This is a genomic window from Pseudoalteromonas sp. S554, assembly GCF_005930865.1.
GTDB classification, from domain to species: Bacteria; Pseudomonadota; Gammaproteobacteria; order Enterobacterales; family Alteromonadaceae; genus Pseudoalteromonas; species Pseudoalteromonas marina.
The window spans coordinates 1-57,671 of sequence record NZ_PNDV01000028.1; the positions used below are offsets into that span (position 1 = coordinate 1).

Genomic DNA, 57,671 nt, shown 5'->3' on the forward strand with positions numbered 1-57,671 from the left:
GTGATTATGGAGATATAGCACGAATGGAGCTCTGGTAAAAAGTACCTGACCATGGATGGAGCTGAATAGGTGAAATCAGAGGGTAAACTGGAAATTACAGACGAATTGTTGCTTTATCTTTTCATTGTTGATAAAATCAACACTGTGAAAAATTAATCAAGGAGTGGAGCTGTGTACAGAATACTTTTAACACTTATGCTTGCAGCTGCATTATTAGGTGTATCGAACGCGGCAATAGCGGATATAGAGAGTGAACTAGTAACTTACCGCATTGTAACGGAAGATTCAGAAGAAATCCGCGAGGAAACTAACGCGGTTTCCCCAAATGATGTTATCGAATATGAGCTGCGTTACACGAATGTATCTGAACGCCCAATAACAGGGTTGCGTATTGTAGGCCATATTCCAACCGAAACAACTTATATAGCTAACTCTGCAAGCGCTTCAATTATGACCTCTCTTGAGGTGAGTATTGATGGCGGGACTTCTTTTGCAGCTGAGCCTCTGATTGTTACAGATAGCTCTGGCACGCAAACAGAAATATCTGCGGATGAATACACTCAAATTCGGTGGAATTCCTTAGTTGGAATTCAACCCGGAGAAACACACGTATTTACATATCGCGTAGTGGTGAACTAATTGCTAACGGTTTGTTGTGTGTATTAGAGAGCGAATTGGTAGTTCTATTCGCTCAAAATAGTAACAGCCCTTGGTGCTAAGCGCTTTCGTGAAAAATAGGGAAATAAATTATGACGAACTTTAAGTCCAACAGCTCTCACGTTGGAAGATTTGTTCTTGCTTTAGGTGTGCTTTTGTTAATGCTTGTTGCACAAGCATCTGCAATGGCAGCTACGCCTGCGGGAACCGATATTCGAAACAGAGCTACCGTTACTTATGAGGATGTTAACGGTAATCAATACTCGGCTCAATCAAATGAATCAATTGTTACGGTAGCTGAAGTATATTCAGCAACAATTGAAAACGATAGCAACCTGAATGGTGCACCAGGGCAAACGGTTTACTTTAGCCATACCCTTGTAAATACAGGTAACGCAATCGATACCTTTAACCTCTCTGGTTTTGCTGGGTCTGATGCAGCAACTCCGGGTGCAGCCTACAGCGTGTATCTGGACCAGAACGGTAATGGTTTGCCAGATGCGGGCGAATCTATTGTTACTCAAGTTACGTTAAACCCAAATCAGCAAGTACAGCTGATTCTTGCTGTGCCTGTTCCTGCGGCAGCAACGCTAGGTACACAAATAGATTCCACTATACTTGTGCAATCTGTTGGCGGTGGTGCGGGTGTGGTTCTCGATATCGGAACGAACAGCGATGCTGGTACTTATGATTCAGATAGCGATGGTACACCTGATGGTAACGATAGCCTAAACAACGTAGTTACGGTTACTACGGATGCCGTTTTAGTTGCAACTAAAACAGCGGTAGTAAACGCAGCCACTAACACTGTTCGCTATACCTTACAAGTAGCTAATACGGGTGGGAATACGGCTGAGAATGTAAATATATTCGATACTATTCCGACTAATAGTAGCTTTGTGGAAGTAAATGCAATTAATGGTTTGTTAGCATCTAATGGCGATACATTCCGTGATGCCGCCGGCGTTGATACGGCAATACCAAGCGATCCTACTACTATTGTGCTAACCGAAGTTGATGAGCCTGCGGGCATTGATATGAACGGTAACGGTATATCGGGTGAAACTGCGGTTGATGGTATTTTCTTCAACAATGCTTCGATGGCTCCGGGTACTACGGTATCAATTACTTTCACAGTATCATTTGACCCAACGGCAGTTAGTGCAGGTTCACAAATTCGTAACGTGTTTGTTGCGCAAGGTGATACTGATGGCGGTGGTACTCCAAATGATCCGGTACCTTCGAATAGCACAACAACTACTGTAGGCCAAATCTACACGGTTGATGTATCGGATACTGGTGATGCAGCGGACGACGATGGCTCAGTTAACGATATCGCGCGTCAAGATACTGCTGGTGCTGGTTCTACTGTTGGTTTTGCTAACGTGATTACCAACAATGGTAACGGTACAGACATTATCGATTTTGAACTTTTGAACGACGCAGGTGCGGCTTATGCCGGCGCTACTGCGCTTCCTGCGGGTGCGCAAGTGTTCCCTGCGGGTACACAGTTCTCATTCTGGAACGAAGCAGGAACAGTGCAGTTAACCGATACCAATGGTAACGGCCGTGCTGATACTGGCGAGCTGGCTCCAGGCGCAAGTTTACGTATCCAAGTAAAAGCACAACTGCCGGCTGGATTTTCTGGTACCGGACCTTTTGTTGCGACTATGCGTGCTACATCAGCAAACGATCCTTCGGCCACTCCAGCCAGTAACACTAAACTTGAAGTTTTAGGTCAAATCTCAGCTCCAACAGTGGATTTGGCAAACAGCTATAGTGTTGATCTTGTTGATGCTGGCGTGGATGCTGATGCATTTAGTGCAACTACACCAATCACGACAGAAACCGCACAGGTTGGTGGTACAGCCACGTTCCCATTGTTCTTAGCGAACAACTCGGGTAATTCGCAATCGTTTTTCTTACAGTCAACTTTGCCTGCGGGATGGTCGGTAACTTTCCGTGAGTTGGGTATTGATTCGAACGGCGATGGCGTTATTAACAATGCTGCAAATGCCGGGAATACGGTTTCTTCTTCACCGGCATTGCCAGGTGGCGCGGTTTATCACTATGAAGCAGTTGTACAAGTATCTGCAGTGGTATCGCAATCACTTGCTGAGTTTACAGGTGCTGTGGGTGGTGTGAACGGTGATGATATTGGTGGTGCGTATCCGATAATTTTCACGGTTGCCTCTACTTCTGATGGCGCTGTTACCGATACCAAGCTTGATGCGGTTGATGTTACGGCTAATCGGAATATTGATGTAACTCCGGATGGTGCGAACCAAATTCAACCGGGCGGTAATGTAACGTATTCACACATAATCGCAAACATTGGTAACTCAACAGAAGCACTTGAAATTACAGGCCAAAATAGCTTGGCTGCCGATGGTTGGTCGAACAACACGCAGTTGTTTGTTGATACCACCGGCAATGGCGAACCTGATGCTTGGGTGCAGATTAATAACCTAGTTACAGGTACTGTATTTGCTCGTTCACCTTCTGGCACGATTATGCAGATTGAGGTTGATAATAGTGGTGCAAACCCTGTAATCACCTTAGAGCCTGCACAGCGTTTAGATGTACGTGTAATTGTGTATGCTCCAGCGGCAGCACCAGCTGGCAATATCGATCAGTTTACTCTAACTGCTTCGAATGCCAACGTTACAGGCACAGCAATAGATAGTTCTGAAGTTATTGTTGGTCGTCAGTTGCGTTTGCAAAAATCAGCTTTCGTTGACACGAGCTGTGCATGTGCAGGTGGATCGCCAACTTGGCCAGCTGATAACTTGTTTGAAGCAAATCCAAGTGGAACGGTATTACCAGAGCAGTGCATTGTTTGGCGCTTAACAACGGTGAACGAAGGTAGTGCAGCAGCGCAAAACGTTGTGATTTCTGATGCAACAACTGCCTTTACAACCTTCCAGAATGCTCGTGATGCAATTCGTTTATCTGATGGTAATGCTGTACCTAATAGTGGTACAGCTCCTGAAGTTAATTGGAATGTAGGTAACTTGCCTTCGGGTGACCAAGCCACAGCTCAATTCTGTGTAGTGGTTAATTAATACTTAAAGCCGTTGTGCGCGCTGTGTGAATACAGTGTGTGCAACGGCTTTATTTTTTAATGCGCTCTTGGAACGAGAGCTTATTAAAAAATAAGAAATAAAAAACTAAAATTATAACTTTGTTACCTGGATGGTACAGGCATGTGGAAAGTAGCAACCTACACGTTTTATGCTTTATTGCTGTTGGCAAGCTTTGCAGTGGATGCAAATACGCCACCGAATACTGCAATATACAATCAAGCGCACGCTTCTTATTATGACGAAGAGTTTGGCATTACTCATGAAGTGATTTCGAATACTTCGCGAGTGATGGTTGGACATAGCTATAGTTTTATTCTTGATGACGAGAAGATAAAATATGTTGCCCCCGCGCAGCAAGTTCATTTTGACCACATTGTTACCAACACTGGAAACTCTATTGATAGCTACACGCTTTTGTTTGAAAACCTTGAAGGTGATGATGGCGAATTAGTAAATTTACGTGCTTACCATGACGTGAATGCTAACGGTGTTGTGGATGCTGGCGAACCAGAAATTAGTTCTATTCAAAATCTTGAACCTGACGCTAGTGTTAATATCGTTGTACTCGGTAACACGCGAGCTAATCAACGGAATAATGATGAAATCGATATATTAGTGACGGTAACATCGCAGCATGATGCGAGCGATGTTAAAGCAGTTACCGATAAAGCGATTGTTCGTGAAGGTGCGATTTTTACTTTAAATAAATTCTCTCACCAGCAATGTGAAGCGCCATTAACGGCCGGAGAGTTGATTCATTACAGCATTGAATTTTCTAATACAGGCACCTCACTTCCAAGCCCGCGGACGATTTCACTTGACGGTGTGCCTTATCAAGGCGTTGTGTTGGAGGATAAAATTCCAGCAAATACTTTCCTACTTCCTAATCAAGATTTAGATGTTTCACCTATTCAAGCTATTCCATTGGTGCGCTTGAGTGGCTCTGAATCGCAAAACTGGCAGCCATACGAGAGTTGGGATGGCACGGTTCCCGCCGTGAGTTTTGGATTGCTTATTCCGGTTGCGAACGTGCAGCCTAACCAATCGGGTAGTGTTTCTTTTGCGGTTCAAATAGAGCCCGGTGTTTCTAATAACACAATGATATACAACCAAGCTGAAATTGACTTTTCGGGTACGAACAGTGACATTTTATTTTCGAATCGAGTGTGTAACTCAGTAGCCGCCCAGAATGTACCCGAGATTCGTTTTCAATCTGCTCGGCCAGAAATGGTGGCAAGTGGGCAGGTGAAACATAGTAATGATGCTCACTTTATGGATACCAGCATATATTCGATGCCCGGTGAGCAAAGTTATGATGCGTTGCTGGATGGTGTTTTTCTTCGATTAGTAGCCTCTCAACTAAATCGGGATCTTGATAAACACGATTTCGTTCACGAAAATGGCGTTGAACTTTTATTAGCACGGGTTGAATCACAGCTGAGTGGTGATTCGGTTCAAGTAGTCATGAAAGAAACTGAACGGAATTCAGGTGTATTTAGAAGCTTGCAACCATTGGTTCTTAGCGGTATTCGTACAGCCGATGGTGAAATATGTTCGAGCAGTGCAACTGCCGCATCGGCTTTCGAATTCACATCTACTACTACTACCAACGAAGTTCTAGGCCAAGGTTGTTATTTGAACAGCGCTTTTGGCGATATTCTGAATGTTACGTTTGATGTGCCAGTTGAACAGGCTGCTGGCTTTGGCCAACGCATGATTCGCGTTTCTGATGTTGCTGCAGTTGAACCTTCGGGGCGTGTTTTTGATACGTCTTCGGGGAAAGCGGTTAATGGCGCACTGGTAAGCTTGTTTCAATCGAAGCAAGTGTTCTCGAATGCAGGCCCTAGTGCATGTGCATCGCTTACTGCGGAAGACTTTGAACCTGCTCGAGATCGATTTACTGGTGAGGTAATTCCTGCGTTCGATAGTGGGAGCATGAACCGAAGTGGGAATTCCGATGGATTGTACAGTTTTGCGCGTGCGGCAACAGACCATTGCTATTACATTGGTGTAACTCCGCCTGATGGCTATGAGTTTCCATCAAGTGTTTCACCTATTTCCTTACGCGCATTTTCTTCAAACTTAGGCGAGCATTCTTATGGCTTAATTGGTTACCTCGGTGACGGTGGTAGATTACAGCCTGTTGGCGACGGAATGACCACTACCAACGAACAAGGGGACTCAAAAGGGGCTTTTTCTCTTGGTTTAGCTTGGTTTCCTGATATTCCATTAGACCCTGAAGATTCACTTGTGGCGGGTGAATTGTTTCTAGAGAAAACGGTAGATACCGAAGTTATTGCTGCTGGTGATTATGTGTCTTATCGATTGAGTATTAGCAACTCAAGCGCTGTTCCGTTGTTAGGTTTCCGCATCGTTGATAAGCCTGCTTACGGGCTTCGCTACGAATCAGGGACCGCTCGAATGACAGTAGGGAACGGTGTGGCGATAGAGTTACCAGATCCCGTTCGTGATGAGGGCGGTTATTTAGTGTTTCCTCGAATACGTGATGAAAACGGGGCGAATTTATTATTGGAGCCAGGTGCTACGCTTGATATTACGTATGTAATGCGCGCGTCGGTAGCTGTAAATAATGGTCGATTAGTTAACCAAGCCAATGTAACTGCTCGTAACGAGGGTGGCTTTTTATTTACATCAAATGAAGCAGAAGCTTCAGTGACGGTTCGGAACGAGGGAGTTTTATCTGATCGCGGTATTATATTTGGTAAGGTGTTTGTAGATACTACGTGCTCAAGTACTCAGGAGCTCGGTGAGTGGGTTATTCCTGGTGTACGTTTGTATCTACAAGATGGAACATGGGTAGTAACCGACGAAGATGGCATGTTTAGTATTCACGGTTTACGCCCAGGTTTAAAAACACTTGCTGTCGACCCTGCCACAATGCCGGCTGGCGTTACTTTAAAACCGATCACAACACGTCACGCAGGAGATGGAACAAGCCGGTTCGTTGATTTAGTACCCGGAGAAATGCATCGAGCTGATTTTGCCATTGCGTGCCCTGATGCTCGGAATATCGTTCGTGTGCGGGCGGATATTGAAGCGCGTAGAGAAAACGCAAATAGTGAGTGGGTTTACGATAGTATTCTCGCCAATGATCCTCTGCGCAACAGAGCTGCTGGAACACGTATTCGAAGTGCCGGTGCTGGTGGTGATTTAGGTAGTGGCTTTTACGATGAAACGTTGAGCCGTGGTTTGGACCCGATGCGGTCTGCTGAGCGCGAGACGCCACAAACTTCAATAGCTGAAGGGCAACTCACTTCACCGTTGGCCGATGCTCCTGAGATGCTTGAATCTGTTGATCAAGCTCGTATTATTACCAGTGAACAAGCAACAGCAGGCGTGGTACTGTGGCCTGAAAACGGCGTTAGCCGCGATGGCCGTTTGCAGGTTGTTGTGCAAGCGGGCGTTACACCAGAGTTGACTATTAATGGCAAGGCAGTAGCGAAAGAGCAGCTCGGTGAGCAAATCGAAAATATTTCTGAGCAAGGGCAAGTTGTAACTTGGTATGGCTTGCAGTTTACGCCAGGCGAGAACCATGTTGTTGTTCAAGCGGTAGACCCCTTTGGTAATTTACGCACGCTTATTGATACTATGATTGTGCGCCCGGGATCGGCAAAAGCCCTGCAGTTAACCGCTCAGGATGAACCGTTTTTTGCTGATGGCGGCACAACTCGTATGCCGATTACAATTGAGCTGTTTGATAGTGAGGGCTATCACGCAAGTGGTTCTAATGTAGTTACTTTATTAGGTAATGATTTACGTTTTGCGGAAGCGGATTTGCAACCGGATACCATGGGCCAACAGGTACGCATAGTTGATGGGAAAGGGACTATTCATCTACTTAGCTCTTTTCAAACAGGCTCTCGAGATGTGCATGCTCGCTTTAACGATTTGAACGACAGTATTGCGGTGCAGCAAATAACACCAGTCCGCGAACTTTTCGCTACGGGTTATATTTCAGCGAAAAAAGTTTGGGGTGATTTTACCAATAATGGTGATGTTCCAGCCGATATTGAATCAATCGAACAAGAACAATCGGGTTTAGAGAGCGGTATGTTTGTAACGGGCTCTGTAGGTGAACGTACAACCCTAACGTTGGCTTTTGATAGCGAACGCGCATTGAGTGATGAAGAAGAGATACGCCGTGATCTTAACCCTGGTGATTATTATCCGGTTTCTGGTGATGCATCTATTCGTGGGTATGATGCAAAAAGCCAAAGCCGTGTGTATGCTCGTGTAGAACGTGGTGCGAGTTCGTTACTTTGGGGCGATTTTGTTACTGATGCGAATACGGATTTCCAAGATGTTGGGCGTATTCAGCAAATTCTAACGGGGGCCAATCTCACTTTTGATAATCAAACGACTCGGCTTCAGTTGTTTGGTGCGAAAGTTGATTATCAGCAAGTAACTGAAGAAATTCGGGGTAACGGTACGGCATTGTTGTACCAAACTTCAGCGCCGCCAGTTCGTGAATCTGAAATTATAGAATTTATTGTTCGCGATAGAAATAATCCTGGATTAGTTATAGAGACACGGCCGCTGCGCCGAGGCGTTGATTACTCGATAAATTATTTCACGGGTGATTTACGTTTCTTTGATGTCATTCCCTCAGTTGACGATGAGTTCAACCCTGTATTTTTACGTATTACCTACAATGTTGATGGTAGCAGTGTGGATTACGATGTGTATGGTGCGCGCTTGCAGCATAAGCTTTCTGATTCTTTGACCCTAAGCGGCAGCTTCACTGAGAACTCACATGATATTGACGGTTATAGTTTATCGAGTGTTACTTCGCTTTATGAATTGGGGAATCGCACGCGTGCTTTTGCTTCATACGGGCGGATGCAAAATCTAATTGATGAAGATGGCGATGCTTTGAGCGTTGGTTTGCAACACCAATGGGAAAACGGCAGCTTTACTGATATTCGTTGGGCTCGCGCTAATGATGGCTTCCGTAATCCTACCTCAGGTATTGGTGAAGCTAGAGAAGAACTGCGCGCTGAACATGAACAGCAAATTTCTTCACGAACTTCTGCTCGATTTGAAGCTCGAAAAACACAAGATTTGAGCACTGATGCAGAACAAAGTAGCGTTGCTTTTCTCGCGCTACGCCAGTTTGATAATGTTCGGGCTACCGTAGGTTCGCGTGCTATTGAGCAGCGGGATACTGACGGGGATGATCGTTTTGGCACTTATATTTTAGGTCTGGCGAGTGGTTTTGATGTGTTTGGTAAACCGCTAACGCTTGGTGCGGAATATGAGCAAGCGTTTAGCGACTCAAGTAAGCAACGGATAGCCGCAGATGCTGATCTGGCGATTACGCAGAATACAGGTTTTTATGCTCGTTATGAGTTCTTGAATAGCATTGCGGGAATGAATCAAATTACCTCGGATGTAGAAACGGAGCAGTTTGTTGCGGGTGTTCGTACGCGGGCATTTAGTAATACCGACCTATTCTCTGAATACCGCTTGCGTGGTGCCCAAGATGGGCAGGACGTAGCGTTAGCGAATGGTGTTCGTTCTGCCTTTGAAATCGAACCAGGGTTAACTTGGAGCCCGTCGGTGGAATGGATTCGGGTACTTGATGGTAATGAGAGCCAAGCCGCTACGGCATATTCTTTAGGTTTCGAGGATATTCGGTCGGCGAATCGGCGAACGCTTGGACGAGTTGAAACTCGGTTCGGTAACGGCCGCCGTTATTACGGTGTTTCCTTGGCCAATATTTGGCGTATTTCGCAGAATTGGTCAGGTGTGATTCGGAATGATATGCGGGTTCAATATTCTGATACAGAATCACGAAATGGCGATCATATTGTAACGCTTGGTTTTGCTCGTCGGCCTCGACTCGATAACAAGCATCATTCAATGTTCATGTATCAATGGCGTAAACATTGGGGCGGCGATTTAGGGCCAGATCGCGTTGCTCATGTATTAAGCAATCACCATAACTTGGAATTGAAAGCCGATCTTGTGCTGTCGGGCCGAATTGGTGGTAAGTGGCAATCATTTGAGCAAAATGATTTAGCGCTAAGCAATGCTATTTATATTGCTGATGGTCGGGTTATTTGGGGTGTGACTCGGCGTTTAGATATCGATGTTCGCGCTGGTATTATGAGTGCTCGTGATGAGAATGAGCAACGCTTTAGTTATGGAATAAGCGCTAACTATTTGATTAGAAAGAATCTGCGTATGGGTGTTGGTTATAATGTACGTGGCTTTAAAGATAATGATTTAGATCCTGAAGGCTATAATGCGCAAGGCCTCCATATTGGCTTGGATTATAAAATTAGCGCTGATGATTTTGCCTGGATTGGCAATACAGCTGCCGGCATACGTTCGTTTATTGGAGCAAACTAATGAAAAAGAAACCATTATTGAGCATGTTATTTCTTGTGGGGGCTTTATCAGGTTGCGCCAGTATGGATGAACTGTATGCTGATTACGATTTAATGTGTGAAGCACCCCAAGCGCCTTTTAATTCTGTGGTGGTAGTAAACTCCATGATAGAGGAGATTACCACGCGTTGGGAGCCTGCGGTCTATTTTGGCTTTGATAGGGGCGAGTTAAACGATGCTGAGAAGCTGCGCTTACAGCCAAACTTAGACATCATGGCAGCGAACCCGGAGTACAAAATCAGTATGCAGGCGTTTACCGACCAGTTAGGTAATGCTGATTATAACTTGAGTTTAGCCAATGAAAGGTTACAAGCAGTGATCCGTTACTTTACTGAAAACGGAGTTTCACGAGATCGTATGGTGACAGGATCGGCAGGTCAGGAAATGTTGCTTTCAACGGATGACAATGTGTCTGAACGAGTTTACAACCGCCGTGTAGAACTGATGCTTTTAGATTCAAACGGGCGTCCGTTATCGCTACGAGTAGTTCAAGATGCAGATGAAGAGGCGTTTGTTGCGCCGGAACCAATTCGATAGGGGAAGTTGAGTGGCGATGCAAATAACAAGGTGGTTTTTCACAACTATATTGGTTGTATTATTCAGTGGGCTATCCTATTCCGCGGTAGCGGACGTAGTACCCGCTGGTACGGTAATTAAAAACCAAGCATCGGCAACATACCGTACTTGCATCGACGACTCATGCTCTCAGGCCACTGAAGAGCGGAGTATTACGTCTAATATAGTTGAAACTTTAATTCAGGGAGTGCCTGCATTTGAGTTTTTAACTGATCAACGCTTACCTGCTATTTCTGATCGACCGGTATACTTTGCACACACAATTTCGAATATTGGTAATGTTGCTGATAGATATCAGATTTGTGTGAGCGCGGTGGATGCTCAAGTTTCAGAGTGGCGCGTTTATGCTGATACTGATCTGGATGGCAGGCCTGACCCGGGTCAAATTTTATTGAGTAGTGATGATGGCAGCGCATGTTTACCCAACCTCACAAACTCAATAGATCCAAGTGAAACTTGGGGTTTAGTGATTGAAGTGATTGCGAATGGGGCTGCTGGCTCGGTTTTACTTTCTGCCATAGAACTTGAAGCAACTAGCTCTGATGACAATACCTTAAACCAAACGGTAGTTGATAGTGTTGAATTTATTGAAGGGCCTCTAATCGAGGTTTTGAAATCAATGCCTGTGCGTGTTGGAGGTTCCCCCAGTGGCCCTTATACGGTGCGTTTAGCGTATCGAAATGTTTCTAATTTCACAGCCTCGTCGGTGGTATTGGAAGATATTTTACCGACAACTTTTTTTGATGGACAAGGCCAACCGCAAACCGGTGGGTTTGAGTATGTGCCTGGTTCTGGCCGCTGGAGCCAAACGGGTAATACCGCTTTAACTGATGACGATGATGGCGTCGAGGGGGGAGGAACCGAACCCGCTTCCTATTGTGCATATGATGGCACAGCTGCAAATGTAGATTGTCAGGATAGAGTGCGGTTTGAATTAGCAACGTTACCGCCTGGTGGCGAAGGTTATATCGAATTTGCTGTACAGGTTGTTGGCGGTATTTCGACTGGTGGACGGATACTGAATATTGCAGGGTATTATTATAACAATGAAGACAATACCGTTGTGTATGCGCAAAGCGGTTCAGGGCCTGTAGGTGGCGCAATAACCCCGTTTGATACCAACGTAGTACCTTTTCAAATAAAATCATCCGCCACTGCTCCAAGCGTGGTTGTGAACGATAGCTCTACTGATATAAACATCGGTGTGGATGATAGTTTGGATTCGGGAAATCGCGTTGAGATCGCGGCAGCTGGGCAAGGCGCGGTGATTCGTTTTACTAACTATATTTGGAACACAGGTGATGGTGTTGATACCTTTGATTTAAATGTTGATCGGGCACTGAACCGCGTTGGCGCTAGCTTAGCAAACCCATTTCCTGATAACGCCATTGTACGTGTGTTACAAGCAGATGGCGCAACGCCTTTGTTGGATACTTCGAACAGTGGCCGAGTAGATACCGGCCCTATACCTTTGCCTAATTTTGATACCGGTGCGTGTTCTGGCCGTTTTGTTACGAGCGCAGACAATACCCGTTGTGGTTTACCTGTAGTTGTTGAAGTGGAATTGCAGGCCGATGCAGTAGGTGGCCCTTATGAACTGACGTTAGCAGCTACCTCTAATGTTGATACTACTGTAACCAATGCGGTAAGTAATATCTTACTTTCTGTGGTACCGGCAACGGTTGATATCACGAATAATTTGCCGCTGAGTGCTGGAAGCGCGCCTGGTGCAGGTGTAGGCCCGGAACCAACTGCAGTAACCACGATTTCATTAATACCGGGTAATACTGGAACGTTTACCTTGTATGTGAATAACACAGGTGATCGTCAAGACCAATATCAACTCGCTGCAAGTAACACTAACTTTGCGGCTGGTACTCTATATCCTGGGTGGCTCGTGAGTTTTTATCGCGATGGTGGGGCTGGGGATTGTACATCTCTGAGTAACGCGATTGATGTAACTGATATTATTCCAGCGGGCTCAGCCCAGTTGGTTTGTGCGCATGTGCAAACGGCTGCAAATGCTGAGGTTGATGTATATGATCTGTATTTTCGTGCGTCATCGTTGTTGAGTGCCGCACAAGATATTAAATTGGATGCGGTAGAAATACTCGGCGCGCCTGATATTTCATTTTCCCCAGATCAATTTAACCAAGTTGTTCCGGGTTCTAGTGTTAGTTATACCCATCAGATTAAAAACACAGGAACTGTACCGCTTTCGAGTATTCAACTCACAGCAACGCCACAGGCTGAAGATGACAATGGTTGGGCTGTATTGGTGTATGAAGATGATGGTAACGGCGTTTGGGGTCCAGAAGATGAAACAATACCTTTAGGTGGCGTTTTAGGAACTGATAATGGAGATGAAATTCTTTTACCTGGCGAATCAATTACCGTGCATGTACGAGTTTTTGCTCCTGCCTCGGCGGTGCTTGGGGATATTAATGTTAAAACGATTACGCTCACTACTACTGTAGGCACGGATACCTTAGAACGTTCGGTTACTGATAGTACATCAACGAGCCAAGGAAACACGCTTATCTTAAAAGAGCAAGCCTTGGATAGTAATTGTGATGGTGTTCCTGATGGCCCGCTGGCCTGCACGGGTGATAGCTGCTTTAGCACTAGTGTTTTCCCGGTGCACCCAGGGCAATGTGTTCTGTATCGTTTAACGGCTCGAAATCAAAGTGCTGAGCCGGTATTTAATGTACTGATTAACGACCGAACTCAAGCTTATACCACTTATTTCCAGACGGCCCTTAATTGCAGTAGCCCAAGTGGTTCCTGTAATGCGGATGTAACGACACCGAATGATGGTGGTGTTGGCGATATTCAGGCAGATATCGGTGTATTGCAGGCCGGTGAGCAGGCCATACTCATTTTCGGATTGAGAGTGCGCTAAAAATGAAAAAAAAATCAGTTAAAGCCGCGGTTCTTGCTGCTGGATCAATATCGTTGTTATCGGCTGTACATGCAGCAGACATTAATGCGTTGTTCAATACACCTGCGGGCAGGGCGCAAATGGCTAATGCTCTTTTGGGACCTGCAGAATTTAGCGATGTTATCATTGAGAACTTGGTTGTTGAGCACGGGTTAACCGATTCAGGTAATGTTAACCGACAGCAAATAGGTTTTGTCCAGAATGCAGGGCCTTCGATTGGTATTACCCAAGGTATTTTGCTTGCTACCGGTTCTGTGAATGACATAGCTAGCCCAGCGAGCTTTTTCCTTGATCAAGCACTAGGCACGAGTGCTAATACCTTGCTTTCAAGTGTGGTGCAATCAACAGCCACGAACGACCCTGTGGTTATTTCTTTTGACGTAACCCCAGAACGGGACCGACTCAACCTTACTCTTGTATTTGGTTCTGAAGAATACCCTGATTATGCGTGTTCTCAGTTTAATGATGCCTTTGGTATTTTCATCGAGGGTGGTGAATTTACAACGGCCAAGAATATGGCCATAGAACCAGGTAGTGGTACAACGATTACTATCAATAATATCAACGGTTCTACAATTGGCGAACCTAACCCGAGTGGGTCGGGAACATGTGGTAGTGCTCTTTTCTATAGGCAGAATTTACTCGCAACGCCTGCTGGAACCGATATCGCGTTGAACGGGTTTACCTCGCCAATAACGGTTGCTGAGCCGGTTACCCCAGGGGAAACGTATCGGGTTTCGTTAATTATTGCTGATGCCTTGGATGGGCGATTTGACAGTGCCGCGTTTTTTGGGTTGCTCTCCAGTACTTGGAGTTTTGATGTTGATTTATCGCTTGATGTTGAAGTTTCGGGGGGCTTTATTGATGGAACGCCTTCATTTGAGTTCGGCCAAGAAGCGGTATTTGAATTAGTAGTAGAAAACCAAGGGCCCGCAGGTTCAGGCGCAGTTCAGGTAGAGTTCCCTTTTCCTTCCGATTTATTCAACTTCACCGAAGCTGTGGGCGAGGGTAGTTACGATGCAGGTACAGGATTATGGACTATTGGCTTTCTTCCTGCGAATGAAACACGGACTATTGAGATTAAAGGGATAGCAAACGCTCCAGGCTCTCGGGCTTTGTTTACGGAAATTATTTCGGGTACGGGGGAAGATCCAAATTCACGGCCAGGTAACGGCCCACGGACACCTGTGGAAGATGATGAAGCTACGATAAATCTGCAAGTTATTGAATCACCAGAAGTATGCCCAACGGGAACCGATATTACTGGCTCTGGCTTAGCTAGTTCTGGTTCCGGAGCGTTTTTAAGCACTATGTATTGGTTAGATTGGGGCTGCGGCACTCTTGATGAATTTAATCCGGGTGATTGGGTTTCGAAGCGTTGGGAATTTGGGAATGTAGAAATTCGCGCCTTGTTGGGGAATATTACTGCGCCACTGCAGCCTTATGTTTCCGGCACTTGGGCTGGCGATGCGTTTCAAATTGCGTATTCGGGAGTGAATCCGGTAGGTTTGGCGAATTTATCAGGAACAGGCCACTCTTTTGATATTGTTTGGGAAAAGCGCGTTAATGGTGTTCAAGTACCAATGGATTTGGTAGTGGTAGATGCCGAAAGTACGAATGCTGGTGAGCAGTTAGTAATGCGCTCGAATGGCGCCCCGTGGGAGTTAATTGAAGTTTCTCCTGGTGCTGATATAAGTATGGCGTGGGAGCTTGCTGGCCAACAAATTCGGGTAGCGCCTGCTGGTAGTGGTGGTGGTTCGTTTTTAGCGGTAACAAGTGATGTTTCTTTTACCTCGCAGCAGTTGATAGATCCCGGAATACAAGCTATCGGTTTTGGTGTTCCGGTACAGATTGATTTTGGCGACTTGCCCGCATCATACCCTGATAGTGGTGGCCATTATCTTCGTTATGAGGCTACTGCGGGCGGTAAACCAAGTACCGCAACACCTATAACATCGATTTCTCAGGCATCATGGCAGCCGCAAGCGGATACACCGTTTATCGGGGCTGTTCGACCTAGCCCTCGGCTTGGGCCAACAAATTCTGCGAATGCGGATGCTCACGTTGAAGATGAAGGCGTGTTATTACCTGCTCGTTTTGTTCCGGGAGAACAGACGACAATCAGTATTGAAGTAGATGAGGCAACTGTAGGTTCAGGTTACCTCCAAGGGTGGATAGATTGGAACCAAGATGGTTCATTTAACGGCATTGGCGAGCATGTTGTGATCAACCTGCGAGATAATGGTGCTGCGGATACTAATCCGGTAAATGGTATCATTACTGTTCAGGTATTCGTACCGCCGAATGCTCAACTGGGGAACACGTTTGCCCGCTTCCGTTTTTCGAGTGAGCAAGATATCCCGTTTTCGGACCAGTTAGCGCTTGATGGCGAAATTGAAGATTATGAGATAAATATTGGTTTCGAGCCTGATGGCGCAACGCTTCGCGGTATGGTTTTCAATGATAATGGCACAGGATCAGGCACGGCTCATAATGGCTTAATTGATGGTTCTGAAGTAGGCGTTGCGGGGGCGTTGGTGCGGGCATTTGCTGGCGTTACCGCTCCAGGTGAATGTAATACATCGGCTCCCGAGCTTGCGCGAACGGTTACTGCGGGTGATGGCAGTTGGCAATTGAAATTTGATATTGCTGATTCTGGTAACCAAGCTTGTATCTTGGTGCAACCGGCGGGTGGCGTTTTCTTGGTTAGTGAAGATGCGGGCACGGGCATTGTTGATTCGGCTGTCGCCGACGATGGGCAAATGAGTTTTGTGGTGCCCTCGGCGATCACGGTTTGGGAAGATATTAATTTTGGTGTTGTGCCTAAATCTGTGCTTGAGCCGGATAACCAAGGTGTTTCTGAGCCGGGCTCGTCTATCAATTATTATCATCGTTATAAAGCACAAACTTCAGGTGTTGTAGATTTCTCCGCTACTGTGGAGGCGCAATCGCCAAATACGTTAGATTGGGCGCAAACGCTGTATCAAGATCTATCGTGCTCGCAGAATGTTAGTGTGGGCGCGCCAATAACGAATATAAGCGTAGTGGCGGGTGATGAAATTTGTTTAGTACTGCGGGTATTTGTACCAGCAAATGCACCAGTTGGTGCGTTTCATCAAGTTCAGATTACTGCTGATAATGCGCTTTCGGGAACTGCGCGTGTGGATTCGGCTGTAGCTTTTGATAATACGGGTGTGCAGAGTGGGCGCTTACGGTTGGATAAGTTGGTGCGTAATATTGGTCCCGATGGTGTAAGCGGTACAGCCGATGATGTAGATACTGTAGGCTTATTGAGCAACCAGGCAAAGCCTTGTGATGTAATTCGCTACTCTGTTTTCTTTGCTAACGATGGGACAATGGATTTGGATGAGGTTGTAATTTACGACCAAGTACCAGCCTTCACTGAGCTTGCTCAGCCAATTTCCTGTCCGGGAACGCTGCCGAGTGGTATATCGGCTTGCCAAGTTGCAACTCCAAATGGAGCGAATGCTCAAGGATACGAAGGCGGATTGCAATGGCAGTTTACGGGGCAGTTGGGCCCAGGCGAGACCGGTGAGCTTAGCTTCGATGTTCGTGTGAAAGGCTTGCTTCCAAATACGGTTGGGGCGAGCTGCTCGGCATTATAGAAAATGGGGTCGTTGTCGCGTTTCTCTGGCACCAAAATTACTATGCGGCTTTAGCTGAACTTTCTAGCGCTTACCAAACCAAGTGTTATGCTTTAGAAAAGTAAAGGTCGTTGTCTGCGTTGTGTGTCCCTCAACTGATGTTGAAAAGGAGCCAGAGAACACAGACAACGACCCCATCTTCAAAAAGGTGCCAGAGAACAGGGACAACGACCCCATCTTCTAAACTTCCTTGGTGTGCGTAAACGTAATCTCCGGGAAGCGTTCTTGCGTGAGCGATAAATTCGCCATGGTGGGCGCTATGTAGGCTAGTGCATTACCGCCGTCGATGGAGAGGTTGTGTTGCGCTTTGCGTTGAAACTCTTCGAATTTCTTGGCGTCATCGCAATATACCCAGCGCGCGGTGGCAACCTGAATATTTTCGTACAGCGCTTCTACTTTGTACTCGGCGCGCAAGCGGTGCACAACCACATCAAACTGCAGCATACCCACGGCACCCACAATTAAATCGTTTGAAGCCAACGGGCGGAACACCTGTACCGCACCTTCTTCTGAAAGCTGCACCAAACCCTTCAATAATTGCTTCTGCTTCAACGGATCTTTTAAACGAATACGGCGGAATAACTCAGGCGCAAAGTTTGGAATACCGGTGAATTTGAATTCATCGCCCCATGTGAACGTATCCCCAATTTGAATCGTCCCGTGGTTATGCAAACCAATAATATCGCCCGGCCACGCTTCATCTACGTGCTCACGATCACCGGCAACACTTCAGAGTTCAGCACAAGACGTTATCACGGCATCAAACCGCTTTAGTGAGCTTGATCAGGCCAGCTACAGTCTATCAGGATAAAGGAACACGGATGGTGCGACGTTAACTCGATTAGCAGCGGATAATCCTGACGTCATGGATTATTTAGGTCGCTATATGAACCAGCATGTTGAAGCAGGTAACCGATTACGTGAAAACCTTCCAATGTATCAGCGCTTGCTACCTGATGATAATCAGGCGTATGTGGCCGCAGCTATGGAGTCTTTAACCTATAGCAATTCTTCAACGCCCGCTGAACGGGACAATGATTATCAAGCAGCAATGACTGTTATGGCCATGGCTACCGGAGCCGATTTACGATCAATTCAGCCGCGCTCAAATGAAGGCTTGTCATCAACTGCACCTACTTTTGGTGGTACTCAAAGCCAAGTTGAATCGGGTGTATTGGGCGGCTACGAGGATGCAGCAACAGTTCAAACTCAGTTCAACGCAGCTCAATCGGCTTACCAAACCAATCTGTCTGGTATAGATGGACAGTTGAATGCGCATCAGCAGCAAGCTCAGCAGGCCGTAGCTACTGACACAAGTACCTATCAATCTGGACTAAACAGTGAAGCTGGATCTCAATGGCGATCACGCATTATGGCTGATGATAGCGGAGTTTCTGGTGCTGAAATGTTCTTCAACAGCGCCAGTGCTATTGGTGATTTCAGTGGCAAGCATACTGATGCAGCACTGCATACCTTGAATCACTTTGGCGAAGACTATGAGAGTTACAAAGAACAAGCGCTTGAAGATCCTGGCTCACGAGGTTTCTTGCACAACGCTACGGTGGCCAGCAAATCAACCTGGGATGGCTTAAAAGCCGCCGTTGATGCCGGAACCTCTTTGGAAAATCCATTGACGGCGTTTAATGATGCATACAGTGGATCGAGTTCGCAGTATGCCTCCGAAGTTAACTGGGGCACTAAGTCTGAAGCCATGTTGGCTGGGGCATTCGGTGCGGCAGTTAACAATCGATACGGTGAGTTCTTAGAACAGTACGCCGATGATTTTAAACAGGAAGCATACAGCGAAGGGCAGAGAATGGGATTGACCCCGATTCAAAGTCAAGTGTTCGCTCAAGCTTTCAATGAAGGTTTGGCAGGGCGCGTATTCAACTCTGAAGACTCATCGAGTTGGTCGCCTGAAATGCTTGGTCTAAGGGAGCAAATGCTAAATGAGTATCGTCAAAAGGATGAGAGTGGCGCTTACATCCCTGACAGTGTGTCTGAAGAAGATAAAGCATTTGTGGATAAGCAGATAGCGGTGATCTCAAATGCTTCCCTTGCGGGAGATTATGCTCAGAACAACTTGATTGATATTAGGGCCTATAACCAGGCATCAGGAAGGAACTGAAAATAGAAGGTAGCCAGCTTGTGGTAGGCTGGCTACTTTTTTGGTTTTTTGGGATACCTTGGATAAAAGCCATCAAAAAACGAATGGAGCTTATACCAATACCATTTTTCTTCAATGCTCAAAGTTCTACCCGAATCTTTAACTTGGCTGCTCAAGAATCTAATTCCAGTACAAATAGCTAAGAAAAAGAGTCCCAATCCAACAATTGTCCAACTCGCTTGCCAATATGCGATTGCTACAAGCAGAGTGATGATGGCTATAAGTCCGATGGGATTACAGGTCGCTTTGAATCCCAAGTAGCTGAAAAAAACGATGGTGCAAATCAGAAATGGCAAAGCCGCTAACTTGGCAAATGCTGTTAATATTTCTGATGGAAAAAAATGAGCCGCAGCCAAAGTCGCCAGAAAAAGCCCCAGAGATATAAACCAGCAGCGTGCTGGTAAAGATTTAAGTAAGTTTGTCATCTTCTTAGTACTCTCAAAGTGCACGGGCGGTGCACAATCAAATCATGCATCAGCATGTTAGTTCTCAAAAAGTGCTCTAGTGGTTTGCTCGGCCATAATCTCACACACAGGACATTTAAGCTGAATGCGCTGTTGTGATACCGTCAAATACAGACTGCCGCACCGACACCGGTGTAAGGATGCAAGCTGTGATCTTAAATCACGAGCTAGAACCCAACCTTCATTGATGGTTAGTTTTTTCCATGGGATCTCAGCTGGAAGATCTGCTTCTTCTCTTGCAACCAAGTACGCATCGTAAGCCTTCATCAAAGCATCAATATTTAATTGCTTGTAGACATTGTCACCACCAATATTGACATAAAGCGCCATCAGCAGAGAGCCTTCAACTAAGGCTCTTCTACTTTTAACGATGGCATCAGATTCTGGCAATTGACCAGGACAAGGTGACTTGCCAGTCACTTCTTTGTGGAGCCTTCTGATAATGTGGATTGGCAAACCTGTATCGAGCGCGATGATGGTTGTTCGAAATCCGTATTTAATAAGCAGCGAGGCTCGGGTAAATAGCTCACTTTTGGACAGGTTATCAATCATGAATCCCCCTTGTTGTTTAGGGTTGATAATAAATAAGCGATTCTTGGGATACCTGTGCCTTTGCTCTTCACCATCTCAATCAGTTGGCTTTGGTTACCCCTTGGTTGAAACAGCATGAATGATGAGGTCGCCACTCGTTGCAGGTCGTCAACACCAGCATTAATCAGAGCATCAACCACGTCGCGTGTAAGTCCAAAGCGCAAGACGGCCTCTTGCGGATCAATTCGCGCCAATTCCCGTGCTGCGTGTAGGTATGCCAAATTTAATTGATAGAAGTCTTGTTGATTGGTTGTCATTGACGGACCTCCAGTTCATGTAAAATATTGCGATAAATAGAAAGCACTCTTTGCCCATACCAGCGTGCACGCTCTTCGTTCCAGCTGTGATAGCGGCCTATGCCAAGCTCTAAATCATTTGGTGAAGACTTAATTGCTTCGGCCAAAATACTTGAGCCGACCGTAAGGTTGGTGATGGGGTCTAGCAGTTCCGCTGCTGAGCTCACCCGATGCCCATACCAATGCAAATTGATTTGCATAAGGCCAATATCGAGCTGATATTTTTCAGTCTCTTGCAGTGCCTGGTTTAACAGTTGCTCTGCTTCTGTCTTAGATTTGGCGTAGGTTGCGTTTGAGCCATTGCGAATTGCGTATGGCCATGGACTGGTCATGTTGAGACCACGATGTGAGGCCGACTCAGCCAAGGCAACGGCGTAGAGCATGACTGGATCAATACCAACGCTTTGTGCTGCTTTTTCCCACTGATAGCCCGGAAACGCATAGACTGAAGTGCTTGCGGACATGGCTATCACTAGGGCAATGGTTTTTGCTTTAATCGTTTTCATTTTTGTCCTCTAATTGATTTCCGAGAAGCGCCTGAATGGCTTTCGGGCTTATTCTTTTTAAAGGCACTGCGCTAAAGTCGGCGATGCCTCTTGTATAAACTTGTGCTGCTTTTGACCAGTCGCCCACGGCAACCGGCGCTTGCATATCAAATCCTTTTTGCTGGTTCTGATGGTCTGCAATACCTTGTAATAGCCTTGGGTATTCACCCACTTCGTCCCGTAGCAAGTAAGCCTGGTAGCGTGTTAAAAACTCTTTTTGCTTAAAGGAGTATTCCCTATCATCTACCTTGCAGAGTTCAACCCATCCCCCCATGTCTGAAATAACGCGGTGGATAAGCGCATCGTCAAACATCACGGATGTCCAAGCGCCAACCTGACGAACAGCCTTGTCAACTTTGTTCCAAGCAATCATGGCTCTTGAACCCGAGTTGCCATCGATATGCTTGATGACGTCAGCGGGCTTTGGAAAAAATTGCCCAGTATCCGGTGATTGAATATGCCGAGTCAGACCGATTCGCACTTCTTCAATGCTATAAGCACGAAGGGCTTCAAATGCGATGGATAGCAATTGTGGTGATACGCTTTTGCCATACATGGCCCAAGCAGCTCCCCAAACTTCAGCAAACTCGCGTTTATCAACCTCCTGCACTTGAACGAACCTCCCGAATACCTGGTCCGGCCCAGCTTTCAGCAATGCGGCGATTGCTTTCTTCAATATTCAATTGGTGATTGCTGCCCTTTAGGCTCGTCGATGATTGCTGTACTTCATCAATGCGAACGTACTCGTCTTCCCATTGCCGGTTTAAAAGCCAGTTATGTGGCATAGGGGTCTTAGTCCGATCTTGATACTGTAATCGGTTGTCTCGTTGCTCTTTCCAGCGTGTTAGCACTTCCAAGGCGAGTTCATGGTCTTCATTGAGGCCCATGCGTAGCCATTCTTCTTTGGCTTTCGCTTTTTTTTCTTTGCGTATTTGTACATCCCAGAAGTCTTCAAACTGTATCTGGTCAACAGTTTTAACTGTTGGTTTATTGCTTCTCTCAGAGTCATCCGACCGTTGAGAGTCCCTTACCGGGTTGCCATCAGGCATAAACAATGATGAAAATTCTTCTGGTAGCCGAGCTTGAAAAGCGGCAAGAGATTTCAAAAGCGATGCCATACCAATGAAGTCGGCAGGTACATCTTTAAGCAACCGAAAGGCTGCCTTACCTTGGTTTGGGTTTTCGATTGGGTTGTGCTTCAGAAAGCTTCGAATCAAAGTCCAACCAGATGCCTCGCAACGAATCAGGAACTGATCTTGTTCTAACTCACTTAACGTCTTGGCAACCTGTTGCTCATCCCAGTTCAAGTCAGAAGCAACGTAACCAATCGGCAGTCGAAAGCAGCCAAGCAAATTACAATGCGGGCATGTAAGCAAATACAGTCCTAGCAACTTCGCTGAGTCACTCCAGGACAAAACATTTTGCTTTAGCCAAAAGCGGGTATAGACCTTGCCATAATCACGCATGGAGGAACTCGCTTTTGTGTTTACGTAAAATGCTGACCATTATTTGCCCTTAATCCTACTGGTTACTGGCTTTCAGCTCGCTTGGGCATTCGGGATAGATGTCCGGTCTTAACTGAGATCGGGTTACCTGTCCTTGCGTAGCTTGTTCGATGGGTAAAACGAATTCAGCGGGAACACGCCCTGATTTATTCAACCAAAACCAGACGTTTTGCTGTTTTGAGTTGATGGCTCTTGCTAATGCTGATTGCCCGCCGACCAAGTCAATGGCACGGCGGAGATGTTTTTGTGTCGTTTTGAACACTTCCATACCGTCTCCTGTTACAATAATAACTGTTACAAGATTGAATGTTACAGTTTAAACTGTAGATAAGTCAACAGTTAAAATTGTTGAAAGACTACAGTTTTATTTGTAGAATGCGGGCTTATGAAAACTTTATCCGAACGACTAAACCATGCCTTGCAGCTTACTGGGGTAACTCAGTCTGAGTTGGCTCGTCGCATTGGTATCAAACAGCAGTCGATCAGCCAGATTTGCTCTGGTAAATCGGCTAGGTCTCGTTACACCATGCAGATCGCGGAGGCGCTTCGCGTGAATGCTCATTGGCTCGCCACAGGTGATGGCGAGATTGGCTTGGGGGTCGGTAATGTAGAAGTCGGGCCTGATATTAAGGGAAGAATTCCTCTCATTAACTGGGTTCAGGCCGGTGATTGGACTGAAATAGCGGAGGGATTTGCCCATGAAGATGCTGAAGAGTGGCGTGAAGTCACTGGGAAAGCACATGAGGGTTGTTTCGCACTTCGCGTAAAAGGCGACAGTATGGAAAATCCAAGCGGAAAAAAATCCATACCTGAGGGAGCAGTGATCGTTGTTGATCCTGAGTTACCTTACTCTTCAGGTTCATTGGTTGTTGCGCGTTTGGATGATTCGAAAGAAGCAACCTTTAAGCAGTTGGTTATTGATGGTGAACAGAAGTACCTAAAACCTTTGAACCCGCAATACCCGGCAATACCGATCAACGGCAACTGCACCATCATCGGTGTAGTACGACAAGCTATCATCGATTTTTGGTAGCGAAGGAATTTGTGGTTTAGCCACAGTTGTTCATGAGCTGAAGAAGCAACGATTGCAAACAGCTACAACTGAGCATTGGCGCACGCTGAGAGTAAATGGTAACCGATTAGATAACCATTGATTGTTTATAAAGTCAAGATCAGCGAAAATAGCGGCCAATTACGATTAACACGACGGATTTGACAAGCGAAGAACTGAAAAGAGAGTACTTCCAAAAGTGTGTACAAATCCGTGTACAAACTAAAAGAATTTATACATGGCAAACCAAGATTTTCTCAATGAAATCAATAAGCGAAGGACCTTTGCTATTATCTCTCACCCGGATGCAGGTAAAACCACCATCACCGAAAAAGTACTTTTGTTCGGACAAGCGATTCAAAAAGCCGGAACGGTAAAAGGCCGTGGCTCTAATCAGCATGCAAAGTCTGACTGGATGGAAATGGAAAAAGAGCGTGGTATATCGGTTACTACCTCTGTAATGCAGTTTCCGTATAACAATGCGCTGGTTAATTTACTTGATACCCCTGGACACGAAGACTTCTCAGAAGATACGTACCGTACACTGACTGCGGTAGATTCGTGCTTAATGGTTATTGATGCCGCAAAAGGTGTAGAAGAACGTACCCGTAAGCTAATGGAAGTTACGCGCCTACGTACTACGCCTATTGTGACCTTTATGAATAAGTGTGACCGTGATATTCGTGACCCAATGGAACTACTTGATGAAGTAGAAACAGAGCTCAATATTGCCTGTGCGCCTATTACGTGGCCAATTGGTTGTGGTAAAGAGTTTAAAGGTGTTTACCACATTCATAACGACGAAGCTGTTTTATACAAAACAGGCCAAGGTCATACTATTCAAGAAGTACGTACAGTAAAAGGCCTTGATAACCCTGAGCTTGATACCGCCATTGGTGAAGAGCTCGCTGAGCAATTACGTGAAGAGCTTGAGCTTGTTATAGGGGCTTCAAACGAATTTGACCTTGAACTATTTTTAGCGGGTGAACTTTCGCCAGTGTACTTTGGTACCGCCCTTGGTAACTTTGGTGTAGACCATGTACTTGATGGTTTAACACAGTGGGCGCCAACGCCGCTACCGCGTGAAACAGAAGACCGCCAAGTAATCGCAACAGAAGAGAACTTTACTGGTTTTGTATTTAAAATACAGGCTAACATGGATCCAAAACACCGTGACCGTATTGCATTTATGCGTATTGTGTCGGGTAAATACAGTCAAGGCATGAAGATGAATCATGTACGCCTTGGTAAGCAGGTGAGTATTTCAGATGCAGTAACCTTTATGGCAGGCGATCGTGAGCGTGCAGCAGATGCATTCGCAGGCGATATTATAGGCCTACATAACCACGGTACAATCCAAATTGGTGATACCTTTACGCAAGGCGAAAAGCTTAAGTTTAGCGGTATTCCTAACTTTGCGCCTGAACTATTTCGTCGTATTCGTTTGCGTGATCCGCTTAAACAAAAGCAGCTATTAAAAGGCTTAGTACAGCTTTCTGAAGAAGGTGCGGTACAAGTATTTAGACCGCTCATTAATAACGACTTAATTGTAGGCGCGGTAGGTGTACTACAGTTTGACGTAGTTGTAGCGCGCTTAAAAGCTGAGTACAACGTAGATGCAATTTACGAAGGTGTAAACGTAAATACAGCGCGCTGGGTAAGCTCAACTGACGTTAAAAAGTTTGAAGAGTTTAAACGTAAGTGCGAAAGCAACTTAGCACTTGATGGTGGCGATAACCTAACTTACATAGCACCGAGCCGTGTAAACCTTAATTTATCGACAGAGCGTTACCCTGAGGTAACCTTTAACCATACTCGCGAAAACTAGAATTGACTGACTAAAGTAAACTGAAAGCCTGCTATGGCGGGCTTACAAAGGTAAATAATATAATGAACATTCGTACTATTTTAGTGGAAAAAGCCATTGCCGCCATGACCGCAGCAGGCCTACCAGAAGACACAAACCCAGCGGTTACACAAAGCACACGCCCACAATTTGGTGACTACCAAATTAATGGTGCAATGGGCGCCGCTAAAAAAATGAAAAGCAACCCACGTGAGCTTGCGCAAAAAATTATTGATAACCTAGATGTAACCGACATTGCAGAAAAAACTGAAATTGCCGGCCCTGGTTTTATTAATATTCATTTAAAGCCTGAGTTTTTAGCCAAAAGCGTAGAAGCGGCTAACAGCGATGCAAAGCTTGCCGTAAACGAGCACGCAAATCCGCAAACTGTCGTGGTAGATTACTCATCACCTAACCTTGCAAAAGAAATGCACGTAGGCCATTTGCGTTCAACCATTATTGGTGATGCCATTGTACGTGCGCTTGAATTTAGAGGCGACAAAGTCATTCGTCAAAACCACATGGGCGATTGGGGCACACAGTTTGGTATGCTGATTGCGCATTTAGAAGATCAAATTAGCCAAGGCGTAGACTTAGAGTCGGTAGCGCTTGCTGATTTAGAAACGTTTTACCGCGATGCTAAAAAACGTTTTGACGATGAAGAAGGCTTTGCCGATAAAGCCCGTGATTACGTTGTTAAACTACAAGGCGGCGACGCGCACTGTGAAAAGCTATGGAAGCTATTTATAGCGACCTCAGTTAAACACTCTGAAGAAGTTTACAAACGCTTAAATGTAACGCTTACTCAAGCTGACATTATGGCTGAAAGTGCTTATAACAGTGAGCTTAACGACATTATTAGCTTATTAAAAGATAAAAATATAGCTGTAGAGTCGCAAGGCGCACAGGTTGTGTTTTTAGATGAACTTGCAAATAAAGACGGTGAGCCATCGGCGTTTATCGTGCAAAAATCTGGCGGCGGCTTTTTGTATGCAACCACCGATTTAGCCGCGTGTGATTACCGCTCAAATAAATTGGGTGCTGAGCGTATTTTAATATTTGTTGATGCGCGCCAAAGCCTTCACTTTAATCAGGTAGAGCTTACAGCACGTAAAGCTGGTCTTTTACGTGATGAAACAAGCTACGAGTTTTGCCCGTTTGGTACCATGATGGGCGCCGATGGTAAACCATTTAAAACCCGTACTGGTGGTACTGTTAAGCTTGCCGACTTGCTTGAAGAGTCGATTAGTCGTGCAGCAACAAAACTAGCTGAGCGTGAATCTGATTTATCGGATCATGAACGTAGCGAAATTGCCCGTAAAGTAGGTATTGGCGCCGTTAAATATGCTGATCTTTCTAAACATCGTACCAGCGATTACATATTCAACTGGGACAGCATGTTAAGCTTTGAAGGCGCGACAGCACCTTACTTACAATATGCTTATACCCGTGTACGCAGTATTTTCCGTAAATCAGGTGTCGATGCCGCTACGCTAAATGCTGATGTAGCCATAGCCGAGCCGCAAGAAAAAGCACTCGCGCTTAAACTACTGCAGCTTGAAGAAGTGCTTGATTTAATGATCTCAGAGGCTACTCCACACGTATTATGTGGGTACTTGTACGAGCTTGCTAGCCTATACATGACGTTCTACGAAGCATGCCCAGTACTCAAAGAAGGCGTAGAGCCAAGCGTACGTGACAGCCGTTTAGTGTTGTGTAATTTAGTGGCAGATACGCTAAAAACAGGATTGGATTTGTTAGGCATTGAAGTCATGGAGCAAATGTAATCACCTTCTGCTTCGTGTAGTTCGCTTTAGCTGCGTTGGTAAAACTATTTAGCCTAAGTCACATACTAAATGTATGCTCCTTGGCATAAATAGTTTTACCGCCTTGCTAGCACTCCTACACTTGCAGATGTAATGTTTTACATTGTAGGTTGGGTTGAGTGAAACGAAACCCAGCATTAAACAAAACACTTTTATTTTTGCTCTTATAACGATTAATTGCCTGATCTTACGTACCCACATACGCTTTAATAAACAGAGAAGGATTTGTTTATGAAACTCGAAGACATCCGCCGTGAATACCTGCAAGACGCGCTAAGCGAAGATAACTTGCAAGATGATCCATTCAAACAATTTGAAACGTGGCTTGAGCATGCTGTGGGCAGTAATATCCCAGACCCAACGGCCATGGTGGTCGCTACGGTTGATGAAACCGGGCAACCTTCACAGCGTATTGTATTGTTAAAACATTTAGACGATAACGGGTTTGTATTTTTTACTAATACCGGCTCACGTAAAGCACAAGAGCTAAAAGGCAATAACAAAATATCGCTGCACTTTCCGTGGCACCATATGGAGCGCCAAGTGATTGTATACGGCGAGGCAAAACCATTACCTACATCAGCCGTGGCAAAATACTTTTTATCGCGTCCTAAAGAAAGCCAATTAGCAGCATGGGCGTCGCAACAAAGCAGGCCAGTGTCGTCGCGAAAAGTACTTATGGAAACCTTTGCTAATATGAAAAGCAAGTTTGCTAAAGGTGAAATTCCATTGCCTGATTTTTGGGGCGGTTACTGTGTTGTGCCTGCTAAAATTGAGTTTTGGCAGGGTGGTGCACACCGCTTACATGACCGTTTTATGTACCAGCGCCAAGCAGATAACAGCTGGCAAGTTACACGCTTAAACCCTTAATAAAGTGATGATTAAGTAACCGTGCAATTTATTGACTCTCATTGCCATCTCGACTTTAGCGAGTTTGATTCAATTCGTGAATCGCTCATAAACGAGTGTATAGCAAAGGGAGTCAATCAGTTTGTTGTACCGGGTATTACGCTCGCCCAATCGCATACTCTTATCAAACTCAAAGCTACTTTTCCAAGTATAAAAATAGCTGCAGGGTTACATCCTTACTTTTTAGATCAACATAAAGAATCGCACATAGAAGCACTTTTTGAGTTCGGGGTTGCAAATAAGCATCATTTAATAGCTATAGGTGAGTGTGGGCTTGATAGAAGTATCGAAGACCTTGCAAAGCAAACGAGATTGTTTGAGCAGCAAATAAAAATTGCTAATGAGCTAAATTTGCCGCTTATTGTCCACCATCGGCAAAGTCATGATTTAATTGCGCAATCGTTTAAACGCTGTAAGCCAAAATATGGTGGGGTGATACATGCGTTTTCGGGGTCACTACAGCAAGCACAGTATTATATTAAACAGGGTTTTAAATTAGGCGTGGGTGGGGTTATAACTTACGAGCGCGCAGCTAAAACCCGTAATGTAATTACTCAAATTGAACCTCAGCACTTAGTGCTCGAAACCGATTCGCCCTCAATGCCACTAAATGGTCATCAAGGTGAGATTAATACGCCGCTTCATATCCCTAATGTGTTCAACGCTCTGTGTAGTTTAAAACAAAGTAGCGATAAAGAGGTGCTATCTAAAATGCTCTACGACTCTTGCTCTGAGGTTTTTCGTATATAGCGGTTTACTTGCCAACGCTTTAAGCCACGCCCCAATTGCCATGTAAAAATACATGCAATAACTAGCATTAATAAAACCTGACGACCCAAATCATGAAAATGGCTGTGGCTGTCTGAAATAGCAGCTCGTGTTAAATAGGTTACCGAAACAAACCCTAGAGGGCGATCATCATCGCTTATAACGGGTTCAACAAATGGTGTTTTAAGTTTACTTATTCCTGGAGTCGATTCTGGAAGTTGACCTAAAATATGGTGTGACTGCCAATTATCACTGCTGGCGACTAAAATCCCCTGATGATCATAAATGGTAGCCGACAGTACAAATTCGTCTTTAGCTATGTCGTTACAAATAGTGTTTAACTGAGGTTTGTTTTTTTCTATCAGTGGTGTTTTAACATTTAAAGCCATAAATTGAGTTAAGCTTTGTGCTGTGTTGTCGGCGCTATCATATAATAACTGATGGCTTTGAAAGCTACTATTTACACCTACCCAACTAAGCAATACAAAACAGCCAGCAGCTAATAATAACCGTAAAAGTCGTTTCTTTTGTGATGCCGATATTGGATTTTTAAGATGGTTATTTTTCATAGTCACCGTATATGCTACTGACAGAATTTTGATTTGATGTTACAACTACTACTATAACCTTAAATTAACCCCGATGGCGAATTTAGCATTCATATTACCGCTTCAATTCGTTTTATATCAGTGGAATAAAAATAAACACGGAGATCGCATGTCGCAAATCAGCATGGCACAGCTTACTTCTCAGCAATCATTGTCAATGTTAACGCTCAACCAATGGTTTGCTCATAACAACGGGATTTTTACACTATTTGATGGTGTTCCAAATACACAAGAAGGGTTGTTTAGTATTGCATTTGCAGGTGACTTTAATGCGACAAGTATAGATACGTTTATTCAGTTTTTAGCTCACCACGGGCAAACGGTCACAGCATTATGCCAATACCAGCCTGATTTGGGCTTATCTCCAGCACTGTGTTTTTATACTCAAAATACAACGCAATCTATTAATCCATTAACGCTTAAAGCGTTTTCAGAAACACTAGAGTGCCAATTAGTACAAATTAATACACCGCCTAACCTTTACGAGCCGGGTTTGTTAGTGATGGATATGGATTCAACAGCGATTACTATTGAATGCATCGATGAAATAGCGCGCTTAGCAAATGTTTATGATGATGTAGCATCCGTAACTGCACTTGCCATGGCGGGTAAACTTGATTTTAGTGAAAGCTTAAATCAACGAGTAGCTAAGCTTAAAGGTATTGAAAAAAGCCTTATGGATGAGTTAAAAAGTACCTTACCACTTATGCCAGGCATAAAAGCTTTGTGCCAAGTATTAAAACATCACAATTGGTATTTAGCTATTGCCTCTGGTGGTTTTGTACCATTTGCAGAGCGTGTTCAGCAGCTTATTGATTTAGACGAAGTACATGCAAATGTGCTTGAATTCGAAGACGATAAGCTAACAGGTAAAGTGTTAGGTACTATTGTAGATGCACAGCAAAAGGCAATTATTTTAGAGTCTTTGCAGGCTAAGCTCGGACTTGAAAAAATACAAACAGTGGCGATTGGCGATGGTGCAAATGATCTCGTTATGATGGCAAAGGCTGGACTTGGGGTTGCTATTCACGGTAAACCAAAAGTAGTTGAGCAAGCGCAAGCGGCTATTTGTAACGGTTCGTTATTACAGTTACTTTATATGCTCGCTATTCCGTTAAACAAAAAATAACGATGGCATATTAGCGTTAAACCGCTTAGCGAGAGCGGTTTAACCAAAGCAGTTTACGACGGCCCATTTGGTCAACCTTTTGTTGATCTAACTCAAAATGACTTAAAGCTTCTTCTGTAATATCAACCACATCACCCACACCTGTTACCGACCATAAAGCTTCTTCCAACTCTTTAGCTTTATGTAACGCGTATTGACTCACATAGCTAAGCTCGTTGGATAGGTAATCTGTATCTGGGCGACCAGTACGTGAAATATATAGTCGCATAACAAATATAATTTGAGACTTAATCCCCTTGCTAATTTGTTCATTAAAGCTGCTGTAATCTTCACCTAATATACACTGGCTTTGAATAGCTTCGGTGACTTTATCTTGTCGGGGATCAAAATTGATTGCCAGTGTAAACGCAAGTGGCGGATCTTGTCTGCTGCGATCTTTTATATTTGGAGTGATCACATTTAAAATTTGCTCGTTAGTTATTATACTCGACACGTCGGTTTTATTGCTAAGTAGACCAAAGTTTTGTAAAAGTACATGCAGCGGGCTTGAATATAAACCATAACCAATTGCACCCACTTTAAAATGTGCCGCTTCTTTGTGTAAATACAGCGGGAATTGGCAAACACTTTTAGTGACCATGTTTCTTAATGCGGTTGAAAGCCCTTCTATTTTAGGCGCTTCTTCGCTTACTTTTAATTTATTTTTGTTATTTTCAATTAACTGCGTAAAAAAGCTAACGCCTGCATGAGGTAAATCAGCCACTCTATTTGCTTTTAAACTAACGGTGGTCAGTGATTTACTAATGGCCATAACTTCATACTTGAGCTCGCCCAATTTATGTTTTTTAGTTATTTTTTGCAACTCAGGAAATGTTAAAAAGACGATATCGCCTTTTTTAAAGTTAACAGGCTGATCGCACTCTAGCTGCAGTCCCATAACTGAAAAATCGCGCGTATGTCCACTTAATACCGTATCATTTATGTGTAATTTAACGTCGGTTTTGTATAAATAGCGTTTATGCGAGCGTAAATTTACATACTCAAGCGCAACAATGTCTAAATAGGGAGCCGTTTTATGTTTGGCATGCCCAAAAAGTTTAAGCTGATTGACCAAAGCTTTATCGTAAGTTATTTGTTTATAACGCAATTGCTCAACGCTATTACCTACACTAGTTAGTACAACAATATATTTTACGTCTTTTACTAGTCCTTCAACACGTGGGGAGGGCGGCTTATTGAGTTTTTCAATATTACTGCCCGCAGAATTTGGCAGTGAAAGTGGTATGTAAGCATCATCAGGATGACTTGGCATTATTTGAATTTTAAAACACTGCCAGCTTTCTTTTTGGCTACCAAATCCCAAGAATAAATCACGAAGTTTTGGGTTTTTATTAAGTTCGGTTCGTGTTGCAGAGTAAAAATAAACTTTACCAGAGGACACATGTGTAAAGGTATACAGGTAATCTTCTTTAACCGCTGTTGGTTGTGTTAATAACCCACTGACCCGTTTATGGTTAAGCACGTTGTATAAGCAAGGTACACTTCTTTCATCGGTAAAGTAGCGCTGAATAAAAATATTATTTTCGGTTGTTAGGCTTAAACTAGGATAATACTGATCGTCTTTTTTACTTAAAAACACATACAATGAAGTAACACGAGGTATGTAATATTGCTCATAACCTTTTGATACAACCGCATCGAGTGTGTTATCTAAATTAACTTTGTAGCGGCGTTTATTTCCGTGAATAAAGCTTTCTAAAAAGTTATCAAAGGCTTCATTATTTTCAACGTAAGTTCGCTTTAAACGAATATGATTAAATTCACGTGAGATATTCTCAACGGCAACTACTTCATATTGAATGCCATTTTTTAAACCCAGTTCAAAGTCTTGCTCTAGACCCACCAAACGCATTGCTATTAGTTGGCCTTTTCTGATTATGTTTCGCTTTGCCAGCTTTATTTTACAGCCGCTCAAAGAAATATCAGAGGTACTTGCTTTAATATTTTTCTTATCGTTATATTCAATAGTAACTTTTATTGAATAATTCATTCTTTCTTCTGCACGGCTTTCGTAAGATGCAAATTTAATAACATTAGTATTTAGTAAATCTTCTTGCTCTTGTTTATTCCCTTTTTCGGCGGCTTCTTTTTGCATTACGCGGTGGTTATTTTCCGTATTCATAACCGCTTCGTAAACAGCAAGTGTGTATTTACCATGCTGTTTTAATGCGCTTTCAAACACTTCAATGGCCGTTTCATCCATAAAGTGCTGTTTACCATTATGTTCGTAAGGTTTTACTTGTCCTGTAACTAAACCGCGTAGATCAATAAAGCGCTCGACAGGCTGAGAAAGGCGCGACATTTCCATTTTAATTAAAAACTGTTCAGGCTTCGTAAGCTCTGCTGTTTTTGATTTAAAAATTAGGTCAAACTTGGCGTTGCCTAAATATTGTTTTAGCTCATTAACGAGGGACTCGTGTTTGAGCATGATGTCATCAGCCATTTATAAAACCATCACCGTCTCTTTGAAAAAGTAGGTATACTATTAAATCCATTTATTAGAAATTCAATAAACGTAAAGCGTGCTATGTTGTTAATATAGGTACGATTTTTAGAGCAACTACCATTTAGTTTTTGTTATTATGTGTTATGTGCCATTTTATTGGCAAGTTACTTTTATTCAATTTTAAAGCAAAAACTGTGCCCTAAGATATATAAAGGTAAAACAGTTAATTAGGTAATGATTGTGGCTTAAGAAATTTGTACAGGCAAGCTATGTTGCTATGTAAATAGATGAAATGGCAAAATAACAACAAGACAGTACGCATTTTTAAATTCAATGATTAATAAATAAGGTTATTAATGGCTAAAGCGGCAAAAGTAGAGTTTGTTTGTACAGAGTGTGGCATGAACTATCAACGTTGGCAGGGGCAGTGTCGTTGCGGTGCGTGGAACACGTTAGCTGAATTTAAACCTTCAGCAGGACAAAGTAAGAAAGCAACAGCGCGCTCAAGTGTTGGCGGTTATGCCGGAGGTATTGGTGGTGGTTCTAAAAAAATTAATGACATAGCAACCGTTGAAGCTGAAAAGCAACTCACAGAAATAGGCGAGCTTGACCGTGTTTTAAGCGGTGGTGTTACTACGGGTTCTGTAAATATTATTTCGGGCGATCCGGGGGCGGGTAAAACAACGCTTTTATCTGACTTGGTAGCAAGAATGTCAAAGCGTATGCCGTCTCTTTACTGTACCGCTGAGGAGTCTTTGTCGCAGTTTAAAAATCGTGTTAACCGCTTAAAGTTAGACTATAACGCCGATGAGCTTTATTTGCTTTCAGAAACCAGCGTTGAGACTATTATTGAAGAGCTTGATAAAAATAAAATAAAGTTTGCAGTCATCGACTCCATTCAAGCCGTTGTTACAGATACTGCAAATGGCAGTCCAGGCTCTCCTTCGCAAGTTAAAAGTGCCGCTCAAGCATTAACTCAATATTGTAAGCAGAATGATGTGACCATGTTTATTATTGCTCACGTGAATAAAAATAACGAAATTGCAGGCCCGCAAACCTTGGTGCATATTGTTGATGCGCTATTACACATAGACACCAATGATGGACAAATACGTACCCTACGTGCCAATAAAAACCGCTTTGGTGACATTGATACTGTGGGTATTTTTAAAATGTGTGAACGTGGAATGTTAAGCGTAGACAACCCGAGTGAGATATTTTTATCGGGCTCGACGACTGAATCCCCGGGGTCGTCTATTACCTGTATCCGTAAAGGTAATCGGAATCTATTGCTTGAAATACAATGTTTAACAACAGAAACCGAGGCTGAATTTCCACAGCGTGTTTGTGTCGGTTTAAATATGAACCGCATAAAAATGCTCACAGGTATTTTACGTAAACATACAAAAACAAAAATATTTCACGATACCTTTTTTAATATTGTGGGTGGTTTAAAAATTGATGAATCAGAAACCTGTATAGATTTAGCCCTTGTTACTGCGTTACTAAGTAGCTTGAACGAATTTGTTGTGCCTCGAACCACTTGTATTATGGGGGAGTTGAGTTTAAACGGTGATGTGCGACCAATAGACAGCGGCGTACCACGAGTTAAAGAAGCTGCACAGCATGGTTTTACAGAAATATTTATCCCGTTTCGTAACTACCATAAATCAATGGAAGGCCTAGGCGCTAAAATAACTCCAGTAAAAACGGTACATGAGTTATTGAGCCTGATTAATTAACGCTTACAGCGACTGGTATGCAATGTTACTCTTGGGTTAATACAATTTTTATAAAAATAGAATAAGGAAATAATATGAAAAAATTAATTATAGCCGCAGCGATTATTGCAGCAGGTGTTGGCGGCGTTAGCTACGCTAACTATGTTGCTACCCAAGAGGTTCGTGCTGAAGTAGACAAGCAGCTGGCCATGGTGAGTGAGCAAACGGGTGCAACATTTAAATATGCTGGCTTATCTGCAAGTGTTATTTCAAAAAGTGTTGAAATTACAAGTATGGAAGTAATAAGCCCTGAGGGCGAGAGTGTAGCCAACGTTCAAAGTATTGAAGTTAAAGGCTACGAAACCGATAAAATTTCGCCGCATACATCGCTTGATGTAAAAAATCTGACACTCAGTAAAGACTTTATTGCCACACTGCCTGCTGACACAAATGCTATATTAGCATCAGCAAGTTACAATCTGCATTCATCTTTAGATTATAATGAAGAGTCTGGTGAAAGCGATATGGTTGTAAAGCTCAATGCTAAAGATGTGATCAGTTTTAATATGGACATAGGACTAGCTAATTCTAAACCGCTCATGGATACGTCGCTTGCGATGAGCAAAGAACAAAAGCAAGCGGGTGATACCCCATTAACTTATGAGCAGCAACTGCAACAACAAACACGTATGATGCAAGCAATGAGCAAGCTTGAACCCCGTAACGCAAGCTTTGTTATAAATAATCAAGGTAAACTTAAAGAGTTATTAGAAAGTGAGCTTTCAAAGCAAGGTATGACTATTGAGCAAATGCAAGCAATGTTAGCCCAGCAGTTAGAGCAAGCGCCTGTAACTGAAGAAATAGCGAATGCGTTAACCAGCTTTGCCAGCGGTTTAAATTCGTTAACTGTTTCAGCAAAATTGCCTGAAGGCCAAACTATGATGGAAGTTAACCAGCAATTAATGATGCTAGCTGGTAAGCCAGAGGAACTGGTTAAGTTTATAAATTTAGAAGTTAAAGGCGACTAATCACTATAAGTCGTTAAATCATAATTTAAAAAGCCGCACTTGTTTAATCAAATGCGGCTTTTATTATAGATAATGTTTAGTGAAGAATACGCGCTCTAATTGTTCCTTCAACTGCACTTAGCTCTTTTAGCGCTACTTCAGAGTGGTCGGTATCAACGTCAATAACCACATAACCAATTGCTTCATCAGTTTGTAAGTACTGAGCCGCTATATTGATACCGTGCTGCGCAAACGCTTGGTTAATTTGCGTTAACACACCTGGACGGTTGTGGTGAACATGTAATAAGCGACTACGGTTAGCAAGCTCTGGCAGTGATACCTCAGGGAAGTTAACGGCGGTAATTGTAGAGCCGTTATCTGAATATTTAGCCAATTTACCTGCCACTTCAATACCAATATTTTCTTGAGCTTCTTGAGTTGAGCCACCAATATGCGGCGTTAAAATAACGTTATCGAAGTCGCGTAGTGGCGATACAAACTTTTCATCGTTAGATTTAGGTTCAACAGGGAACACGTCAATTGCTGCACCACTTAGCTTTTTCTCGTTAAGTGATTCTGCAAGGGCATCAATATCAACAACGGTGCCGCGAGAGGCGTTAATTAAAATAGCGCCTTGTTTCATTACCGCAAGCTCTGCCGAACCGATTAAGTTTTTGGTCTGTGGTGTTTCTGGCACATGCAAACTAATTACATCAGAGCGCTGAAGTAGCTGAGTCAAGTTATGAACTTGTTTTGCATTACCCAGTGTTAGCTTATCTTCAATGTCGTAAAACTCGACGTTCATACCTATGTTTTCAGCCATAATACCTAGCTGAGTACCAATGTGGCCATAGCCAATAATACCCAACGTTTTACCACGTGCTTCAAATGAACCCGTTGCTGTTTTTAGCCACTCACCACGGTGAGCTGCAGCATTTCGCTCAGGTATACCGCGAAGTAAAAGCAGTATTTCACCAAGTACTAGCTCTGCAACAGAGCGTGTATTTGAAAATGGCGCATTAAATACAGCAATACCGCGCTGGCGAGCGTTACTTAAGTCAACCTGGTTTGTGCCAATACAAAAACAACCAATGGCAATCAGCTTCTCTGCAGCATCTAAAACAGCTTCGTTAATATGAGTACGAGAACGCAGACCTACAAAGTGAGCGTCTTTAATACGTTCTTTAAGCTCGTCTTCAGGTAGCGATGTTTTAACGTAGTCTATATTGCTGTAACCATTTCGTTTTAGCGTTTCAACTGCGCTTTGGTGCACACCTTCAAGCAAGAGAATTTTAATTTTGTCTTTTGCTAACGATACCTTACTCATAACCTCATCCTATTTAATTTGAGGCCCATTTTTAGTGCCGATAATTACTTTATCAGCACCACGCATCGCAAATAGGCCATTGGTAACTACGCCAACAATTTGATTTATATCTGTCTCAAGTTGCTTAGCATTGGTAATATTTAAATTATATACGTCTAAAATAACGTTGCCGTTATCGGTAACCACACCTTGGCGGTAGACTGGGTCGCCGCCTAACTTTAATAACTCACGTGCTACGTAGCTGCGCGCCATTGGAATAACTTCAACTGGAAGCGGAAATTCCCCCAATGTGTCCACTAGTTTGGTGTCATCAACAATACACACAAACTGCTTAGCAACTGCAGCCACAATTTTTTCACGGGTAAGTGCAGCACCACCGCCTTTAATCATTTCATTTTGAGCGTTAATTTCATCAGCGCCGTCGATGTAAACATCGAGTACATCGATATCGTTTAGCTCAAATACTTCAATACCGAGCTCTTTTAAACGCGCTGTAGAAGCTTCAGAGCTTGATACAGCACCTACTAAAGTGTCTTTAACTGTGCCAAGGGCATCAATAAAGTGATTAACGGTTGAGCCTGTGCCTACACCTACTATCGTGTTTTCTTTTACAAACTCGAGTGCAGCCCATGCTGCTGCTTTTTTTAATTCGTCTTGTGTCATTATTTTGTGCTCATGTATGTCAAACGTGTGCTGTAAGTATGCGAATAATCACATCACCAGCAGTAATTATTGTTCGGTGTTATTATGGTTTTAAGCGGTACATCCCAAGACTCTATTGGCAATACATCAACTTTTTGGCACTCATGTGCAAGGCCTATAAGTCGTGGTTTTTGCCAGTTTTCATCGTGTAAACGAGCCAGTGTTCTATCGTAAAACCCACCTCCCATTCCTAAGCGATTACCTTGATTATCAAATGCAACTAATGGCATAAGTAAGTAGTCCAGCTCGGGTAAAGGGCATATTTGACTGCAATTTAGCTTAGGTTCAAAGATACCATAGCAATTTGCCTTCATGGGTGAGTTTTTCTCATAGCGCTGAAACAGCAAAGTGGCGCCATTAAATGGGTGTATTACTGGTAGGTAAATAACGTGATTTAAGTTCCATAATTCTTTAATTAACAAGGAGGTATCAAGCTCTCCGTCGTTACTTAAATAAATGGCGATATGTTGATTTTTAGCTGTTTTTTTTGTTTTTAAGTATTGAATAAAATTCATACTTAAAGATTGAGATGCTAAATTTTGCTGTTCATTAGACAAATTATTACGTAATTCGCGAATAGATTTTCTTATTTGGGCGCGTGAATCGCTCATTTTTCAAACTTACCAACTAATTAAAAAGCAAATAAAGCAGGAAACGCCAAGTACACCGCAAGTATAATAAGCAACGTAACAACCGTAGCTATTAACGAATAAAGCAATGCATTACTGCGTTTTTTAGGCTGAGTTATTAGCTCCTCGTCCAGTAATAGCTCTTCGTCTTGCCATTCGTCTTCATCTACTTCAGGGGTTTTTGTTTGGTTTTCAGGTAAGCGCTGCTCGAGGTCTTCGAGTTTTTCTTCTAGCCTGATTAAACTGCTAGTTATGTAGTCTAATGCGTCAAAAATACGCTCATCTCGCTGGCTACCACTTACCGTTTGAGTGGTTTTTTCAGTATTTGTCGATACAGCTTGAAGTTTACTTTTAATACCCATTCCAACAAGTAGCTTAGCTTGTTTTAATGCTTTGTTTTTATCGCTAGGCGCAAATAAAGGCTTACCTTTAAAAAATAAGGCTACTTTTTCTTCTGAGATTTTTAGTTTTGCCGCCAGTGTTGTACACGCTGTGTTTGAGTCAACGTTATCAGCGAGTCCAGCAAACATAACGCGAAAGTTATCGGTCATTTAAATATCCCTAAAGCTTTATAATTAAATGAGTATATACCTAAAGTATAAAAAAGTTCGAGGACCAATTAATAGTTATTTTTTAAACTATAAATTAGCGTTGCGTTACATAATTGCTAGCTATAAAAAAGGCCCTTAAAAGGGCCGTTTTTTTGCTTTAGTCTTAAAGACCCGCTGCTGCGCGAAGTGCGTCAGCTTTATCTGTGCGTTCCCATGGGAATTCGTCACGGCCAAAGTGGCCGTAAGCTGCAGTAGGAAGGTAGATAGGGCGCTCTAAATCAAGCATTTGAATTAAGCCGTAAGGGCGTAGGTCAAAATGTTCACGAATTAATTCGATTAAACGTGCTTCTTCTAATTTACCAGTACCAAAGGTTTCAACACTGATAGAGGTTGGCTCAGCAACACCTATTGCGTAAGATACTTGTAATTCACACTTATCAGCAAGGCCAGCAGCCACTACGTTTTTAGCCACGTAACGTGCAGCGTATGCAGCTGAGCGGTCAACTTTTGATGGATCTTTACCAGAGAAAGCACCACCACCGTGACGTGCCATACCACCGTATGTATCAACAATGATTTTACGTCCTGTTAAACCACAGTCACCCATTGGACCACCAATTACAAATCGGCCTGTTGGGTTAATAAAAAACTTAGTTGCGCTTGTGATTAGTTCAGCAGGAAGTACTGGCTTGATGATGGTTTCCATCACAGCTTCTACTAAATCGTTTTGAGAGATGTCTTCGCTGTGCTGAGTTGACAGAACAACCGCATCAATACCTACTGGCTTACCGTTTTCGTATGCAAAAGTAACTTGAGATTTTGCATCTGGGCGTAACCAGTTAAGCTCGCCGCTTTTACGTACTTGTGCTTGACGTTGAACTAAACGGTGAGAATACGTAATAGGTGCAGGCATTAACACTTCAGTTTCGTTACATGCGTAACCAAACATTAAGCCTTGGTCACCAGCGCCTTGTTCTTCTGGGCTAGTACGGTCAACACCTTGGTTAATGTCTGGAGACTGTTTACCAATGGTGTTTAAAATTGCACACGAGTCAGCATCAAAACCCATGTCTGAGTGAGTGTAGCCAATTTCACGTACTGTTTTACGCGTAATTTCTTCTATATCAACCCATGCGCTAGTAGTGATTTCACCACCAACCATAACCATACCAGTTTTCACGTATGTTTCGCACGCAACGCGGGCATGAGAGTCTTGCTCTAGGATAGCATCAAGAACCGCATCAGAGATTTGGTCGGCGATTTTATCCGGATGACCTTCAGAAACAGATTCAGAAGTAAATAAATGTTTTGCCATTGTAATTATGCTCACAAATATTGCGCTTCACAAACGTCGGTATTAGCGCTAAAAAATTAAGGGGCGTATTTTATCTAAAACGAAACACCTTGCATAGTGTTTTTACGCCTAGACGTCTAAATTAAATTAGTTATGACATTATGGTCTTAAAAAATATTCATAATACCTCATTTTTATAGGGTTTTTAATTGCACACAGACCCCACAATAAGTAAGAATGGTCGCAATAAAAGTGCTCTTGTAACTTGAGTACATAAACGAACACATAAATACCCGCGCAAATACATATATAAGGTAGGAGAATTCATGCCATCTCGCAAAGAACTTGCAAATGCTATTCGCGTCTTGTCAATGGACGCAGTACAAAAGGCCAAATCTGGTCACCCTGGAGCCCCTATGGGCATGGCTGATATCGCAGAAGTATTATGGCGCGATTATCTAAAACATAATCCATCAAATCCAGAGTGGGCAGACCGAGATCGATTTATACTGTCAAACGGCCACGGTTCAATGCTTATCTATTCTTTATTGCACTTAAGTGGTTATGATTTACCGTTGGACGAAATTAAAAACTTCCGTCAAATGCACTCTAAAACACCAGGCCACCCAGAATACGGTTATGCGCCAGGTATCGAGACCACTACGGGCCCACTAGGCCAAGGGATCACAAATGCGGTAGGCATGGCAATTGCTGAAAAAGCGCTTGCGGCACAATTTAACCGTGAAGGTCACGACATTGTTGATCACCATACCTATGCATTCATGGGCGACGGTTGTTTAATGGAAGGCATTTCGCATGAAGCCTGTTCGCTTGCCGGCACATTAGGCCTAGGCAAGCTGGTTGCTTTTTGGGATGACAACGGCATTTCTATTGATGGTGAAGTTGAAGGTTGGTTTAGCGATGACACACCAGCACGTTTTAAAGCGTACGGCTGGCACGTAATTAGTGACGTTGATGGCCACGATAGCGATGCAGTAAGTGCTGCAATTAGCGAAGCAAAAAGCGTGACTGATAAACCAACACTAATTTGTTGTAAAACAATTATTGGTTACGGTTCACCGAATAAATCGGGTAGCCACGACTGTCACGGTGCACCACTTGGCGATGACGAAATTAAAGCATCGCGTGAGTTTTTAGGTTGGACGGGTGATGCATTTGAAATCCCTGAAGACATTTACGCACAGTGGGATGGAAAAGCTAAAGGCCAAGAGCTTGAATCAAGCTGGGACGAAAAGTTTGCAGCCTATGCAAAAGCATTCCCAGAGCTTGCAGCTGAGTACAAACGCCGTACAAATTCAGATTTACCTGCCGACTGGGCTGAAAAGTCACAAGCGTATATTGAGCAGTTACAAGCAAACCCGGCAAATCCAGCATCTCGTAAAGCGTCACAAAATGCATTAAATGCATTTGGTCCATTATTACCTGAATTTATGGGTGGCTCTGCCGATTTAGCAGGTTCAAACTTAACAATTTGGGAAGGCTCTAAAGGCCTAACAGCGGACGATGCAAGTGGTAACTACGTTTACTACGGTGTGCGTGAGTTTGGTATGTCGGCAATTATGAACGGCATTGCACTTCATAAAGGCTTTATTCCTTACGGTGCAACGTTCTTAATGTTTATGGAATACGCACGCAATGCGGTTCGTATGGCTGCATTAATGAAGCAACCAAGCATTTTTGTATACACGCACGATTCAATTGGTTTAGGTGAAGATGGTCCAACTCACCAACCAGTAGAGCAAATTGCCAGCATGCGTTTAACGCCTAACCTTTATAACTGGCGCCCGTGTGACCAAGTTGAGTCAGCAATTGCATGGCAACAAGCTATTGAACGTAAAGACGGTCCTACATCGTTAATATTCACACGCCAAGGTCTTGAGCAACAGGCGCGTGACGCACAACAGCTAAGCGACGTCAAAAAGGGTGGTTACATCCTTAGCTGTGACGGCAACCCAGAGCTAATTATTATTGCAACCGGTTCTGAGGTGCAATTAGCACAAGATTCAGCTACTGAATTACGCAGCCAAGGTAAAAAGGTACGTGTTGTATCTATGCCATGTACTGATGCATTCGAAGATCAATCGCCTGAGTACAAAGAAAGCGTATTACCAGCAAGCGTTTCTCGTCGCGTAGCGATTGAAGCAGGTATTGCTGATTATTGGTACAAGTATGTAGGCCTAAATGGTGCTGTAGTCGGTATGACCACTTTTGGTGAGTCTGCACCAGCTAACGAGTTGTTTGAGCACTTTGGCTTTACGGTTGAAAACATCGTAAACAAAGCAAACGCACTTTTTTAATCGTTTTTGATTAAATAAGTTAAGTAACTTAAAAACCCGCCAATGTGCGGGTTTTTTTATGCCCATATATGAAACAACTTCATCTTAAGCGTTACTGCTTTTCTTGCAAGAAAGTAAGCTATCAGGCAAGGTAGTGCGATAAAATTTATAAATAAAGATCTTTAAATTAATAGCAGGAGCTAAAATGTCTCAGTTTGAAAATGTAAGCGTAGTTAAAAAGGCCAACGTGTATTTTGACGGTAAAGTGTCAAGCCGTACGGTTGTATTTAGCGATGGAACTACCAAAACATTAGGCTTTATGCAGCCGGGTGAGTTTGTATTCGATACCAGTAAAAAAGAACTCATGGAGCTTTTAGGTGGCCAGTGGGATATTTTATTACCAGGCGAGAGTGAGTGGAAAACATTTAATGCGGGCGAGTCATTTAATGTAGACGCTAACGTAAGCTTTAAAGTAAAAGTAAGTGATTTTGCCGACTACTGTTGCTCGTACACAGATTAATAGCTAGCACAGCTAGACGTCTGAAAGCCCATGATTTATGGGCTTTGCATAAACTTTGCGCAACACATGATTTAAATCACCAAAAACCGCAAATAAACCTCAAATATCTCTCTTTTTTCCTTGTGTTAATCTAAATAGCCCCCAATACTATTTATGAGGTAACAAATAAAAGGATACCCTATGAAAATTAATCTTTCTGGTCACCATGTTGAAGTTACTGACTCTATTAGAGAGCACATCAACGAAAAATTTTCTAAAATTGAGAGCCACTTTCCATCACTTATTTCTCTCGATATGATCTTGTCTAAAGAGCATCATAAAATCCAAGCCGAAATTAGCACTAATTACGAAGGTGCGCGAATATCAGTAAAAGGGGAAAACGAAGTAATGTACCCAGCTATTGCAAGCGCAGCTAAAAAACTCGATGCAGCACTAAAACATCGAAAAGGGCAAATAAAAGCAAATTTACACGAAAAGCCTGTAAGTACAACGCCAGAAATAGCGCACGAAATCATCCAAGAGATGGAACTAAAATAATTTTTAGTCCCAAAGCACTATAAAAAAGAGCCTTATGGCTCTTTTTTATTGCCTTTAATTTAGGTAAGTTATGCAGCCTTCGGTGTTATTAATTGTGAAAATTAATAACCAGAGTGAATAACACACATAATTTGAGAAATTAATGCAACAAACACAAGCAATATGGAAATCTCGCATAGGCGCCCTTGGCCCGGGTATTTTAATGGCCACCGCCGCAATTGGAGGCTCACACTTAGTTGCATCAACTCAAGCAGGCGCATTATTTGGTTGGCAATTGTTTTGGCTTATATTGGCGGTAAATGTATTAAAATACCCTTTTTTTCGTTTTGGTATGGAATATACCTTAGCTACTAAAAACAGTTTAGTAGAAGGCTATAAAAATAAAGGCCCTGTTTATTTTTATAGTTTTATAGGCCTAAACATACTCGCTGCTGTTGTTAATACCGCAGGCGTATTACTGCTTACAGCAAGTTTACTGCATTATGCGTTGCCAATAGTAATAGAAGTAACGCTGCTGTGTTGGATATTGCTCGGTGTTTGCTTAGTCATATTATTGTTAGGGCACTTTAAAGCGCTCGACAGCGTTGCTAAAGGCATAATGGGGCTATTAACGCTTGCTACTATTATTGCACTGGTTATTGCGTTTAGTGATGGCCCAATGGCACCAGCTGACTATGTGGGTCCATCGCCTTACGAGCTTGCTATGCTGAGCTTTATGGTCGCGTTAATGGGTTGGATGCCAGCACCCATAGAAATATCAGCCCTTAGTTCGCTGTGGCTTAAAGAAAAGCAAGCCCAGCAAGCGGTCACTAAAAGCCAAGGCTTGTTTGATTTTAACGTAGGCTATTGGCTAATAGCCTGCTTAGCATTGGTATTTTTTAGCTTAGGTGTGCTGGTGCAATACGGGCAAAGCAGCAGTATTGAGCTTGGCGGTGTTGCCTTTGCTAAACAGCTCATAGACATGTACGCACTGACTATTGGTGAGTGGGCAAGGCCGCTGGTATCAGCTATTGCTTTTTTATGTATGTTTGGCACTACACTTACCGTGCTTGACGGCTACGCACGTACACTTAACGAGTCACATAAATTGCTTGGTTTTGGGCAATCAAAACACAGCCTAAATATTTGGTTAATACTACAAGCGCTTGCAGGTATGGCCGTTATTTTATTTTTTAAATCGGCCCTGGGGCCAATGCTTACTTTTGCCATGACACTTGCTTTTGTCACTACTCCCGTTTTTGCATGGCTTAACTTTAGCCTTGTGCGATCAGAGCCCGCCATTAAACACAGCGTACTATTGCGCTGCTTAACGTGGCTAGGCTTAGTGTACTTGGTTGGTTTCGCTGTTGCGTTTGTAGTGTGGAAACTAGCATTCTAAATAGAGCCACTTACTTTAGGGTTTTCATTAAAGCCCTAAAGCATTAAATTCTAGGGTTAAACGAGGTATAAATGGATATTAGAACAGGCGAGCTTTCAAACCCTCACGTTATAAAGCTACTACAAGCGCATCATAACGATATGCTAAAACACTCCCCCATAGAGAGCGTACATGCACTGGATGTAACTAAACTCACTCAGCCCGACATAACCTTTTATAGCTTATGGATTGATAATAACTTAGCGGGTGTCGGCGCATTAAAAGCGCTAAATACAACGCATGGCGAAATTAAATCAATGCGCACCTCAAGCAACTATTTACGCCAAGGCATAGCCGCTAAGTTACTCACGCATATTATTGAGCAAGCAACACTGCGAGGCTATAAAAAACTTAGTTTAGAAACCGGCACTGCTAAGGCATTTTTACCCGCACAAAAGCTTTATGTCCAATTTGGTTTTAAAGAGTGCGAACCGTTTGGTAATTATGAGTTAGACCCGTATAGCTTGTTTATGAGTAAATCGGTTTAAACTAAAATGACCGAGAAGTAACGTTTTGTAGTTGTATGATTTAAATATTATCCGCATGGCTGTTCAGAGCGATAAGCGGACATTGAGATTGGCTAAATATCGTCGTTAATAGATTGGTTAAACTGCTCTGCGCATATATTCATGAAAGTAAGCGCTGCGCGCATATTGGTTAATTTAACTTTACCTAAAAACTTTAGAAAACTTTGCGATAGTAATACCTTAGGTAATTTGTTAAAACTATATAATGTAGAAAAATGAGCGTAGCGTCGGCAGAAATATGCGCGACGAGCGCACTATTAAATTGTTATGAGCTTTAGTCGTCGTGTTAATTTTAAATAAAAGGAATTTTAAGTGTTTTATTTGCAGCTAGTATTTTCAATATTGTTTGTTTTTCTAACTATCTATGGGTATGTAAAAAACAAACGAAACACTATGCTTCTAGGCGCTATGTGTTTGGTAATTGCGACCGCGGTAGAGCCATTCTCTAAAGGTTTTAACGATGGTTTTTCCAGTGCTAAAGAGCAACTGAAAGAATCAAATGGAAAGGACTAAGGTTTGAAATCAGCTCATAACAAATCTATCAACCGGATGTTGGCAAGAGCGGCCAACACAGGTTATAAGTGAATGGAGTCAAATCTTGACTTAAGACATTAAAGTCGATGTCTGCTAATGGCACTGAGCTGTCATTGATATTAACGATCAACTCAGATCTTTTATCGCGCTACTTATCCCATCCAAGCTCAGCGCATACATGCGATTGTTCATTAACTCTTTTATAAAGCCAATCGATTGATAGTACGGCCAGTGTTCAACCAGTTGTGGGTTGAGCCACGCTACTTTATCGAAATGGTTAGTTATGCGTGATAACCATGCACTGCCGGGCTCTTCGTTGTAATGTTCTACCGAGCCGCCGGGGTAGGCTATTTCGTATGGGCCCATAGTGGCATCACCCACAAATATAACCTTGTAGTCGCTGGTGAATTTGTTGATCAGCGTCATGGTGTCTATTACGTTTGAATGGCGGCGTTGGTTATCCTGCCAAACGTGTTCGTATAAACAGTTATGAAAGTAGTAAAACTCTAAATGCTTAAATTCACTGTGGGCGGCGCTAAATAGTTCTTCGCAGGTATGAATGTAGTCATCCATTGAACCGCCAATATCAAACAGCATTAATACTTTTACAGCATTGTGGCGCTCGGGTGCCATTTTTACATCCAGCATGCCGCCTTGCTTGGCGGTTGCGCGAATGGTCTCGTTTAAATCAAGGGTGTCACTTGCGCCGGTGCGGGCAAATTTGCGCAGCTTTTTAAGGGCGAGTTTTATAGTGCGTGAACCAATTTCGCGGTCTGAATCTAGGTTACGGTATTCGCGCTTGTCCCACACTTTTACCGCTTGGCGGTTGCGGTTGCCGTCTTGTCCTATACGCACGCCCTCAGGGTTATAACCATACGCGCCAAAAGGAGATGTACCACCGGTGCCTACCCATTTATTACCGCCTGCGTGGCGTTTTTGTTGCTCTTCTAAACGCTCTTTCAGGGTTTTCATGAGCTCGTCGAGCCCGCCCATCGCTTTTAGTTGGGCTTTTTCTTCATCGCTTAGGTTTTTTTCAAACTCTTTGCGTAGCCAATCTTCAGGTAAGTTGTGCTGTTGCTTTAAACTCTCGAGTAAATCAAGGTCGGCAATACCGCTAAAGTAGTCGCTAAAGGCTTTATCGAAGCGGTCAAAATGGGTTTCGTCCTTTACCATTATGGTGCGGGCCAAATGGTAAAAGGCATCTACGTCGGCAAATATAACGCCTTTTTTTAAGGCGTTAATTAAATCGAGTAGTTCGCGCAGGCTTACCGGTAAACGGTATTCACGTAATTTGAAGAAAAACGCAATCAACATATTAACGGCGGCTCATAAACGCGAGTTTTTCGATGAGGCTTATGTCTTGCTCATTTTTAAGCAGTGCGCCAAACATCGGCATTAAGCCGCCTTTTTGGCTTTTGTCGTGCAATGTTTTAGCGTCTATATCCTCTGCCATTAAAAGTTTTAACCAATCCAGTAATTCGCTGGTGGAGGGCTTCTTTTTAAGGCCGTTGGCTTCACGTAAGTTAAAAAATACTTCTAATGCTTGGCGTACTAAATCTTGTTTAACGTTAGGGTAATGTACATCGACAATTTGCTGCATTTCCTCGCTGCTTGGAAAGTCAATATAATGAAAAAAACAGCGGCGTAAAAAGGCATCAGGCAGCTCTTTTTCGTTATTTGAAGTGATAATCACAATAGGGCGCTCTTTTGCGATAATGCGCTCACCTGTTTCGTAAACGTGAAACTCCATTTTATCAAGTTCGAGCAGCAAATCGTTTGGAAACTCAATGTCGGCTTTGTCTATTTCGTCAATGAGTAAAACTGGGCGTTTGCCGTTAAGCTCGGCATAGGTAAATGCTTGCCACAGCTTACCTTTAACAATGTAGTTGCCAATATCATGCACGCGCTCATCACCTAGCTGGCTGTCACGCAAACGCGATACGGCATCGTATTCGTATAAACCTTGCTGTGCTTTGGTGGTCGATTTAATGTGCCACTGAATAAGCTCGGTGTTTAAACTTTTCGCAAGCTCTTCGGCCAGCATCGTTTTGCCTGTACCAGGTTCACCTTTAATAAGTAATGGTTTTTCAAGCATAATAGCAGCATTTACAGCCTGTTTTAGCGAGCTGCTTGCGATGTAATTGTCAGTAGAATTAAATTGCACGGTGTACCCTTGTCTGGTCTGAGCAGTATTGAATGGGGTTATAATGCCACAGTTAATCTGCAGGTCCAAGGTAGGCAAAACGAGGTATAGTTTTGCCCTCTTTTTCAACGGTTTCTAAAAACATACTAAGTGGTCGTGCCCAAATACCGAACTCACCATATAAGGCTTGGTATATCACCAATTGTTCGTCTGTTTCGCTATGTGTTGCCTGATATAAAACTTTGTACTGCGGGCCTTTGTAGTGTTGGTATAAACCCAGTTTTAGTGCTGTAGTCATGCTTCAATCTCTTGTATAATTTGTGTTTGCACTTTTAATGCTAACTAATTTGCCAATATTATGAACTATATTTCGTTAGATGATTACAGAAAAGCGTGGGTTTTTCGCCATAAAGACATTCCGGTATCAAGTGATGACGCAGCTAAAATAAAACCAATGAGCGACGAACGCGCTGCTGTACTTTGGAGCACAATGGTAAGCCGGGAGTTTGACCACCCCGACTTTTTTGATGACAGTATGTGGTGCGGTCAAGATAAAAGCTTTAGTGATGAAGTTAACTGGGAAGCAGCTTGGGAAAATGGCGATGCTTTACCACCTCAAGAAATTTTAGAGTTTTTAGGGTGGGAAGCAAATACCACGGTATATTTTTGTATGGCGCGCGATAATGTTATTGAAACAACGTTTGACGTATTTAAACGTAATTGGCAAAACTTTATGTTTTTAGCCGATGGCAGTTTACTAGTTGGTAAAAAGCGCAACAGTGTTGTGCAATTTTTAGAGTCGGGTAAAGCTAAGTTAGGTGAAAAACCAAGCGCTTAATTTATTATGTGTGCTTAAAAACTATTCAGTACTATGTTATAAAACAGTTATCTGAATGTTTTTGAGTAAAGCAATTGGTCGCGAAAAATCAGTCACTTGGTGAACAGCAGCAAGTTGAAATTTGGCAAACTGATGCGCAAAAGGCGCTTTATGCGCAGTTGTGCAATGCATTTTATCAGCGAGAAGTTCAGCGGCTAGTCGCCGAACCTAATGCCGATAAGCTGCGTAGGCAGTTAAAAAGTTTGCCTTATTACATTGAACGAGCTGCATCGCTTGTAGTAAACGGGCATTCGCCTTTTACGCTTGATGCACAAAATGGCTCGTGGCTCGAAAAACAAAAAGCAACGCCGCCCGATGTAAATAAACAAGCCAATGAACTTTTTTTTCAAGCGCATGCCAAAGTGGGACTAATTGTTCCGGTGATAGTAAACCAGTATGACAAATTACACCTTAGGATAGACAGTATTGATCAGGTGTCAGAAAACAAGTTGCATTGCAACGAGCTAGGGTGGTTTGATTTTTTAGGTAACGGCCTAGAGCAGCAATATGCACAACTTTTAAAGCCAAGTAAGTTGAGTTTAGCTGCAGCGTGCTGTGGGCATCAGTGGCAGTTTTCAAAGCGTTGCACACCACGTGTATTATCATTACGTGAAATGCTACTGGCAGGGAATATTAATTGGCGCAATATAAAACGCCCATTAGCTTAGTTAAGTTAAAACTTTTAAATTATTAAATAAGGAGTGTTAAATGCGTGTTTTTCAAGTGTGCTTACTGTGCTTAGCACTGTTTGTTCAATACAGGTTATGGTTTGGTCAAAATGGTGTGCAAGATTACTCGCGCTTAAAAGGGGCGGTGGCAACCCACCAAGACACTAACGAAAAGTTGATAAAACGTAATAAAGTGCTCAAAGCCGACATAGAAGATTTAAAGCTTGGTCTTGAGGGCATTGAAGAACGTGCCCGAAACGAATTAGGAATGATTAAGCCGGACGAAACATTTATTCGTGTTTTACCGGGCAACCAATATGAGAAATAAACAAACTATCGTTGCGATTGTACCCGCAGCAGGTGTAGGCAGCAGAATGCAGCACAATGCACCTAAACAATATATACAGTTAGCGGGTAAAACAATTTTAGAACACACCCTAACTAAACTATCTCAATTACCACAACTACAAACTATTGTTGTTGCCCTTAGCGATACAGACCCATACTTTGATGAACTACCATTAACCGATGCGCGCATTGTACGTTCAAGTGGTGGCAAAGAACGTGCTGATTCAGTACTTAATAGTTTGTTATTTTTAGCACCCAATCCTCCTGATTGGGTATTAGTGCACGATGCAGCGCGCCCATTGGTTGACCTAGCAGACATAGAGCGCCTTATAAGTGAGTGCCTTAGTGTAAATGAAGGCGGAATTTTAGCCACTAAAGTAAAAGACACCATCAAACGCGGCGATACACACTCAAAGCAAACCGTCCCCCGAGACGACCTATGGCAAGCGCTTACCCCTCAATTTTTTAAGTACAGTGACCTTAAAAATGCGCTGCAAAATGCGCTGCAAAGTGGGGTGCCTATTACCGACGAAGCCAGTGCAATTGAGTGGGTAAACAAACCAGTAAAACTTATAGCGGGTCGTAGCGATAATATTAAAATAACCACGCCAGAAGATTTAGCTTTGGCAGGGTTTATATTAAACAAACAACAAAACGAGAGTGCAGTATGATTCGAATTGGCCATGGTTTTGACGTACATAAATTTGGCGGCGAAGGCCCGTTAACTATTTGTGGTGAAAAAATTGATTACCCACAAGGCTTTTTAGCACACTCAGATGGCGATGTAGCTATTCATGCATTATGTGATGCTATTTTAGGTGCGCTCGCTATGGGCGATATTGGCAAGCACTTTCCTGATACAGCGAGCGAATATGAAAATATAGACAGCCGCATTTTGCTTCGTCATGTTGTTAAGTTAGCTAAAGAGCAAGGCTATGTATTAGGAAACGCCGATGTCACCATTGTGGCACAAGCACCAAAAATGCTGCCGCACATACAGGCTATGCGTGTAAATCTAGCTAATGATTTAAACTGCGACCTTAGCCAAATAAATGTTAAGGCTACGACAACTGAAAAGTTGGGTTTTGAAGGACGTAAAGAAGGTATTTCTAGTCATGCCGTGGTTATTATGAGTAAAGAGCTTGCGAGTACAAAAAACGCATGAGCGACTTAAATTATTTATACGGCGCACCGCTTTCAAAAGCTGACTTTAAAACCACAGCAGAAGACTTTATGGTAGATGAAGATCTAGGTATAGAGTTTACAGGTAACGGTGAGCATGTATGCTTGCAGGTGGTTAAAAAAGGCGAAAACACACAATACGTGGCTAAAATTATCGCGCAAAAAGCCGGTGTATCCCCTCGCGATGTAAGCTACGCGGGCATGAAAGATCGTCATGGTGTATGTAGCCAATGGTTTAGTGTAAAAGTGCCCATTAAAAAGCATATAGATTTTACAGAGTTAAATAGCGAAAGCATTTTTATAGTGTCGCAACAGCGCCACGAGCGTAAATTACGCACCGGTTGCCACAAGGGCAATAAATTTACCATTACCCTTCGTAATGTTACCGAGCCGCTTGATATATTATGCCGCATAAATGCTGTGCGTGCTGGTGTGCCAAATTACTTTGGCGAGCAGCGTTTTGGCCACGATGGGCATAATTTAGTTATGGCCGAAAAAATGTTTGCTGGCGAACGTATTCGCGATAAGAAGTTACGCGGTATTATTATTTCAGCTGCGCGTTCACATATTTTTAATCAACTTGTAAGTTTACGTGTAAAAGAACACGGTTTAGCTAAAACTATGCACCGCGAAGTATTTATGCTCAGCGGCAGTAATGCATTTTTTGAAGATGCAATTAACGACGAAAACATAGCACGTTTGGCCTCTGGTGATATTGTAATGTCGGCACCTATGGCAGGCAAAAGTGATAAAGGGTTAACTGAGCAAGAAAAAATATGGCTTAAACCCTATCAGGCTTGGTGTGAAGGCCTGGGTGAATTAGGGCTTAAAAACGAGCGTAGAATGTTGCGTTTGATTCCTGATAACTTGGCTGTAGAAACACTTGATAACACCACACTTAAGCTGAGCTTTGGTTTACCTAAAGGATGTTTTGCAACCGCATTACTACGTGAGCTGGTGGACTATACAGATGCAAGTCCAAAAGAGCGAAAAGAAAAGGATAATGGCATAAATGAAGATACTGTTAAGTAACGATGATGGCGTTAATGCTAAAGGCATAGCGGTCTTATATAACGCGCTTACAAAAATTGCAGACGTCACTTTGGTGGCACCCGATCGCAATTGCAGTGGTGCAAGTAACTCGCTCACATTAATGAACCCATTGCGTGCAACAACTCTTGAAAATGGGTTTATGTCAGTTAATGGTACGCCAACCGATTGCGTTCATTTAGGTGTTAATCAGCTTGTTGACCAAAAACCAGATTTAGTTGTGGCAGGCGTTAATCATGGCGCCAATTTAGGTGATGATACGCTTTATTCAGGCACTGTTGCTGCAGCGACCGAAGGTCGTCATTTGGGGTTGCCTGCTATTGCAGTTTCACTTTGCTCACACAATGGCGAGCACTTTGAAACAGCGGCCGCGGTAACAGTTAATATAATTAAAGAACTTGCATCGCACCCATTACCAAAAGACCAAATTATTAATGTTAATGTGCCAGATGTTCCACTAAGTGAATTAAAAGGTGTGCAGGTTACGCGTTTAGGCGCTCGGCATAAAGCTGAAACTATGACCAAGCAAACAGACCCTTGGGGTCGAAGTATTTACTGGTATGGCTCGCTTGGCACAGAGAGTGATGCAGGTGAAGGAACTGACTTTTACGCCATTAATAATGGTTTTGCATCGGTTACACCACTCAGTGTTGATATGACCGCACACAATAGCATTAAGGCAGTTGGGGACTGGTTATCTAATTTGGAGATAAATCGTGCTCGCTAATTACACGCGAAGTGCGAAAGCGTTATCAGATTTACTTAAACGTGAAGGTGTTGAGGATCAAGGCGTACTTGATGCCATTGCAGGTATACCTCGTCATTTATTTATTGACGACGTATTGCAGCACAAAGCTTATGAAAATACAGCGCTACCTATTGGGCAAGGGCAAACTATTTCGCAGCCTTATATTGTAGCCCGTATGACGGAGCTTTTGAGGTTGGCCGGTGTGCGCGATAAAGTATTAGAAATTGGCACGGGCTCTGGCTATCAAACAGCGGTATTGGCTAAAACGTTTACTAACGTTTATTCTGTTGAGCGGATCAAAGCTTTGCAATGGCAGGCTAAACGGCGTCTGCAGCAGCTTGATTTATACAATGTAACAATGAAACATGGAGATGGCTGGCAAGGTTGGCAATCTCAAGCACCATTTGACGGTATTATTGTTACCGCTGCGGCTGCCACCTTACCTCAAGGTTTGTTAAGTCAACTCGCCGATGGCGGTGTATTATTAGCGCCGGTTGGCGAAGCTGATCAAAAATTAATAATGGTTATTCGAAAGGGCGAAAGCTTTACAGAGCATGTTATTGCACCAGTAAGATTTGTACCTTTGGTACCTGGTGATATTGAATAGGAATTCACTTTGAAGTTGTTTACTAAGTTGTACGATATGGCCCTAGTATGGGCAAAGCACCGCCATGCGGAGAGTTATTTAGCAGGAATGAGTTTTGCCGAGTCTGTTTTTTTTCCTATCCCACCCGATGTAATGTTAGCGCCAATGTCGCTGGCTCAACCTAGTAAGGCGTGGCGTTTTGCAAGCTTCGCGACGATTGCATCTGTGCTGGGCGGGGTAATTGGCTATTTACTTGGTTTTTGGCTATTTGAACCTGTTGTAGAGCCGCTAATTGCACAGATGCATTGGCAAGAAAAGTTTGATGTAGCATTAAATTGGTTTAAAGAGTATGGCGTTTGGGTTGTGTTCTTAGCTGGTTTTTCACCCATACCCTATAAAGTATTTACAATTGGTGCGGGCGTTTTACAGATGGCGTTTTTACCATTTTTAATTGCTTCTGCAATCGGGCGCGGTGCTCGGTTTTTTCTAGTTGCTGCGCTTATGAAATGGGGCGGAGCGCAAATGGAGAAAAAATTACGTCAGTATATTGAAGTGCTTGGCTGGGGATTAGTAATATTAATAGCCGTTGCGTACTTTTTGTTGCGTTAAGCTATATAAAATAATGTTACTTAAACATGGAGAAAAGCACGATGAATAGACAATTTATGCTTTATGTTGCTTTGTTCATTAGTGTTTTTCTCTTTGGTTGTTCATCTCGCCATGTTCCAGCGCCCGTTAGTAGCTTAAATAATAATGTTAATGACTCAAACCATTTAATTAACATTGTAGATGGCAAATATACAGTACAAAAAGGAGATACACTTTATTCAATCGCATTTAGCGCAGGAAAAGACTTTAGAGAACTTGCTAAAAACAACTCAATTTCAAGTCCTTATGTTATATATCCAGGCCAGTCAATCTCTCTCTCTCCCACTATCAAAAAAATTAAAAGCTCAAAAAAATATACGAATTCGAGTAAAAAGTCTAGAAAAAACATACAAAATAATAACAAAAAATTAAAGAAAGGACTTGAACGGCCAAAAAAACGAGAGTATGTTCAAAAACAAGCCAAATATAAAGTTAGTAATCAAAAGCAGTTGTCGAGCGGTAAATTAAAGTGGTTTTGGCCAGCAAAGGGCAAAATTACCAAACGCTTTTCTAATAAAGAAAACGGCTATAAAGGCTTACAAATTACTAATAAAATGGGGGCTACAGTTTTAGCCGCTGCACAAGGAACGGTGGTGTATGCGGGTAACGCGCTTCGAGGTTATGGTAATTTAATCATTTTGAAACATAATGATGATTACCTAAGTGCTTATGCACATAACTCGAAATTACTTGTAAAAGAAAAGCAAAAAGTTAAGGCAGGACAAAAAATAGCAGAAATTGGCAATTCAGAGTCTTCGGTTACCGCGCTTCGCTTTGAAATTCGTTACCGTGGGAAAGCTGTCAATCCTGCTAAATACCTTCCTTAGATTTTAGGTATTGATAATTGCTCTGGAGAAGGCTTATGGCTAGCGCAGCAAAGATTGAAAAAAATATCAGCAATGACGACAAGTTTGATGAAAACACCGTTGAAGAAGCAACACCGCTACTTGAAAAAGTAGATGACGAAGACATATTTGCCAAAGAAGAAGTGACTAAAAACCTAGATGCCACCCAACTTTACTTAGGTGAAATAGGCTTCTCTCCATTATTAAGCGCTGAAGAAGAAGTATTTTTCGCGCGTAAATCCCTCAAAGGCTGTGAAGCCTCTCGTAAACGTATGATTGAGAGCAACTTACGTTTAGTTGTTAAAATTGCACGTAGATACAATAACCGTGGACTTGCACTACTCGATTTAATTGAAGAAGGTAATTTAGGGTTAATTCGTGCTGTTGAAAAGTTTGATCCTGAACGCGGGTTTAGATTCTCGACCTATGCAACATGGTGGATACGTCAAACAATTGAACGCGCCATTATGAACCAAACACGCACTATTCGTTTGCCCATCCACGTAGTGAAAGAGCTAAACGTTTACTTACGAACAGCGCGAGAGCTAACCCAAAAACTCGACCATGAGCCAACTGCTGAAGAAATAGCTGAATGCCTAGATAAGCCAGTTGAAGACGTAACCAAAATGTTACGTTTGAATGAAAAAATAGCGTCGGTTGATATGCCAATTGGTGGCGAAAACGACAGCGTGCTGCTTGATATTTTACCTGACGAAAAAGGCAACGGCCCTGAAGGTGAAGTGCAAGACACAGAAATTAATAAACACATTGTTGATTGGTTAGGAGAGTTAAACCTTAAGCAACGTGAAGTACTGGCGCGTCGGTTTGGATTACTCGGCTATGAGCCATCTACACTTGAAGATGTAGGTAGGGAAATAGGACTAACACGAGAGCGAGTAAGACAAATACAAGTTGAAGCTCTACGTCGTTTAAAAGATATTTTGCAACAAGAAGGGTTAAGCACAGATAGTTTATTTAATCAATTTTCTTAATAATAAATGTAAGACCTTAAAAGACTTGAATAAAAAATGCCGAAGAAATTATTCTTCGGCATTTTTTGTTAAAGCAACGCTTTTAATTTATAGAGCAATTCGTGTGCTTGACGAGGCGATAAGTTATCTGGGTCAATTGCACTTAATTGTTCTTCCACTTGTGAAGGCTCAATAACAGCGCCATTATTAAATGAAAATGCGTGTTGCTCAGCATTAGGTGCAGTAACACTTTGGTGATTTTCAAGTAACTTAAGCTTTTGTTTAGCTTGTGTAATTACCGCTTTAGGCACACCAGCCAGCGCGGCCACTTGTAAACCAAAGCTTTTGCTTGCCGCACCGTCTAGCACAGTATGCATAAATGCAATGGTATCGTTATGCTCTATTGCATCAAGGTGAACGTTTACAAGGCCCTGCGTTTGCTCTGCAAGCTCAGTTAATTCAAAGTAGTGAGTTGCAAACAGGGTTTTAGCGGATATTTTTGATGCTAAATGATTCGCTGTGGCATATGCAAGCGAAAGCCCGTCGTAGGTACTTGTACCACGCCCAATTTCATCCATTAATACCAGCGACTGCGCTGTCGCATTATTTAAAATTGTGGCGGTTTCGGTCATTTCAACCATAAAGGTTGAGCGGCCAGAGGCTAAATCATCACTTGCACCAATACGCGTAAATATACGATCGATATTACCTATTTTTGCGCTATCGGCAGGGACATAACAGCCGATGTGCGCCATTAATACAATAAGTGCTGTTTGGCGCATATAGGTTGATTTACCACCCATATTTGGGCCTGTAATAATTAACATTTTGCGCTGACTATTAAGCTCTACAGGGTTTGCAATGAATGGGTCTTTCATTACCTGTTCAACAACAGGGTGACGGCCTTGTTGAATGCTAATGTTGTCGTTGTCGCAAAGCTCTGGTTTAGCATAATTAAGTGCAAAGGCACGCTCTGCTAAGTTATTTAATACA

At 43.0% G+C, this 57,671-nt stretch carries 48 protein-coding genes and 2 pseudogenes (1 of these 50 running past the window's edge); 31 read left to right on the forward strand and 19 right to left on the reverse strand.

What is annotated here, in order from left to right; genetic code table 11:
* Nucleotides 1-171 precede the first annotated feature (171 nt).
* The 6 genes from CWB65_RS06750 to CWB65_RS06775 all read left to right on the forward strand — a co-directional run bounded on the left by CWB65_RS06750 (nt 172) and on the right by CWB65_RS06775 (nt 17,299).
* Nucleotides 172-639, forward strand: a complete 468-nt coding sequence (locus CWB65_RS06750; protein ID WP_138740233.1) for a hypothetical protein — start codon at nt 172-174, stop codon at nt 637-639.
* Between the two features lie 110 nt (nt 640-749).
* Nucleotides 750-3,722: a beta strand repeat-containing protein gene (locus tag CWB65_RS06755; protein WP_138740234.1), complete on the forward strand. Its 2,973-nt coding sequence runs from the start codon at nt 750-752 to the stop codon at nt 3,720-3,722.
* A gap of 141 nt (nt 3,723-3,863) precedes the next feature.
* On the forward strand, nt 3,864-10,118 hold the full coding sequence (locus CWB65_RS06760; RefSeq protein ID WP_055022193.1) for a DUF11 domain-containing protein: 6,255 nt from the start codon (nt 3,864-3,866) through the stop codon (nt 10,116-10,118).
* Nucleotides 10,118-10,693 (forward strand): OmpA family protein, encoded by a 576-nt coding sequence (locus tag CWB65_RS06765; RefSeq protein ID WP_055022194.1) that lies wholly within the window; start codon nt 10,118-10,120, stop codon nt 10,691-10,693. Before CWB65_RS06760 ends, CWB65_RS06765 begins: the two co-directional genes overlap by 1 nt.
* A 10-nt stretch (nt 10,694-10,703) precedes the next feature.
* Nucleotides 10,704-13,634, forward strand: coding sequence for a COG1470 family protein (locus CWB65_RS06770; RefSeq protein WP_138740235.1), 2,931 nt, complete (start codon nt 10,704-10,706; stop codon nt 13,632-13,634).
* Between the two features lie 2 nt (nt 13,635-13,636).
* Nucleotides 13,637-17,299 (forward strand): CshA/CshB family fibrillar adhesin-related protein, encoded by a 3,663-nt coding sequence (locus tag CWB65_RS06775; protein WP_138740236.1) that lies wholly within the window; start codon nt 13,637-13,639, stop codon nt 17,297-17,299.
* 219 nt (nt 17,300-17,518) lie between these two features.
* On the opposite strand, the pseudogene prfC (CWB65_RS06780) reads toward CWB65_RS06775, so the two are convergent.
* A pseudogene (prfC, locus tag CWB65_RS06780) lies at nt 17,519-18,064 on the reverse strand (peptide chain release factor 3); the annotation flags it as partial.
* Between prfC (CWB65_RS06780) and CWB65_RS06785 the strand changes: the two are divergent.
* A pseudogene (locus CWB65_RS06785) lies at nt 18,063-19,466 on the forward strand (conjugal transfer protein TraG N-terminal domain-containing protein); the annotation flags it as partial. The pseudogenes prfC (CWB65_RS06780) and CWB65_RS06785 sit on opposite strands and share 2 nt — an antisense overlap.
* Nucleotides 19,467-19,498: 32 nt before the next feature.
* Here CWB65_RS06785 and eexS read toward each other — a convergent pair.
* From eexS to CWB65_RS06820, 7 genes are read right to left on the reverse strand one after another with little or no spacing between them, the layout of a single operon-like run.
* Nucleotides 19,499-19,930, reverse strand: coding sequence for an entry exclusion protein EexS (gene eexS, locus CWB65_RS06790; protein WP_007105462.1), 432 nt, complete (start codon nt 19,928-19,930; stop codon nt 19,499-19,501).
* 57 nt (nt 19,931-19,987) lie between these two features.
* Nucleotides 19,988-20,521 (reverse strand): FlhC family transcriptional regulator, encoded by a 534-nt coding sequence (locus CWB65_RS06795; protein WP_000566753.1) that lies wholly within the window; start codon nt 20,519-20,521, stop codon nt 19,988-19,990.
* A complete protein-coding gene (locus CWB65_RS06800) occupies nt 20,518-20,817 on the reverse strand; it encodes a flagellar transcriptional regulator FlhD (RefSeq protein WP_008843241.1) in 300 nt (99 codons plus the stop codon). Before CWB65_RS06800 ends, CWB65_RS06795 begins: the two co-directional genes overlap by 4 nt.
* Nucleotides 20,814-21,362, reverse strand: coding sequence for a lytic transglycosylase domain-containing protein (locus tag CWB65_RS06805; RefSeq protein ID WP_064663597.1), 549 nt, complete (start codon nt 21,360-21,362; stop codon nt 20,814-20,816). The genes CWB65_RS06800 and CWB65_RS06805 overlap by 4 nt, the downstream gene beginning before the upstream one ends.
* Nucleotides 21,349-22,011 (reverse strand): DUF6475 domain-containing protein, encoded by a 663-nt coding sequence (locus CWB65_RS06810; RefSeq protein ID WP_064663598.1) that lies wholly within the window; start codon nt 22,009-22,011, stop codon nt 21,349-21,351. The genes CWB65_RS06805 and CWB65_RS06810 overlap by 14 nt, the downstream gene beginning before the upstream one ends.
* A complete protein-coding gene (locus tag CWB65_RS06815) occupies nt 21,998-22,867 on the reverse strand; it encodes a hypothetical protein (protein ID WP_064663599.1) in 870 nt (289 codons plus the stop codon). Before CWB65_RS06815 ends, CWB65_RS06810 begins: the two co-directional genes overlap by 14 nt.
* Before the next feature lie 55 nt (nt 22,868-22,922).
* Complete coding sequence (locus tag CWB65_RS06820; RefSeq protein WP_024015942.1) at nt 22,923-23,174, reverse strand: helix-turn-helix domain-containing protein; 252 nt, start codon at nt 23,172-23,174, stop codon at nt 22,923-22,925.
* Between the two features lie 117 nt (nt 23,175-23,291).
* Between CWB65_RS06820 and CWB65_RS06825 the strand changes: the two genes are divergently transcribed.
* The 5 genes from CWB65_RS06825 to CWB65_RS06845 all read left to right on the forward strand — a co-directional run bounded on the left by CWB65_RS06825 (nt 23,292) and on the right by CWB65_RS06845 (nt 29,288).
* Nucleotides 23,292-23,939, forward strand: a complete 648-nt coding sequence (locus tag CWB65_RS06825; RefSeq protein ID WP_000854920.1) for a LexA family protein — start codon at nt 23,292-23,294, stop codon at nt 23,937-23,939.
* A gap of 256 nt (nt 23,940-24,195) precedes the next feature.
* On the forward strand, nt 24,196-25,785 hold the full coding sequence (gene prfC / locus CWB65_RS06830; protein ID WP_138740237.1) for a peptide chain release factor 3: 1,590 nt from the start codon (nt 24,196-24,198) through the stop codon (nt 25,783-25,785).
* A gap of 62 nt (nt 25,786-25,847) precedes the next feature.
* Entirely contained in the window at nt 25,848-27,590 is a 1,743-nt protein-coding gene (gene argS, locus CWB65_RS06835; RefSeq protein ID WP_138740238.1) for an arginine--tRNA ligase, read from the forward strand.
* Nucleotides 27,591-27,860: 270 nt separating this feature from the next.
* Nucleotides 27,861-28,499, forward strand: coding sequence for a pyridoxamine 5'-phosphate oxidase (gene pdxH, locus CWB65_RS06840; RefSeq protein ID WP_008130371.1), 639 nt, complete (start codon nt 27,861-27,863; stop codon nt 28,497-28,499).
* 21 nt (nt 28,500-28,520) lie between these two features.
* Nucleotides 28,521-29,288 (forward strand): TatD family hydrolase, encoded by a 768-nt coding sequence (locus CWB65_RS06845; RefSeq protein ID WP_138740239.1) that lies wholly within the window; start codon nt 28,521-28,523, stop codon nt 29,286-29,288.
* Here the strand turns inward: CWB65_RS06845 and CWB65_RS06850 are convergent.
* Complete coding sequence (locus CWB65_RS06850) at nt 29,255-29,875, reverse strand: AhpA/YtjB family protein (protein ID WP_006791934.1); 621 nt, start codon at nt 29,873-29,875, stop codon at nt 29,255-29,257. The two genes, CWB65_RS06845 and CWB65_RS06850, sit on opposite strands and share 34 nt — an antisense overlap.
* A gap of 148 nt (nt 29,876-30,023) precedes the next feature.
* Here CWB65_RS06850 and serB point away from each other — a divergent pair, with 148 nt between their 5' ends.
* Nucleotides 30,024-31,043, forward strand: a complete 1,020-nt coding sequence (serB, locus tag CWB65_RS06855; RefSeq protein ID WP_138740240.1) for a phosphoserine phosphatase SerB — start codon at nt 30,024-30,026, stop codon at nt 31,041-31,043.
* 25 nt (nt 31,044-31,068) lie between these two features.
* Here the strand turns inward: serB and CWB65_RS06860 are convergent, their stop codons facing one another.
* Nucleotides 31,069-33,546, reverse strand: a complete 2,478-nt coding sequence (locus CWB65_RS06860; protein WP_138740241.1) for a PilZ domain-containing protein — start codon at nt 33,544-33,546, stop codon at nt 31,069-31,071.
* A gap of 359 nt (nt 33,547-33,905) precedes the next feature.
* Here CWB65_RS06860 and radA point away from each other — a divergent pair, with 359 nt between their 5' ends.
* On the forward strand, nt 33,906-35,291 hold the full coding sequence (radA, locus tag CWB65_RS06865; protein ID WP_008130364.1) for a DNA repair protein RadA: 1,386 nt from the start codon (nt 33,906-33,908) through the stop codon (nt 35,289-35,291).
* Between the two features lie 74 nt (nt 35,292-35,365).
* Nucleotides 35,366-36,298: an aq_1923 C-terminal domain gene (locus CWB65_RS06870; protein ID WP_058428470.1), complete on the forward strand. Its 933-nt coding sequence runs from the start codon at nt 35,366-35,368 to the stop codon at nt 36,296-36,298.
* A 76-nt stretch (nt 36,299-36,374) separates the two neighbouring features.
* On the opposite strand, the gene serA is transcribed toward CWB65_RS06870, so the two are convergent.
* From serA to metK, 5 genes are all read right to left on the reverse strand, one after another.
* Nucleotides 36,375-37,604, reverse strand: a complete 1,230-nt coding sequence (serA, locus tag CWB65_RS06875; protein ID WP_138740242.1) for a phosphoglycerate dehydrogenase — start codon at nt 37,602-37,604, stop codon at nt 36,375-36,377.
* 9 nt (nt 37,605-37,613) lie between these two features.
* Nucleotides 37,614-38,267 (reverse strand): ribose-5-phosphate isomerase RpiA, encoded by a 654-nt coding sequence (gene rpiA, locus CWB65_RS06880; RefSeq protein WP_006791940.1) that lies wholly within the window; start codon nt 38,265-38,267, stop codon nt 37,614-37,616.
* Nucleotides 38,268-38,320: 53 nt separating this feature from the next.
* Nucleotides 38,321-38,917: a 5-formyltetrahydrofolate cyclo-ligase gene (locus tag CWB65_RS06885; RefSeq protein WP_138740243.1), complete on the reverse strand. Its 597-nt coding sequence runs from the start codon at nt 38,915-38,917 to the stop codon at nt 38,321-38,323.
* Between the two features lie 20 nt (nt 38,918-38,937).
* Nucleotides 38,938-39,486 (reverse strand): hypothetical protein, encoded by a 549-nt coding sequence (locus CWB65_RS06890; protein WP_138740244.1) that lies wholly within the window; start codon nt 39,484-39,486, stop codon nt 38,938-38,940.
* A 163-nt stretch (nt 39,487-39,649) separates the two neighbouring features.
* On the reverse strand, nt 39,650-40,801 hold the full coding sequence (metK, locus tag CWB65_RS06895) for a methionine adenosyltransferase (RefSeq protein WP_006791943.1): 1,152 nt from the start codon (nt 40,799-40,801) through the stop codon (nt 39,650-39,652).
* Nucleotides 40,802-41,106: 305 nt separating this feature from the next.
* Here metK and tkt point away from each other — a divergent pair, with 305 nt between their 5' ends.
* The 5 genes from tkt (at nt 41,107) to CWB65_RS06920 (ending at nt 46,039) form a co-directional block, all read left to right on the forward strand.
* Nucleotides 41,107-43,098, forward strand: coding sequence for a transketolase (gene tkt, locus CWB65_RS06900; protein WP_006791944.1), 1,992 nt, complete (start codon nt 41,107-41,109; stop codon nt 43,096-43,098).
* A gap of 184 nt (nt 43,099-43,282) precedes the next feature.
* Nucleotides 43,283-43,597 carry a pyrimidine/purine nucleoside phosphorylase gene (ppnP, locus tag CWB65_RS06905; protein ID WP_138740245.1) on the forward strand — a complete coding sequence of 105 codons (315 nt, stop codon included), beginning with the start codon at nt 43,283-43,285 and terminating at the stop codon, nt 43,595-43,597.
* Between the two features lie 180 nt (nt 43,598-43,777).
* A complete protein-coding gene (gene hpf, locus CWB65_RS06910) occupies nt 43,778-44,134 on the forward strand; it encodes a ribosome hibernation-promoting factor, HPF/YfiA family (protein WP_006791946.1) in 357 nt (118 codons plus the stop codon).
* A gap of 142 nt (nt 44,135-44,276) precedes the next feature.
* The gene (locus CWB65_RS06915; protein ID WP_138740246.1) at nt 44,277-45,512 is read left to right on the forward strand and encodes an NRAMP family divalent metal transporter; all 1,236 of its coding nucleotides are present in this window, start codon (nt 44,277-44,279) and stop codon (nt 45,510-45,512) included.
* A 71-nt stretch (nt 45,513-45,583) separates the two neighbouring features.
* Complete coding sequence (locus tag CWB65_RS06920) at nt 45,584-46,039, forward strand: GNAT family N-acetyltransferase (RefSeq protein WP_138740247.1); 456 nt, start codon at nt 45,584-45,586, stop codon at nt 46,037-46,039.
* A 699-nt stretch (nt 46,040-46,738) separates the two neighbouring features.
* Here the strand turns inward: CWB65_RS06920 and CWB65_RS06930 are convergent.
* From CWB65_RS06930 to CWB65_RS06940, 3 genes are read right to left on the reverse strand one after another with little or no spacing between them, the layout of a single operon-like run.
* Entirely contained in the window at nt 46,739-47,926 is a 1,188-nt protein-coding gene (locus CWB65_RS06930) for a vWA domain-containing protein (protein WP_138740249.1), read from the reverse strand.
* A gap of 1 nt (nt 47,927) precedes the next feature.
* Nucleotides 47,928-48,776, reverse strand: a complete 849-nt coding sequence (locus tag CWB65_RS06935; RefSeq protein ID WP_006791951.1) for an AAA family ATPase — start codon at nt 48,774-48,776, stop codon at nt 47,928-47,930.
* Between the two features lie 52 nt (nt 48,777-48,828).
* Nucleotides 48,829-49,053, reverse strand: a complete 225-nt coding sequence (locus CWB65_RS06940) for a DUF1653 domain-containing protein (RefSeq protein WP_006791952.1) — start codon at nt 49,051-49,053, stop codon at nt 48,829-48,831.
* A gap of 60 nt (nt 49,054-49,113) precedes the next feature.
* On the opposite strand from CWB65_RS06940, the gene CWB65_RS06945 reads away from it, so the two are divergent.
* The 11 genes from CWB65_RS06945 (at nt 49,114) to rpoS (ending at nt 56,699) form a co-directional block, all read left to right on the forward strand.
* On the forward strand, nt 49,114-49,593 hold the full coding sequence (locus CWB65_RS06945; protein ID WP_006791953.1) for a DUF2947 domain-containing protein: 480 nt from the start codon (nt 49,114-49,116) through the stop codon (nt 49,591-49,593).
* Between the two features lie 74 nt (nt 49,594-49,667).
* The gene (locus tag CWB65_RS06950; protein ID WP_006791954.1) at nt 49,668-50,300 is read left to right on the forward strand and encodes a hypothetical protein; all 633 of its coding nucleotides are present in this window, start codon (nt 49,668-49,670) and stop codon (nt 50,298-50,300) included.
* Between the two features lie 40 nt (nt 50,301-50,340).
* A complete protein-coding gene (gene ftsB / locus CWB65_RS06955) occupies nt 50,341-50,628 on the forward strand; it encodes a cell division protein FtsB (RefSeq protein WP_006791955.1) in 288 nt (95 codons plus the stop codon).
* Entirely contained in the window at nt 50,618-51,319 is a 702-nt protein-coding gene (ispD, locus tag CWB65_RS06960) for a 2-C-methyl-D-erythritol 4-phosphate cytidylyltransferase (RefSeq protein WP_138740250.1), read from the forward strand. Before ftsB ends, ispD begins: the two co-directional genes overlap by 11 nt.
* A complete protein-coding gene (ispF, locus tag CWB65_RS06965) occupies nt 51,316-51,813 on the forward strand; it encodes a 2-C-methyl-D-erythritol 2,4-cyclodiphosphate synthase (protein WP_138740251.1) in 498 nt (165 codons plus the stop codon). The genes ispD and ispF overlap by 4 nt, the downstream gene beginning before the upstream one ends.
* Nucleotides 51,810-52,862 carry a tRNA pseudouridine(13) synthase TruD gene (gene truD / locus CWB65_RS06970; RefSeq protein ID WP_138740252.1) on the forward strand — a complete coding sequence of 351 codons (1,053 nt, stop codon included), beginning with the start codon at nt 51,810-51,812 and terminating at the stop codon, nt 52,860-52,862. The genes ispF and truD overlap by 4 nt, the downstream gene beginning before the upstream one ends.
* Nucleotides 52,843-53,607 carry a 5'/3'-nucleotidase SurE gene (surE, locus tag CWB65_RS06975; RefSeq protein WP_138740253.1) on the forward strand — a complete coding sequence of 255 codons (765 nt, stop codon included), beginning with the start codon at nt 52,843-52,845 and terminating at the stop codon, nt 53,605-53,607. Before truD ends, surE begins: the two co-directional genes overlap by 20 nt.
* Nucleotides 53,597-54,235, forward strand: a complete 639-nt coding sequence (locus CWB65_RS06980) for a protein-L-isoaspartate(D-aspartate) O-methyltransferase (protein ID WP_006791960.1) — start codon at nt 53,597-53,599, stop codon at nt 54,233-54,235. Before surE ends, CWB65_RS06980 begins: the two co-directional genes overlap by 11 nt.
* Nucleotides 54,236-54,244: 9 nt before the next feature.
* Nucleotides 54,245-54,823: a YqaA family protein gene (locus tag CWB65_RS06985; RefSeq protein ID WP_138740254.1), complete on the forward strand. Its 579-nt coding sequence runs from the start codon at nt 54,245-54,247 to the stop codon at nt 54,821-54,823.
* Between the two features lie 41 nt (nt 54,824-54,864).
* Entirely contained in the window at nt 54,865-55,689 is an 825-nt protein-coding gene (locus CWB65_RS06990; RefSeq protein ID WP_138740255.1) for a peptidoglycan DD-metalloendopeptidase family protein, read from the forward strand.
* A gap of 35 nt (nt 55,690-55,724) precedes the next feature.
* Nucleotides 55,725-56,699 carry an RNA polymerase sigma factor RpoS gene (rpoS, locus tag CWB65_RS06995; protein ID WP_006791963.1) on the forward strand — a complete coding sequence of 325 codons (975 nt, stop codon included), beginning with the start codon at nt 55,725-55,727 and terminating at the stop codon, nt 56,697-56,699.
* Nucleotides 56,700-56,767: 68 nt separating this feature from the next.
* On the opposite strand, the gene mutS is transcribed toward rpoS, so the two are convergent.
* A protein-coding gene (gene mutS / locus CWB65_RS07000) for a DNA mismatch repair protein MutS (RefSeq protein WP_138740256.1) crosses the window boundary here: on the reverse strand, nt 56,768-57,671 show its 3' portion. The gene runs 1,679 nt beyond the window's last position; only the last 904 of its 2,583 coding nucleotides appear in the window; the start codon falls outside the window, past its right edge; it ends in the stop codon at nt 56,768-56,770.

Coding starts and splice junctions, on each gene's coding strand:
- CWB65_RS06800 (WP_008843241.1), bottom strand. CDS start 20,817: ATGACAACCAATCAACAAGACTTCTATCAATTAAATTTGGCATACCTA.
- CWB65_RS06860 (WP_138740241.1), bottom strand. CDS start 33,546: ATGGCTGATGACATCATGCTCAAACACGAGTCCCTCGTTAATGAGCTA.
- radA (WP_008130364.1), top strand. CDS start 33,906: ATGGCTAAAGCGGCAAAAGTAGAGTTTGTTTGTACAGAGTGTGGCATG.
- hpf (WP_006791946.1), top strand. CDS start 43,778: ATGAAAATTAATCTTTCTGGTCACCATGTTGAAGTTACTGACTCTATT.
- ppnP (WP_138740245.1), top strand. CDS start 43,283: ATGTCTCAGTTTGAAAATGTAAGCGTAGTTAAAAAGGCCAACGTGTAT.
- CWB65_RS06795 (WP_000566753.1), bottom strand. CDS start 20,521: ATGATTGATAACCTGTCCAAAAGTGAGCTATTTACCCGAGCCTCGCTG.
- ftsB (WP_006791955.1), top strand. CDS start 50,341: ATGCGTGTTTTTCAAGTGTGCTTACTGTGCTTAGCACTGTTTGTTCAA.
- CWB65_RS06940 (WP_006791952.1), bottom strand. CDS start 49,053: ATGACTACAGCACTAAAACTGGGTTTATACCAACACTACAAAGGCCCG.
- CWB65_RS06930 (WP_138740249.1), bottom strand. CDS start 47,926: ATGTTGATTGCGTTTTTCTTCAAATTACGTGAATACCGTTTACCGGTA.
- CWB65_RS06825 (WP_000854920.1), top strand. CDS start 23,292: ATGAAAACTTTATCCGAACGACTAAACCATGCCTTGCAGCTTACTGGG.
- CWB65_RS06885 (WP_138740243.1), bottom strand. CDS start 38,917: ATGAGCGATTCACGCGCCCAAATAAGAAAATCTATTCGCGAATTACGT.
- ispD (WP_138740250.1), top strand. CDS start 50,618: ATGAGAAATAAACAAACTATCGTTGCGATTGTACCCGCAGCAGGTGTA.
- CWB65_RS06850 (WP_006791934.1), bottom strand. CDS start 29,875: ATGAAAAATAACCATCTTAAAAATCCAATATCGGCATCACAAAAGAAA.
- serB (WP_138740240.1), top strand. CDS start 30,024: ATGTCGCAAATCAGCATGGCACAGCTTACTTCTCAGCAATCATTGTCA.
- CWB65_RS06920 (WP_138740247.1), top strand. CDS start 45,584: ATGGATATTAGAACAGGCGAGCTTTCAAACCCTCACGTTATAAAGCTA.
- CWB65_RS06890 (WP_138740244.1), bottom strand. CDS start 39,486: ATGACCGATAACTTTCGCGTTATGTTTGCTGGACTCGCTGATAACGTT.
- eexS (WP_007105462.1), bottom strand. CDS start 19,930: ATGACAAACTTACTTAAATCTTTACCAGCACGCTGCTGGTTTATATCT.
- CWB65_RS06765 (WP_055022194.1), top strand. CDS start 10,118: ATGAAAAAGAAACCATTATTGAGCATGTTATTTCTTGTGGGGGCTTTA.
- surE (WP_138740253.1), top strand. CDS start 52,843: ATGAAGATACTGTTAAGTAACGATGATGGCGTTAATGCTAAAGGCATA.
- CWB65_RS06815 (WP_064663599.1), bottom strand. CDS start 22,867: ATGCGTGATTATGGCAAGGTCTATACCCGCTTTTGGCTAAAGCAAAAT.
- CWB65_RS06820 (WP_024015942.1), bottom strand. CDS start 23,174: ATGGAAGTGTTCAAAACGACACAAAAACATCTCCGCCGTGCCATTGAC.
- CWB65_RS06760 (WP_055022193.1), top strand. CDS start 3,864: ATGTGGAAAGTAGCAACCTACACGTTTTATGCTTTATTGCTGTTGGCA.
- CWB65_RS06775 (WP_138740236.1), top strand. CDS start 13,637: ATGAAAAAAAAATCAGTTAAAGCCGCGGTTCTTGCTGCTGGATCAATA.
- truD (WP_138740252.1), top strand. CDS start 51,810: ATGAGCGACTTAAATTATTTATACGGCGCACCGCTTTCAAAAGCTGAC.
- CWB65_RS06805 (WP_064663597.1), bottom strand. CDS start 21,362: ATGAAAACGATTAAAGCAAAAACCATTGCCCTAGTGATAGCCATGTCC.
- tkt (WP_006791944.1), top strand. CDS start 41,107: ATGCCATCTCGCAAAGAACTTGCAAATGCTATTCGCGTCTTGTCAATG.
- prfC (WP_138740237.1), top strand. CDS start 24,196: ATGGCAAACCAAGATTTTCTCAATGAAATCAATAAGCGAAGGACCTTT.
- rpiA (WP_006791940.1), bottom strand. CDS start 38,267: ATGACACAAGACGAATTAAAAAAAGCAGCAGCATGGGCTGCACTCGAG.
- CWB65_RS06915 (WP_138740246.1), top strand. CDS start 44,277: ATGCAACAAACACAAGCAATATGGAAATCTCGCATAGGCGCCCTTGGC.
- ispF (WP_138740251.1), top strand. CDS start 51,316: ATGATTCGAATTGGCCATGGTTTTGACGTACATAAATTTGGCGGCGAA.
- CWB65_RS06990 (WP_138740255.1), top strand. CDS start 54,865: ATGAATAGACAATTTATGCTTTATGTTGCTTTGTTCATTAGTGTTTTT.
- metK (WP_006791943.1), bottom strand. CDS start 40,801: ATGGCAAAACATTTATTTACTTCTGAATCTGTTTCTGAAGGTCATCCG.
- CWB65_RS06870 (WP_058428470.1), top strand. CDS start 35,366: ATGAAAAAATTAATTATAGCCGCAGCGATTATTGCAGCAGGTGTTGGC.
- serA (WP_138740242.1), bottom strand. CDS start 37,604: ATGAGTAAGGTATCGTTAGCAAAAGACAAAATTAAAATTCTCTTGCTT.
- CWB65_RS06755 (WP_138740234.1), top strand. CDS start 750: ATGACGAACTTTAAGTCCAACAGCTCTCACGTTGGAAGATTTGTTCTT.
- CWB65_RS06945 (WP_006791953.1), top strand. CDS start 49,114: ATGAACTATATTTCGTTAGATGATTACAGAAAAGCGTGGGTTTTTCGC.
- rpoS (WP_006791963.1), top strand. CDS start 55,725: ATGGCTAGCGCAGCAAAGATTGAAAAAAATATCAGCAATGACGACAAG.
- argS (WP_138740238.1), top strand. CDS start 25,848: ATGAACATTCGTACTATTTTAGTGGAAAAAGCCATTGCCGCCATGACC.
- pdxH (WP_008130371.1), top strand. CDS start 27,861: ATGAAACTCGAAGACATCCGCCGTGAATACCTGCAAGACGCGCTAAGC.